The organism is Telluribacter sp. (genome assembly GCF_035998675.1).
Lineage (GTDB): Bacteria > Bacteroidota > Bacteroidia > Cytophagales > Spirosomataceae > Telluribacter.
The window spans coordinates 57,320-114,990 of the sequence record NZ_DASYHI010000016.1; the positions used below are offsets into that span (position 1 = coordinate 57,320).

Below are 57,671 nucleotides of genomic sequence, written 5' to 3' on the forward strand. Positions count from 1 at the left end.
CTCCGGCAATAAGCGGGAAAGCAATGGGTACTATAGAAGCCGTTCCGGTGTCAATGTTGTCGTGGCGGAAGATGCTCCGACCCAGAATCATTTCAAGGCCCAGGAGGAAGATTATGAGCGCGCCCGCTACGGCAAAGGAAGCGACGTCTACCCCAAACAGACTCAGGATGCGCTCGCCCAGAAACAGGAAAACGACCATGATAAGGCCTGCTACCAGGGTTGCTTTTTCGGATTGGATGTGTCCCGTTTTCTGGCGTAAATCCACGATGAGGGGTACCGAGCCGATAATATCAATGACTGAAAATAAAATAAGCGTAACCGAAATGATTTCTTTGAAGCTGAACATACCGAGGAAGGCCTGAATTGGTTGCCTCCGCAAAGTTGAATAAATATTTGATAATGTCGCGTGTCGGCGGTTGATTGTGGAGTTGAATAAAAGAGGTGGCCGCCATGCTTCTCTTTGCTGCTTTCCTCCCAGGGTACCTTATTTTAGGTTAATTAGGAATAAAATTCAGGAAGGAATTGAATTGCTGCTGGTAGCACTCGTTGTCCACCATGTAAAGGAAAGCGCCCTTTTTGGAAAATCCTTTCTGTTTTTCTTTGAGCTTTATCAAGAGGTTGGTAGACAAAATTTTCCGGCTGAAATTCCGCTTATCAAACGAAGTATCAAAAATGGCTTCGTAAAGTTTCTGTAACTGCGGAATGGTAAATTTTTCGGGTAGCAGTTCAAACCCGATCGGGTGCTGCGTGGCCTTGTAGCGGAGTTGCCGAATGGCCAGGTCGACCATGGCGCGGTGGTCAAAAAGCAGACTCGGCAGCTCGTGCATCGAAAACCAGTGCGCCTCGTACGAATCGGAGATTTTTTCCTGGTAATCGTTTACGTTGATGAGCGCAAAGTAGGCCACGGCCACGGTACGTTCGACGGGATCGCGGCGGGGGGCGCCAAAAGTATAAAGTTGCTCGAGGTAAATATCGGTAAGTCCGGTGAGCTGGTACAGGATGCGGCTAGCCGACTCTTCCAGCCCTTCGTCCGGCTGGAGCCATCCGCCCATCAGCGACCAGGTAACGTCGTTTTCTTCAACGCCCCGCTTGACTAGTAATAGTTTCATGTCATCGCCATCAAACCCAAATATAATGGAATCAAGGGCAACCAGGCATTTAATTTGTGCCTGGTACTGCTCTAACATTCTGGTTGTCACACTAATAGAAGAGAAGGGTAGGTACTTGTTTTACTATAAAGGTAAGTCAGGTTGAAATACTACTCTTTTCATGGGTTTGATTGCCTCCGCAGGAAGTCTTTCAGGTAATCCAGTTCGTGCTCTTCCAGGGCCGGAAAATTTGCAATCCGGAAGGTAGTTTCTTTCCAGGGACCGTAGCCGCTTCCCAACATAATACCAGCCTCCATGGCTCCTTTTTTTAAGTACTTAACCCGTTCGCCGGTTTCTTCTACCGCCATAACTGTGGTGGAGCGCACGCCCGGTTCCTGCACCAGTGGCTTGTATTTGTTTGATTCCAGGAAGTGGTACCATTGGGCGGCCCGGTTTTCGGTTTGCCGGTGGATTTCCCCGAGGGAGGGTACCTGTTCCATCACCCGTCCCAGCAGGTATATACCCAGGGTATTGGGGGTATGAGGACTCTGGTGTTTCTGAAAATTTTCCCGGATGTAGAGCAGACTATTGTAATGGTTGCGGGAGCCAAGCTGTTCCGCTCGCTCAATGGCCCGGGGCGATACAATCATGATGCCCAGGCCCGGCGGCAGGCCAAAGCATTTCTGCACGGAGGCGTACCATACATCGGCGACGCTCCAGTCCATCAATACCCCTCCCATCGAAGACGTAGCATCCACCGCGATGAGCTCATCCGTCTGGTTTCGCAGGTCCTTCAAAAAATGCCCCGGCAGCATGGTACCGTTGGAGGTTTCGCTGTGGGTCAGGCATACTACCTCGGCTCCCGGAAGTTCGGTACTAAGCTTTTTGGGGTCAGGAAGTTCATGGAGATTAAATTCAAAGGGCCGCGCCCGGGGACACAGCCGGTGCGTGTATTCGTACCATTTTTTTCCAAAGGCCCCGTTGTACAGGTGCAGGCTTTGGCAGTTCAGGAGCGACTGGGCTATGATTTCCCAACACTCAGTGGCCGAAGAAGTAAAGTATATTTCGTAGTCGGACGGCAGGTCCAGCTTGCGGTGCAGCTGCCCGAATACATTCTCCAGCATCGACATGAAGGCGTCGCTCCGGTGGTTCATACTCAGTATTCCCGACTGGTATGCATCGGCAAGGTACTGCTCCACCTGCGGGTAAATCTTGGACGGACCGGGGTAAAAGGTAATCATCAGGTTAGGTATTAATAATTAAGCGACAGGACTACTGGCTTCAACAATTTAAAACAGTACTTGTTGTCCAGGTACTATCAGGGTGGAAATTACAAAGTCCGCAATCCATATTCATCAAAGGGTACATCTCTCCACTCATTCCGGATAAATACCCGGACGGTTTTATAGCCAACCTGTTGCAGTTGCCTGGCCGTTTCGGCAAAGGCAAGGGTAATTTCTGCGGGGCCATGACTGTCCGAATTGATCATGACCGGAATCCCCTTCGCCCTCATCCTTTCCAGTATTGCCACCGATGGATAGGTTTCCAGCCCTTTTTTGTATACGCCTCGTGTGTTGACCTCCACGATACATCCGGCCTCGGCCATGGCTTCCAGGGTCTTTTCTACCTCCGCCAGGTACCAGTCCGACTGCTCATCAAAGAGGCTGTTGTTGGTATTGTGAATTTTGATTTTGTCCAGGTGACCCACAATATCCGGGCGGTCCTCCCGGACCATCCGGCGAATCAGTCCGTAGTACTGTTGAATTACCGACCGAATATCGCCCCCGTGCACCTCTACCAGTCCTTTTACAAAACCAGCCGTAGCTCCGTCAATTTCCCAGGGATTACCATCCCAATTAAGGCCCAGGTAGTGCACAGAACCAATGGTAAAATCGAGTTGAGGAACATAGTCGGACGGCCCGCAAAGGCCGGGTATATAGTCTATCTCCAGGCCCACGTACAGTTCAATCTGGTCGGCGTACTTCTGCTTCAGGGCTCTGGTTTCGGCCAGGTACCCGTCCAGCCGATCCTGCTTCATACTCCACAAATTAACAAACGGAACCGGGCAATGGGTAGAAAAACCAAATACCGCCACGCCCTGCCGCAGGGCAGCCTGCACCTGGGCTTCGGGCGACTCAACGCCGTCGCAGTAGTGGCTGTGGCTGTGGTAATTGGTCCAGAATGATTTCATACTGTACAAACGGATAGATTGGTACTCTCCCTAAAAGTACTGTGCCTACCAGTCATAACGTACACTGACCCACAAACTCCGGCCCACTCCGGCCACTCCCGAACCGTGCGTGCGGTAGGCTTCGTTGAAAAGGTTCTGCAGCTCCGAAGAAATACTCAAACGGTTCCAGCTATGACCCGCCGACAGATTTATGACATTCCAGCCGGGGGTACCTCCCGCAGGGATACGGTTATCTTCCATATCACCTTTGGCGAGCCGGTCCTGCCGGGCCGCCGACCACCACTCGGCCCGCGCCCACGTGCGGGCCGTAGGCTGGTACCTGAGCCCGGCCATACCGTGCAGGGGAGGAATGCGGCGGAAGGGTTCCCGGGCGGAAATATTCTGGCCGTAGGTATGGGTGAGGTACCCGGAGGCAATCCATTTTTGATGAACCAGCCATTCTGCCTCCGCTTCCAGCCCCCGAATAAAAGCATGGGCCATATTCTGCTTCAGGTAAACGGGGTACCCCTGCCGCACCTCCTCCGTTTTGACCCGGCTGATGATGTCTTTCAACTGATTATGGTACACCACCAGCGAGGTTGAAAAGTGGGGGGTCCTTAGTTTTATCCCTACTTCCTTATTGAGTCCCCGTTCCGGGCGCAGGTTACTATTAGGTACTTCATACCTGAAATCAACAATGCCCAGGGTACCTAAGTCATCAATATTGGGAGCCCTAAACGTAGAGTTAACCCCGGCAATGACCCGCAGGAACGGCCGGAGCGCGTAGGATACACCCGCGTTGCCTACCCAGGCTGAAGGCTGAATACTAACTGATCCCAGGTCTTTGTCAGGGATTTGGATGGCGAATGTGTTATACCGGCCACCTCCGGTGAGGGTAAGGCGGGAGAAGGTAAAGGTATGTAATGAATAAAAAGCCAGGTTACTCAAACTGGCCTGGTCGGGGTAAAGGCCCCGCCTTATGGGCGGAGGCGAACTGATAAATGGACTGGTATCAAGGCGCCAGCTTTTTACCTGGTCGAAGTACCATTCGGCCCCCGTCTGAATTTTCCAGTACTCGGCTGGCTGACTGGTGAAGGAAGCAAGAGCGCCTTTGGTAACAACCTCATCCTGCTCGAAGGTAGTTAGAGCTGCTCCATTTTTCCGGCTTTGTCGGCTTTCGGTGGTCTTTTGCGCAAGCGCCGTCACCTGCCAGCTGGTCAGCCATCGGGCAGCTCCGTAGCCTTCCAGCCGCGCGTAACTGAGCATCCGCTTCTGCGGGTCAAACTGATTAACGGCGAAGTTTTCTAACTGTACCTTGTGGAATACCGGTACACTGTCCTGCTGGAGGTTCTGGTAGGCCACCGTAAGCAGTACCTTTGAGTTCAGTCGAAGGCGGGTCTTTACATCCGCTGACCACTGCTGGTAGCCGGTTGGGCTTTGCCGGCCAATGCTGCGTCCGGCTATCAAATCACCAAAATTGCGGTACGAGAATCCGCCCTGTACAGCCACCTTCTGACTACTTACTCCCAGGGCCAACCGTCCCGATTGCTCCATACCCCCACTCATCCAGCGGGTCAGGGCGGTACCTTTCAGTTGCCTCCGTTCACTGAATTGGGGAGTCTGGGTGAGTACATTAATAGTACCACCAATGGCGTCGGTTCCGTACTGCACTGAGCCGCCGCCTCGTACTACCTCAATCCGGTCGAGCGACAACGGGTCAATGGTATTGAGGTACTGGTTGGGCCCGGAACGAAAGGTGGCGTTGTTAAGCCTGATTCCGTCAACCAGCAGGAGGGTTTGCTGTCCGGTCAGTCCCCGAACAAAGGGTGAACCGCCGCCATGGTTGGTTTTTTGGACAAACAGGCCCGACTGCCCCATCAGGAGCTCGGGCGTGGAGCGTACGTTACTTTGCAGCAGGTCCCGCCGGGTAAGTACGGTAATGGCTTCGGGACGTTCGAATTGGTTGGTCTGGTACCGCTGGGCCGTTACTACCACTTCCTCATTGAGCTGAATAGTAGCCGGGGAAAGTACTATGTCGTGCGTCTGGTCCGCAGCGCCCCTGATTTCCTGCGCATGGTTTTCATAGCCCACCGAAGAAAAAACTACGTTGAGGTTTGCCTCCTTCGGAAGTTTTACCTGATAATTCCCCCGGCGGTCGGAGGTAGTACCCAGGGTACTGTTGCTGATTTGTACATGTACCCCCGAAACCGGCCGACCGGTCTGGGCGTCGGTTATATGCCCGCGAAGGGTTTGGGAATACGATTTAAAAGAAAAAATTAACAGAAAAGAAAAGAGATGAAACTTGCTCATGAGTTAGTACCAGAAGAGTTTTTCCAGAAATGCGGCCACCAAAGATGTTATTTTAAGACCAAAAAACGTACTATCGGCCGGTTAACTTTATGTAATATTTCCGGCCACTGTATTCAAACTACCTCTTTCAGAGAGTCAGAAACCGGATGTGGAGGTACTGCAATTTCCTGACCGATAGGGGTTACTGACCCGAGGGTTGTCATAGTCAGGTCAATACTTAATTCAAACTGCTATGAAAAAGATACTACACATTAGTTTTCTGCTCCTGGTCGTCGGCCTTTCTAACCAACTTTGTCACGCCCAAAGCTACCAGACCGGGGTGGGGATTCGACTGGGAAATACGGGTGGACTTTCGGTTAAGCACTTTGTGGATGGCCGCCGGGCCGTAGAGGGTATTCTCAGCACGCGCTGGCGGAGCCTGGGTGTAACGGGGCTGCTGGAGTGGCATAAGGAGGCCTTCCAAACCCCCGGCCTGAACTTCTACTACGGTGTGGGTGGGCACCTGTACCTGGGTGGTTACCGGCGTCGCTACTACGAGCGGAGCAGCGGCATTGGCATCGACGGTATTCTGGGGCTTGAGTACCAGCTTCGGCAGTCACCTATTTCCGGTAGCCTGGACTGGAAACCGGCCATTAACCTGATTGGCCGGGGTGGCTATCAGGAAGGGGGTCTGGCGCTGACGGTACGGTATGTGTTTTAAAGATGAAAGAGTGGATGAGTGAAAGAGCGAAATTACAGTGGTAATTGAGTAATGGCGGGTAATTGAATAATGAGAAAATATTGCCTGAGTGATAGATGTACTCACTTTCTTACGCGCGGCATCCCTCCTTTCTCTTTTCCCTTTTTTAACATTCTTTCGCTCTTTCACAATTCGCTCTTTACCCTAACAGGTACCTGACGGCCAGCTCGTAACCTTTCAGACCCAGGCCGCAAATCATGCCCTTGCAGCGGCTGGTAAGGTAGCTATGCTGCCGGAAGGACTCACGGGCGTGAATGTTGGAAATATGTACCTCCACGGCCGGGACCGGGACCGCCGACAGCGCATCAGCCAGGGCCACGGAGGTGTGGGTATAGCCTCCGGCATTGATAACGATACCATCAAACGAAAACCCGACTTCGTGAATCTTGTCAATCAGGGCACCTTCGTGGTTGGACTGAAAGTAGTGCAGCTCCACTTCCTGAAAAAGAGGTTTTAACGATCTAAAATACTCCTCAAATGACTGGTTGCCGTAAACGGTGGGTTCCCGCTTGCCGAGCAGGTTGAGGTTGGGTCCGTTCAGTATCAGGATTTGCTTCATCGGTAGGTGTTAGTTATTAGCAGTTAGCTGTTAGCTTTGTATTCTTGGCGCAGAAAAGCCCTTACCGGGTAGTATCGCTCTTTTTTTCGTACGACCTGACGGAAAACAACGCCTGCGAAAAAACAGCTAATTACTAACACCTAAAGGCTAACAGCTCTTATGTGGCAAAGCTACATTAAACATTTTAAAAATTACCTGCGGCTGGAACGCTCCCTGTCGGACAATTCCATTCAGGCCTACGTACACGACGCCGAAAAGCTGAGCGAGTACGTCGAGCTTTCGGGCCTGGGCACCTCCCCTACCGACCTTAAGGAAGAGCATCTGCTGGGTTTTCTGAAGTACCTGACCGAACTGGGCCTGTCGGCCCACTCCCAGGCGCGGCTGCTTTCGGGGGTAAAAGCCTTTTATAAGTACCTGTTGCTGGAAAATGCCATAACCCAGGACCCGACCGAGCTGATAGAGTCGCCCCGCCTGCCCCGCAAACTACCCGATGTACTCAGCTACCCGGAAATAGAGCGGATGCTGGAAGCCATTGACCACTCCACTCCCGAAGGTACCCGCAACCGCGCCATTCTGGAAGTACTTTATAGTTGCGGCCTGCGGGTAACTGAGCTGGTCAGTCTGCAGCTGACTAACTGCTACTTCGACATTGGTTTTCTGCGCATTATCGGAAAAGGCGATAAGGTACGTCTGGTACCTATCGGCCGCGACGCCATTAAGTACACCCAGCTCTACCTCGACCACGTTCGTTCCCAGCTGGATGTACAGAAGGAAAGCGAAGATATTCTGTTCCTTAACAAGCGGGGCGGACAGTTGTCACGGGTGATGATATTCATGATTATCAAGGACATAGCCGCGACCGCAGGAATCACCAAAAACGTAAGTCCGCATACCTTCCGCCACTCTTTTGCCACCCACCTGGTGGAGGGTGGGGCCAGTCTGCGGGCCGTGCAGGAGATGCTTGGTCACGAATCCATCACTACCACGGAAATCTATACCCACCTCGACCGTGACTACCTGCGCCAGATTATCACCGAATTTCATCCGAGGGCCTGAAGGGGGTATTTTTGAATGAGAGGAGGAGTGAATGAGTGAATTAGAAGAGGTGGGGTGGAGCATGAAGCTGCGGTACCTACATACAAACATGAAACTTCATCCCTACCTGATCACTGGTCATTGCTAACTGGTCACTGGTCCCTGTTTAACTGGTCATTGTTCACTGGTATACGTTTTTTAGATGAAATGGGTAATTGAATAAAATTATTTATCTAAACCTCAATTACCTATGCAATATCCAGATAGTGTTGAAGAACAAACCCAACCACAACAGCCCGGGATTGAGTCAGAAATGACTCCCGAGCCCATTGTTATTCGGGAAAATTATCGTGGGAGCGGAAAGCTGGAAGGAAAGACCGCCCTTATTACCGGCGGGGATAGTGGAATTGGTCGGTCAGTAGCGGTACATTTTGCCCGGGAAGGGGCCAATGTAGCCATTGTGTATCTGAATGAGGACGATGACGCTAAAAAAACCAAACAAATGGTAGAGGCCGAAGGCCGAAAGTGTCTGCTGCTACCGGGGGATATCCGAAACGAAAGCTTTTGTAAGGAAGCGGTAAAAAGAACGGTAAACGAATTGGGAAAACTAAACATCCTGGTCAACAATGCCGCCGAACAGCACCCTAAGGACGATATTCAGGAAATTTCGGCCGAGCAGTTGACCTCTACTTTTACGACCAATATTTTCTCGTTTTTCCACTTTACTCAGGCTGCCCTGAAGCACATGAGTGAAGGGGACTGCGTTATAAATACCACCTCGGTGACCGCTTACGAAGGCAGCCCGCAGCTACTTGACTACTCCTCTACCAAGGGGGCCATTGTAGCATTTACCCGTTCGCTATCGAAGAGTCTGGCCGAAAAGGGCATTCGTATCAATGCCGTAGCACCCGGTCCCATCTGGACTCCACTGATTCCGGCTACTTTTGACGAAGAAAAAGTGGGCAAGTTTGGTCAGAATACCCCCCTGGGGCGTCCCGGCCAGCCCTGTGAGGTAGCTACCTGCTACGTATTTCTGGCTGGTGAGGACGCTTCCTACATGACCGGACAGGTACTTCACCCCAACGGAGGCCGCGTAGTAAATGGCTAACCAGGTACTTAAAAACCAGAAAAGCCCACAACCGTATAAGTTGTGGGCTTTTCTGGTTTTTAGTCAGGCAGCAATCAGCTGTCTTTTACATTATCTTTTCCCAGAATAGAATCCAGAAGCAGGGTATCGGATGATAAAGGCAATGCTCCTGGCAGCGCCCGTTCCAGCTGCTTGGGTTTGTTCCAGGGGGCCGTGGTACGGCGGGCCATATCTACAGTAAGCAAGGCTACTATCAGCGTAAACACAACAAACACGATTACGAATATCTTCCGGTTACGGTTGGGTTCAGCCATAAGTCAGTGTTTTTCTCTGAATTGCTTGGGCGACTCATACTTAATGAAGGTCGCCATTTTGCCGGATACTTCCGCCCACGTTACATCTTCAAATTCAAATATGGCTACACTCCCTTTTTCCATGGACCCCACATCTGAGCGGGTCAGGTACTCGGAGAAGTAAGAAATGTCCGGATTATGGCCAAAAAGCATTAGTATCTGACAGTCCTCGGGGGTAGTGTTTACTGCCAGTAGGTACGCCTGCGGTCCGCCGTCATACATGTTATTACTTAACTCAATGGCATCCACATCAAAGTGCAGCTGCTCGGCCATGACCTTGGCGGTCTGATAGGCCCGGACGGCACTACTGGACACCATACGTTGTACTGTAATCTGTTTCAGAGCCAGGTGTCGACCCATTCGGGCTGCGTCCATCACTCCCCTGGGGGTAAGGTCCCTCTCGAAGTCTTTGAACATGGGAGCACGGTCTTCTGTGTGGGCATGCCGAACTAAGTATAGCGTTTTTTTCATAGATGGATTTTTGACAATATTACAACAAAACTACACACCCTATGTTATGGCTTTCCTGATTAAATTTAAGTACTCAGGCTGCTGAACCCATTATTTCGCCGTTTGTAACTATGTAATTACCTTTAAGCATAATTAGCTATGCTACAGGGAGCTTTTAATGTGTATTTTTGTTAAACTACTATACCTAATTCAACCTATTTTTTAGTTAAGTCTTTCTATGGTACAATTCCTGAAATATGTACTCGCTACTGTGGTGGGTATTTTTCTTTTTTCCTTCCTGTCCCTCATTCTGTTAATTGGTATCGGTTCCCTCTTTTCGGGCGACGATAAAGTGGTGATAAATAATAATTCCGTCCTGAAAATCGACCTCAATAAGCCGGTCCAGGAGGTAGGGGTAGAAAATCCATTCTCTGAATTTGCCAGTCCGTTCTTTAATCCTTCTAATGTCATCGGACTGAAGGATATTAGGGCCGCCCTTTCCTACGCCCGGGAAGACGACAACATAAAAGGGGTATACATCAAAGCCGAGTCTCCTTCGGCCGGATGGGCTACCCTGGAGGAAATCCGAAACGAGCTGCTGGAATTTAAGAAATCCGGCAAGTTTGTCTATTCCTACGCGGAGTACTACAGCGAAAAAGGGTACTACCTGGCTTCGGTGGCGGACAAAATTTACCTGAATCCGGCCGGTGGCATGGAATGGAACGGGTTGTCGGCCGAGTATGAATTTTACAAAGGTACCTTCGACAAGCTGGACATAAAACCCGTAGTGTTTCGGGTTGGTGAATTTAAAAGTGCCGTTGAGATGTTCTCCCGGAAAGACATGAGCGAGGCCAGCAAAAAACAAACGGCTGAGCTCCTGCAGGCCATCAATGGACATTTTATCAATAATGTAGCCCAGGCCCGCAAACTCACGCCCACTCGCCTGCTCGACCTGGCCGACTCCCTCACCATCCGGAATCCGGCCTCGGCCTTACTGAACAAACTGGTTACCCATGTAGCCTATCAGGATGAGTTTGAGAGCGCCATAAAAAAGCAGCTGAAACTGGATGATAAAAAGGACATCGAGTTTGTGTCGCTGAGCAAATATATGAAAGCCGACCACGGCACCCAGACCGGCGACTTTAACAATCGTATCGCGGTGATTGTGGCCGAAGGTGAGATAGTTTCCGGTGAAGGTGGGGACGGCGTTATCAGTTCGGAAAAAATGGTAAAGGAGCTGAAAAAGGCGCGGGAAAACGACAAGATAAAGGCGATAGTCCTTCGCATTAATTCACCCGGTGGCAGTTCACTGGCCTCTGATGTTATGTGGCGGGAAATAAAACTTACGGCCCAGAAAAAGCCGGTGATTGCCTCTATGTCCGACGTAGCCGCTTCGGGCGGGTACTATATGGCCATGGCCTGTGATACGATAATTGCCCAGCCCAATACCATTACGGGTTCCATCGGGATATTTGCCCTGCTCTTCAACGTAGAAGATTTCATGAATAACAAGCTGGGGATAACCTTTGACCGGGTCAAGACCAATAAACACGCCGACTGGCCTACCGTAACGCGTGAAATGACCGAATTTGAGAAGGAAATGTTCCAGAAAAGTGTAAACGAAGGCTACATGACTTTTACCCGTAAAGCGGCCGAAGGTCGTAATATGCAGGTGGAGCGCCTGCGCGAACTGGCGCAGGGACGGGTTTGGTCGGGAGTAGAAGCCAAAGCCAACGGTTTGGTTGATATTTTGGGCGGTCTGGATGAGGCTATCCTGGTGGCCGCCAAAGCCGCCAAACTCAACGAGGGCGATTACCGGGTACGTTTTTATCCGGAAAAAATTAATCCGCTGGAAGATTTAATGGGCAAGCTTACCGGCAGCACCGAAGAGAAGGCTATTGCCAAACAGCTCGGCGAGCTGGCTCCTTACGTGAAAATGTACCAGCAGGTGATGCGGATGGAAGGTATACAGGCCCGCCTGCCCTACGAGCTGAAGATTTATTAATAGCTGACGTAACTATTTTCAATAAAAAATGCCTTCGTCCTGAGACGAAGGCATTTTTGTAGCCTGTATTCCGAAAATAATGGGAGGTACTTTATAAGAGTAAGCCCGCCAGCGTCGCCGACATATAAGAGGCCAGCGTACCACAGATCAGCGCCCGGAAACCCAGACGGGCCAAATCGGAACGACGGGAAGGGGCCAGTTCACCGATTCCCCCAACCTGAATCGCGATTGAGCTGAAATTAGCAAAACCACAAAGGGCAAAGCTGGTAATAACCAGGGTTTTGGGGTCCAGGGTTTCCTTTACTCTAACCAGGTCCAGATAGGCCACAAATTCGTTTATTACCATTTTGGTACCCATCAGGGCTCCCGCTACCTCGGTATCTTTGGAAGGTACACCCATAGCCCAGGCAAACACCGAAAACAGCTTACCCAGCATCAGGTTCAGGCTTAACTGGGGAAATGCGAATAGTCCGCCAATCAACCCCAGGATATAGTCAAACAAGGCCACCAGGGCAATGAAGCCAATGAGCATGGCAATTACATTAAACCCTACTTTTAACCCTTCGCTGGCACCGGCGGCAATAGCATCGAGCAGGTTGGCGTGGGTTTTCTTTATTTCCAGTTTTATTGCCCCCTTTGTTTCCGAAACCTCGGTTTCAGGATATACGATTTTAGAAATAACCAAAGCGCCGGGAGCAGCCATGAGGCTGGCGGCAATCAGGTAGGGCGCGGGTACGCCCAGGGAAATATAGACAGCCATAACCCCACCGGCAATACAGGCAAAGCTACCGGACATGGAAGCCATCAACTCCGAGTTGGTCATGCCTTTCAGGTAAGGCTTAATCATTATCTGCGCTTCAACCTGCCCCACAAAGGTACTTGCCACGTTAGACAGAGCTTCGGCTCCACTCACTCCCATCAGCCAGTATACTCCTCTGGCAATGAGGCCAATAACCCGCTGCATAATACCCAGGTGGTACAGCATGTTCACGAGTACCGCCACAAAAATAATGGTAGGAATAACCTTGAAGAAAAACACGTAGTCGTTGCCTTCTCCGAAGGCCCGGCGCATTACGTCGGTCCGGACGAGGCTACCAAATACGAAGTCAGCGCCCTGGTCCGAAAAAGAAAGTAGTTTTTGTACTTTTTCACCTAACCACTGAAAAATAGCCTGCCCGGCATCTGTCCTGAGAATAAATACAGCCAACCCAAACTGAAGTCCTAACCCTACACCTACTGTTCTGAAATTTATTGCTTTTCGATTATTAGATAGCGCATACGCAATCCCCAAAATAAGTACTATACCAATTAAGCCGGTAAATCTTTCCATTAATGATTAAAAATTAGAAGCCACGAAACCGCTAAATTAGTCAATTTCGGGCTATCTATAGGAATTTGGATTGTATCAATTTTTTTGTAATTTTCAGTTAGTTCTCTAAACCTCTAACCTACTCATTCTCATGGAAAATCAACCTTACACTACCTCTTCGACTTCCCAGGAAACAAGCGCCAGCGACCGCAATCTGGGAATGTGGATGCACCTGGCTCCCCTGCTGTCCATTTTCCTGAATGTATTTATTCCTATTCCCTTTCTGGGGCTCGTGGTAGTACTGGTTCTGTACTATTCCCAGCGCGACAAAAGCGCTTTTGCCAGGGCCAATGGAATTACTTCGCTCAATTTTCAAATTACCCTATCCCTGGCCTGTATTGCCATCTTTTTGTTCTCAATGATATTTTTTGGCGGGTCCATGTTGAGTATTTTCATGGGCGGAGCCACGGAAAATGATGCCGCCGCCGGGGCAGGAATGATGGGGCTGGTCGGCATGGGAATGATTGTCGGACTGCTGTTATTGGTAATCGGGATAGGGGCTATTATCCTGATGATTATCGGCAGTGTGCGGGCCAACAACGGACAGGTATACAAGTACCCTCTGGCCATTGGCTTTGTTAAATAAAAATGGGGTTAAACGGGATGAAGTACCTTTATCCCGTTTAACCCCATCAGTTAAGTACTGTAGCTAAACCTTATCCTGCTGCTCAGGAGGTAAGGTTACTTCGCAAACTATATCGGTCGGGTCAGGTACCTGGCTGTCAAAAAGTTTCGCTTCCATTACTTCTTCCAGGGTTACTTTAAAGAACTCCTGGTGAATATCAAAAGGAGCTTCACCGCTATTCTGGGTACATTTTACGTAGGTACCATCTTCATTGAGTTCGTAGGCGTTGACGTTGTCGCGCAGGTTATAAGCCAGCATATGAATTGCCTCCTGCTTTACTTTCTCGTCCACCAGAGCAAAGAGGGATTCAATGCGGCGGTCAAAGCTACGCACCATCACATCGGCGCTGCCGCCGTACATCAACGGGTTGCCATTGTTGTGGAAGTAAAAGATGCGGGAGTGTTCCAGGAAATTCCCGACAATGGAGCGAACCGTAATGTTCTCACTTAGTCCTTTTCGTCCGGGCCGCAGACAGCACATCCCCCTGACAATGAGCCGGATTTTGACACCGGCCTGCGAGGCTTTATACAGTTCTTCAATGACCTGCCGATCTTCCAATGAATTTATTTTGATACAAATACCACTATCTATTCCTTGCCGGGCGTTTTCAGCTTCCTGCGAAATGAGTTCCATGAGCTTTGAACGCATATGGCGGGGGGCCGTAATCAGGTTGCGGTAATTGCTAGGCAGCGAGTGCCCCGTGATAACGTTAAAAAACTCGGATATATCGTGGGTATATTCTTCGTTGGTGGTCAGGATACCAATATCGGTATAAAGACGGGAGGTTTCTTCGTTGTAATTTCCGCTGGACATGTGGGCATAGCGTACTACCCCCCGGTCACCCTCATTCCGGACAATTAATAAAAGTTTGGTGTGGGTTTTAAGCAAACCAATCCCGTATATAACAAAACACCCGGCCTTCTGCAGGCGCTGCGCCTCCCGAATGTTATTCTCTTCGTCAAACCGGGCTTTTACTTCAAATAGTACCGCCACGTGTTTACCGTTCTCGGCGGCCCGGAGCAGGGCTTCCGTCACCCGCGACTTTCGGGCCAGCCGGTAAATGGTAAGTTTTATTGATAGTACCTTGGGGTCTTCGGCGGCTTGTTCAAGGAGCTGCAGTACCGGCTCAAAATTATTGTAGGGATGGTGGAGCATAATATCCCGCTCCCGCATTACCTCAAAAATATCGGTAATGCGTTCTTTTCCCAGCCCTAACGGCCCCACCGGCGGATGCACCAGGGGAAGTTGGTCTTTGAATTCTGGATGCTTAACTATCTGCCAGAAACTGGTATAATCCAGGAGCCCTTCGGAGTTAAACACATTATAATCGTCAATTTCCCAGCGCTTTTTGAGCAGGTTCATGAGTTCTTCACCGGCCCCCGCTTCTACCTCTACCCGCACTACCCGTCCCAGTCGTCGGTTTTTTATCTTTTGCTTGATTTCATCAATAAAGTCCGACTCAATGTCATCACTTTCATCCAGGGAAAAATCCCCGTTGCGCATGATCCGGAACAAAGTAATCGAGACCATTTCTACATTACGATAAAGCTTGGTAATGAATGCCCGCACAATTTCTTCAATCGGCAGGAACAGGATTTCATCGTTACGCTCGATGGGATAAAAGCGGGGCAGATTGGGAGGTAGCTGAACAAAGGACAGCTTCCGGTCTTCATGACTGGTGCTACCCTTTACCTGCGTTATAACCCCAAAGATAAGTACCTTGGCCAGCAGTACCGGAAACACATGCGTATAGTCGTACAGCATGGGGGTAAGCATGGGGTAAACCGTGCGGTCAAAATAATCCGAAACTTTCCGTTGTTCCTCCCCGTCCAGATCTTCAAGTGTTACCAGCCGAAATTTGTGGTCTTCGAACAGGGGTAGCAGTTGCCGGTTGTAACACTCATGCAGCTCTTTCGTAAACTGATGTACCGCCTTTAACAAGGTTTTACGAAAAGGTACTTCGCGCAATCCTGAATAGTCAACCCGCTCCTTGCTGTAATCGAGGTAGTTGTATAGACTTCCTATCCGAATCGTAAAAAATTCATCAAGATTAGAAGAAGCAATGGCCAGAAACTTAAGCCGGTCAAACAGATTCCGCTCGGGGTTTTTGGCCTGGTCAAGTACCCTTTCGTTGAACCGAAGCCAGCTCAGGTCGCGGCTGATAAAATTACTCTGGTCAATGACCGTATTGACTCTTTCGTCCGAACGCATAAACCGGCTGTCGTCGGGCGTGTCACGTCGGTCGTTAAAAAAAGATAACAGATTTGAAAGTGTACTCTTTTTTTCGTTGCTATGTAATGGATCTGACTCGGTATTCATAGGGGCTCAAATAATATACTAATAACTCTAAAAAGAGAGTAGCGGTTATGCAACCAGCCTTACATTCTTTCTGAAAACGAATAGTTCGGCCTGCTCAGTACTCTGGATTACGATAATCAGCACCGCATTTCCGGGCCGAAGCGAAGTGTGACTCTCCTTGCCGAACCTGAGTTCCACCTCCTGACTAGTTGCAGACAAGAGACCTTCCCGCACCACATTGAGCACTCCTCCCTGTGCCAGGTAAGCCCGGTAGGTAAGGCCGGTCACGGGTTGGGTGCAAACATTCTGTAGGGAAACCTCAACCCCTGCCTGCGTTGCATTTTGTCCCAGGCCAATTTCTGTACCCTGTACTTCAAAGGCGGCTTTCAGGCTACCCAGGCACCTGTCGGTAAAGCGCATTTGTACAGCTTCCAGAAGTATTCTTCCCTGGCCGGTATACTCAATGGTTTTCCGAATAGTTTCAAACCCTTTTTTTCTGAATTCAACGGCGTAGGTACCGTCCGGGATTAGTTTCCCATCAAAGGTACTGGTGAGGTTTAAAGTTTGCCCGCCCGCCGCCGGACCCGTGGTAGCCGGTAATAGGACCTGGAAGGTAGTATCGGCCTGGTTGACCAGCCTACCACTTACCCCCGAAAGAGGACTCCCGTGTTCGTTTGTGACAACGGCCTGTAAGGTGGTATTGAAAAAATCGTTCAGAAAGGGAAAGGTAGTCCAGGAGGGTGCTGCTGTTTCTTTCCCAAAAAGCTGGTCGAGGTAGTAGGTACGGGTACGGTACGAGTAGTTCTGGGCGCAACTAAAGCCATTCTCGGTACCATTCATGATGCTCTGGCAGGTACCGTTTGAGAAAGCCTGGTTACTATGCGGCAAATCCAGTACACAATGGCCCAATTCATGAAAAACAATTCGTTCGTGCGCCAGGTCCTCATCTTTTCGCCATTGTACTCTATTTATCAGTATTCGTTTTCGCTGTTTGGTACTTCGGGTACACTGACCGTAAATCCCGTCGTTGGCTACGGTACCAAAGGCCACATCTATTTCCTTCAGTTGCTGACTTATATTAACACCACGCCTGGCGGCCTCTTTTTCAAAGCGGAGGAGGTAGGGAGCCATTTCAGAATCGACCCGAATAGGTTGCGTATCAAAAGTTTCTCTGCAAGAAAGCAAACCCAGGCAGATGCAACCATTCAGAATCCAGTGTACCTTTTTTTCCATACCAGGCTGGCTGTTTTAAATAAAAAACGGATGGCCGACACCCAGGTTCAGCCATCCGTCTATTAAATTTCTCTTGTGATTTACACGGAAGAGATGAAGGCTCTACACGTCTACGCGGGCGTACTTAGCATTTTTCTCAATAAACTCCCGACGCGGACCTACTTCATCGCCCATCAGCATCGAGAACAGGTGGTCTGCTTCGGCGGCTGACTCTACAGTTACCTGTTTCAGGCTACGGTTGTCCGGGTTCATGGTAGTTTGCCATAGTTGCTCGGCGTTCATTTCTCCCAAACCTTTGTACCGCTGAATATTTACCGATTCTTCGCGTCCGCCCGCCAGTTCCCTAACGGCAGCTTCGCGTTGCGCTTCGGTCCAGCAGTAGCGCTCCTCGCGTCCTTTCTTGATGAGGTACAGCGGTGGCTGGGCTATGTATATGTAGCCGCTGTCAATCAATAGCTTCATATACCGGAAGAAGAACGTCAGGATAAGCGTACGGATGTGGCTACCGTCAATATCCGCATCCGTCATGATGATAATCTTGTGGTAGCGCAGCTTGTCAATATTCAGCGCCCGCTCGTCACCATCTTTCCCAATCTGCACGCCCATGGCTGTGAACATGTTCTTGATCTCTTCGTTCTCGTAAATACGGTACTCCTGGGCTTTTTCCACGTTCAGGATTTTACCCCGGAGCGGCAGAATAGCCTGGAAGGCGCGGTTACGTCCCTGTTTGGCCGTACCACCGGCCGAGTCTCCCTCCACCAGGTAGAGTTCACATACGTTGGGGTCGGTTTCGGAGCAGTCGGCCAGTTTACCGGGCAAACCGGTACCGGTCAGTACATTCTTCCGTTGTACCATTTCGCGGGCTTTACGCGCCGCTATTCGAGCCTTGGCGGCCAGTACTACCTTGTCTACAATAATCCGGGCTTCCTTGGGGTGCTCCTGCAGGTAGTTTTCCAGCATTTCGGAAACGACCTGGCTTACCGCACCGGCTACGTCGGAGTTACCGAGCTTGGTTTTGGTTTGTCCCTCAAACTGAGGCTCCTGTACCTTTACCGAAATCACGGCCGTTAAGCCTTCCCGGAAGTCATCCCCGCTGATTTCGATTTTCTCCTTAGCCAGTATTCCCGACTTTTCCGCGTATCCTTTGAGGGTACGGGTCAGGGCCGCCCGGAAACCGGATACGTGGGTACCGCCTTCAATGGTATTGATGTTATTAACGTACGAGAATACATTCTCGCTGTAAGATGTGTTGTAAATCAGGGATACTTCTACCGGTACAACCCCCCGGTCGTTTTCCATGTGAATGGGCGAGGGAATCAGGGCCGGACGGGTAGCGTCCAGGTACTCAACAAACTCCACCAGACCGCCCTGCGACAAAAACTCTTCGTGCCGGGGTACTCCGTTTTCGTCCAGTTCACGCTCGTCGGTCAGGGTAAGTTTAATCCCTTTGTTCAGGAATGACAACTCCCGCAGACGGGTAGCCACGGTGTCGTACTTGTATTCGGTAACGGTAAATATGGTATCGTCGGGCTTGAAATGAATAATAGTACCCGTACGGTCTGACTCACCAATAACCCGAACGGGGTACAAAGGCTGTCCTTTCTGGTATTCCTGCTCAAATACTTTCCCTTCGCGATGTACTTCCGCCCGCAGATCAATAGAAAGAGCGTTTACGCAGGATACCCCCACCCCGTGCAAACCACCGGACACTTTGTAGGTATCTTTATCAAATTTACCCCCCGCGTGCAGTACGGTCATTACTACTTCCAGCGCGGAGCGTTTTTCCTTGGTATGTATGCCAGTGGGGATACCCCGACCGTTATCTTTTACTGTAATAGAGTTACCTTCCCGAATGATGACGTCAATGGTATCGCAGTAGCCGGCCATTGCTTCATCTATGGAGTTATCAACTACCTCCCAGATCAGGTGGTGAACTCCTTTAAAACCGGTGTCTCCGATGTACATAGCCGGGCGCTTCCGCACAGCTTCCAGACCTTCAAGTACCTGAATGTTATCGGCTAAATAATTACTACTTACTTCAAGCGTTGCTTCGTTTGCCATATAGGTTATTTTACACTACTATAAAAGTACCCGTTCTGAGGGTTTTTTAACGTGTAAATATACAATTTTTTTGTGGATTTTCCTCTCTTTTTCCCGCAAAGAATCCTGACAAAAACAATCTTTTTCCTCCTTTATTTCGGGCTGTCAGCCAGGAGGCTTTGGAGCAGGGTACCTTAAAAATGTAACATTGTTTCGGCACCTTCCCCGCCGGTGGTAAAAGCCTCACCCACCTCCTTTTTTTAGCCAGAATTATGCAGAGGATAGTACTCTAATAAAAAGCGCGGGAAAATGAAAAGCCAGGGCGGCCGGGAGCGGCCGGTAAAACAAAAAGAGCAGGTGGTTAGCCCGCTCTTTTCACATAGTATTTTCTACCCTGACCACAAAGCGGTTAGTCTTCCGGGTAGGGCACAAAGATAAATCCGGCGAAATTGCCGTGTACCACAAACAGGCAGCAGTACTCGTCCGGGTTCCTGTAATTTTCCTTAAATAGTTCTTCGGATTCCTTGCCCACCAGGTTCCGGTCAATGAACTCCTGCAGGAAAGTAGCCCGGTAGTTCCAGAGATTGGAGAGTTCGGTGGAAGCGAGCAGCAAGACCCCAATCTCTACGTCACTCTTCGACGCCACAAAAACGGGATGCTCCGAAAAACCTCTTTTGCGAATCTGGTAGGAGGCCTCTTTTAACTGGTCCGATACCTTCACAAAGTCTTCTGACACCATTCCCAGCAGCTTTTTATCCAGCTCCGGCGAATTGGCATCGTCCATTAATACATTTTCGTTGCTATGATTGATCATGGGTTATTGCATTTGGGATTCAGGTACCTACGCTACATACGGGCAGCCAGCAACAAGGTCAGGTCTTTATAACGCATGTGGTACTTGCGGGCAATAAAAGCGTTGGTCAGGGTACCTTTGTGGCTGTACACCCCTTTCATAAACCAACGATTAGCATAAATCATTTCTTCAATGCCGCCAATAGTACCCGTTTGGAGTAAAAAAGGTAGGAAAATATTGCTCAGCGCGGCGCTCGCCGTGTGGGACACCCGCGAAGGTATGTTGGGAACACAGTAGTGTACTACCTCGTGGTGCCGGAATACGGGGTCTTTGTGGGTAGTCATCCGGGATGATTCAAAACAACCGCCCTGGTCAATGCTTACGTCAATAATGACCGAGCTGGGTTTCATGACCGAAATCATTTCGTCGGTTACCACACAGGGGCTTAACCCTTCTTCGGCCCGCATGGCCCCAATTACTACATCGGCCCGGCTAATGGCTTCGGTGAGGGTGTCTGAATCAATAATGGAGGTATATAGATTCTGGCCAACGGCGTACTTAAGCCGCTGCAGCCGGTAAATATGTTTATCAAAAACCTTGATGTCTGCGCCCAGGCCCAGGGCGGCGCGGGCCGCGTACTCGGCCACGGTACCGGCTCCCAGAATCACTACTTTGGTGGGAGGTACCCCCGTAATACCGCCCAGGATTATACCCCGCCCCCCGTTGGGATTGCTGAGGTACTCGGCCGCAATGAGCAGCACCGTACTCCCGGCAATTTCGCTCATAGCCCGGATAATGGGCATACCGCCTACCTGGTCCTCAATGAGCTCGTAACCAATCGCCGTTATTTTGTTTTGATTTAGTTTTTCAAAGTAGGGCTTCTGCAGGCTGGGCAGATTCAGCGCCGAAATAACCGTAGAACCCGTTTTAACAAATTTAAACTCCTCCTCTACCAGCGGCTCTACCTTCAGGATAAGGTTGGACTTGTATACTTCCTCCGGGCCAGGTACTATCTGGGCGCCGGCTTCGCTGTACTCATGGTCGGGGTAGTTGGCATCTTCCCCGGCGGCCTTTTCTACCAGTACTTCGTGGCCGTTTCTGACCAGAATAGAAACGGCGTCGGGGGTAAGTGCTATTCGATTTTCCTGCAGGGATATTTCCCGCGGCAGCCCGATTTGAAGAGCATTATTGTTGGTCTTTACTGCCGCCAGCGACTCCTGGGGATAAAGGACAGATTGTTTGGCCAATTCTTCAAAACCAGTTACCTGAGGCTGTCCCATTGCGTAGCGTTTAAATTGTTAGACATCAAAGAAGCACGGACTGTACGTTCGCCCTCTTCATCGGTACTCATATCAACAAGCAAATAGCTGGATGGCCACAGGGAAAGGATTCGCCCCGGCCATTCCACAAAGCAATAGTCGCCTGCATCAAAATATTCTTCAACTCCCATATCCAGGGCTTCGGTTTCGTTTTTGATACGATAAAAATCAAAGTGGTAAATAAGGCCTCCTTCGGCCGTCTGGTACTCGTTTACCAGGGCAAAAGTCGGACTTTGTACTAGGGAAACAACCCCCAATTGACTACAAAGTTTTTTTATAAGGGTAGTTTTTCCCGCTCCCATAGTCCCTTCAAACAACCACACCGGTACCGAATTGCCCAACGACAGAAGTTGAGCGGCGACGGAATCCAACTCGGACAGGTCGCGGAACCGGATGGTAAGTTCAGGGGCTTTCATCCCGCAAAAATATCATTTTTTTACCACGATTCCCCACTCCGGCTTAATGTATCCAGGTACCTCTTCCCGGCAGTAGACCTGCTTGTCCATTTAGGGACTTTCTGACTATATATTTAAAGTTTAGCGGTGGGAATAACGGAGGTACTTATTCAACCAAATCCGGGTAGTACAGCCCGTCCAAATACGCCCCCTGCTTACGGGTAGTTGGTAACCTTATTCGTCCTGAAAAATAAAGAAAGCGATGCAGGTACCTCCCTCAGCCTTTAATATTAGGGGTACTTAATCTTCACTGCCTTTCATTATAAGAATCCCGGCGGGTGCTTTTCCTACTGTATCACTCTATAATTCACCTAAATTTCAGCTAAAATGTCCCCAAGAATAGTACAGGTTGGTCTTATTGGCTTTGGCTTGTCGGGTCGTTATTTCCACGCCCCGTTCCTTTCGGTTAATCCGCGGTTTCAGCTAAAAAAAGTAGTGGAGCGCAGCAAAAACGAAGCGCAGGAATTTGATTCGTCCATTGAAACCGTAAGAACCGTGGAGGAGCTGCTGGCCGATGATGCCCTGGACCTGGTATTTATTTGTACTCCCAACGATACGCATTTTGACTACGCCAAAGCGGTACTTGAAAGCGGCAAGCATGTAGTGATCGAAAAGCCCTTTGCTAATACCGAAGCGGAAGCGCGGGAGCTGACGGAGCTGGCCGCCCGGAAAGGATTGCTGGCCACCGCCTACCAGAACCGCCGCTGGGATTCGGACTTTCTAACCCTGAAAAAAATAATGGCGGAAGGTACCATTGGTGAAATTGTGGAATTTGAAAGCCGCTACGACCGCTACCGCCCCGTACCCGTAACCAACACCTGGAAGGAGCAGTCGGGTGACGGGGGCGGCAACCTTTACAACCTGGGTCCGCACCTGGTAGACCAGGCCCTGGCGCTGTTCGGGAAGCCGGAGGCGGTTTCAGCCGAAATAAAAACCCTGCGGGAAGGCAGCCAAATTGATGATTTTTTCGCTATACGGCTGCACTACCCGGACAAAAGCGTACTGGTGAAGTCGAGCCTGCTGGTGTTTGACAGCAGCCTGCGCTATACCCTGCACGGTACCCGGGGCTCCTTTGTAAAAATCGGACTTGATGTACAGGAAGAAACGCTTCGTAAAGACATACTACCCGACACTACCCCCTGGGGTGAAGAACCCGAAGACCGCTGGGGTACGCTTTATTCGGAAGAATTTTCGGGTACCTTCCAAAGCCTGCCCGGCAACTACATGCCTTTTTACGATAATATATACGATGTAATAGTTAACGGGGCCGAGCCAGCCGTTAAACCCGCCGAGGTACTCCTTACTACCCGGGTTATAGATCTGGCCTGGCAAAGCAGCCGCGACCGTACTGTATTGGCGGTGTAGCCCTCAACAAAAAGCCCTCCGACGTTTTACCATCGGAGGGCTTTTTTTTAACCTGAACCTTTACTTCAAGCCTAATTCGTCGCCAATTGCTTTTACTTTATCTTTAAGGCTGGCGTAAACGGCGTCGAAATCTTCTTTTTTCTCAAACGGTGCCCGTACCCCCACGTAAAATTTTATCTTGGGTTCGGTACCTGACGGCCGACAGGTAAACTTGGTACCATCGGTGGTAAAGAACTGTAGTACATTGGATGACTCAATTCCCATTTTGCCGGACGGGATCTCGTACCGGGTACCATTCCGTAAGTCAGTAGTGATTAGGGCTTTGTAGTCATCCATCCGGATTACCTCCGAGCCCGCCAGCGTTTTGGGTGGATTAGCCCGGAAATCAGCCATCATTTGCTGAATTTCATCCGCTCCGGACTTGCCTTTTTTGGTCAGGGAAATAAGTCCTTCGTAGTAAAACCCAAACTGCTTGTAAATCTCCATGAGCATGTCAAACAGGCTCAGACCTTTGTCTTTGGCGTAAGCGGTTAGCTCGGCAATCATACCACAGGAAGCAATGGCGTCCTTGTCACGCACCGCGTCCCCAATCAGGTACCCGTAGCTTTCTTCGCCTCCACCAATAAATTGCTCCAGACCTTCCTTCTCCCGGATAACCTGCGCGATGTACTTGAAGCCGGTCAGGGTGTTGTAGCACTTTACCCCGTAGGCATCGGCCATGTTGTCAATCAAATCGGTGGTTACGATGGTTTTGCAGACAAACTGGTTTCCGGTTAGTTTACCGGACTCTTTCCAGGCGTTCAGGAGGTAGTAAATCAGCAGGCTGGCGGTTTGGTTACCGTTCAGCAGCTGCAGCTCGCCGTGGTGGTTTTTGGCTCCTATCCCTACCCTATCGGCATCAGGGTCGGTACCCATTACCAGGTCAGCATCTATTTCCCGGGCTTTTTCGAGGGCCATGTTCATGGCCTCACTTTCTTCCGGATTGGGATACACTACGGTAGGAAACTGTCCGTTGCCATTGGGCTCGGCCTGCTCTTCGATTACAGTTACGTTTTCAAAACCCAGGCGTTCCAATAGCGCCGGGACCAGCATTACTCCGGTGCCGTGAATTGGCGTAAATACTATTTTTAAGTCTTTCTGACGGGCAATAGCGTCTTTGGAAATAGATAAAGTAAGTAGGTGATCCAGGTACTTTTCATCCACACTGCTGCCAATCTTTTCGATCAGCGACTCATTGCCTTCAAAATTGATATCATCAATGGAAGTAATGGCGTTGACCTCATCAATAATGTTTTTATCGTGCGGGGCTACTACCTGGGAGCCATCCACCCAGTAGGCTTTATAGCCGTTGTACTCCTTGGGATTATGGGAAGCCGTAACCACTACCCCGCTGTGGCAATCCAGTAACCGTATGGCAAAGGATAGTTCGGGCGTGGGACGAAGGGATTCAAACAGGTACACCTTGATGCCATTGGCCGAAAAGATGTCAGCCGTAATCCGGGCAAATTCATCTGACTTAATGCGGCAGTCGTGGGCAATCGCTACTTTGATCGTTTCACCGGCAAAGGTTTTGTTGAGGTAATTGGCCAGCCCCTGCGTAGCTGCCCCCAGGGTGTAGCGGTTCATGCGGTTGGAACCAATACCAATCAGGCCTCTCAGACCACCGGTACCAAATTCCAGATCTTTATAGAAAGCGTCCGTGAGTTCGGTCGTTTTTTCGCTATCAATCAAATCCTGGATCACAGCTTTGGTATCTATATCATAGTTACCTTCAAGCCAGGTATTAACTTTTTCCTGTACGTTACTTTCAAGTTGTACGGCCATGTGAATCGCAAAGTGGTTTTATGTGAACAGGTGGATTATAATTAAAGCGTCAAAAGTAAAGAAAGATATTATTTATTCTTTGTCCAATACCATTTCTGTTTTTGTGGAAGTAATACTTTTTGCCTCTGCTACTTTCAGAATCAACTCTGCGACCAGTCCCGTCCACCCGGTTTGGTGGCTGGCTCCGCAGCCCCGGCCGTTGTCGCCATGGAAGTACTCATAAAAAAGGATATGGTCCCGGAAGTGGGGATCATTCTGGAGTTTTTCACAGTCGCCGTTCACGGCCCGGCGGTCGTTTTCATCGCGTCTGAAAATATTGATCAGGCGATCAGCAATACCCAGGGCCGCTTTATTGATGGTGGTCAGGTTACCCGAATTGGTGGGGTACTCGACCTCAAAATCATCGCCGTAGTAGGCATGAAACTTCAGAAGCGAATCAAATATCAGGTAGTTCAGCGGGAACCAGATGGGCCCGCGCCAGTTGGAGTTTCCGCCCATAATGTCCGTCAGGGCTTCGGCCGGTGTGTACTCTACCTCAAGTACCTCCCCGTTGATAAAAAACTTATAGGGGTTTTCTTTATGGTACTTGGAAAGCGCCCGGACGCCGTAGTCGGACAGAAACTCCTGTTCGTCGAGCATCCGCTTAAGGATCATTTTCATCCGGTGTCCGCGCAGGATTGAAAGCAGGCGGTTTTCGCCCTTACCCGATTCAAACCAGCGGGAAATAAGCCGGGCCAGATCGGGCCGGTTAGCGATAACCCACTCCACGCGCCGCTTAAATACCGGCATTTTTTCCAGCATCTGCGGGTCAAGAATCTCCACGGCAAACAGCGGAATCAAACCCACAATGGAGCGTACCTTCAGCAGGATACTCTGCCCGTTGGGAATATGGATGACATCGTGGTAAAACTGGTCGTCTTCGTCCCACAGGCTAATGGTATTATTCTCGCCGCCCATGGACTCCATAGCGCCGGCGATATGCAGGAAATGCTCAAAGAACTTGGAAGCCATATCCTGATACACGGGCTGCTTGAGCGAAATCTCCACCGAAATACGCAGCATATTCAGGGTGTACATGGCCATCCAGCCGGTCGCGTCGGCCTGTTCGAGCTGACCGCCAAACGGCATGGGTGTAGACCGGTCAAATACCCCGATGTTATCAAGGCCCAGGAAGCCGCCGCTGAAAATATTATTGCCGGTTTCGTCTTTCTGATTAACCCACCAGGTAAAGTTTAGCAGGAGCTTGTGAAATATTTTTTCCAGAAACTCCACATCCCCTACGCCTCCACGCTGCTCCCGGTCTATTTCGTAGACCTTCCAGGTAGCCCAGGCATGTACGGGCGGATTCACATCCGAAAAATTCCATTCGTAGGCGGGTATCTGGCCGTTGGGGTGCATGTAGTACTCGCGCAGCAAGATTTCGAGTTGGCGCTTGGCAAAATCGGCATCTACCCGGGCCAGGGGAATGCAGTGGAAAGCCAGGTCCCAGGCCGCAAACCAGGGGTACTCCCACTTATCTGGCATGGATATGAGGTTGGCCGCGTACAGGTGCTTCCAACCCGAATTGCGGCCCCATTTCCGGGAAGCGTTTGGCTCGGGCTGGGAAGGATCGCCTTTAAGCCACTCGTACACATTGTAATAATAAAACTGCTTATTCCAGAGCATACCCGCATAGGCCTGTCGCTGGATTGAGCACAGTTCAGGGTCTTTTACATCTTTCTGCAGGTCGCCATAAAATTCATCGGCTTCCTGCAGGCGTTTGTTAAATAGCGCATCAAAATCACCAAAGGGATCCGACTTGGTCTGGTTTACGAGCCGGATTTTGAACGTCACGCTTCCTCCGGCCATGACCATCCGGGTAAAAGAGGCAGCCGCTTTGGTACCGATATGGTTGGGATTAACTGTAGCCGACTTGCGGCCACTGACTATGTAGTCGTTGATACCATCCTTGGGGTAGGCAGTCGTATTATTAGTCCCGTAGAGTTTTTTGAAATTGGTTTCGTTCTCACAAAACAGGAGCTGATCGGCGTCCTCGAGGTACAGGTTAAATTTGCCGTGTTTGCGGTGCGTCACTTCAATGAGCCGGTTGGCAATGCCGTTCATCATGGGCTTGTAATTAAAGGCCTCGTAGCCCCACGACCAGGTATTCCGGAACCAGATGGTAGGCAGTACCGTGATGGGTGCGTCTTCCGGTCCGCGGTTGTGTACCGTTACCTGCATCAGCACATCTTCTGGATCGGCCTTGGCGTATTCAATAACTATGTCAAAGTACTCGTCATTGTCAAAGACATCGGTATCCATGATCTCGTATTCCTGATCGGCTTTACCGCGGCGGGCATTTTCCTGGCGTAGCTTGTCGTAAGGAAAAGGCTGCTGGGGGTACTTGTACAGCATTTTCATGTACGAATGGGTGGGTGTACTATCCAGGTAATAGTACATTTCCTTGGCATCTTCCCCGTGGTTGGACTCCCGGTTGGTCAGGCCGAACAGGCGTTCTTTCAAAAATTTGTCCCGGTGGTTCCAGAACGCAAACGCCATGCAGATGTGCTGCTTGTTGTCCGAGAAACCTCCGATGCCCTCTTCGCCCCATCGGTAGGCTTTGGAGCGGGCCATTTCGTGGGTAATATAACTCCAGGCGTCACCATTGCTGCTGTAGTCTTCACGTACGGTACTCCACTGGCGTTCGGATAAGTAGGGTCCCCATTTTTTCCAGCCTTTATTTTCCTTTTGTAAGGCCAGCCTCACTTTTTCTGCGCCATTTGCCATAGTACTAATCGGTTAAGCAATCTTAACAAATACTAACTCCTGCCCCTCTATGTTATTCTAATTATAACAAAATTATGAATATAAGGATGGGTAACTTATAAAAAAAGAGCCCGTTAAAGCTCTTTTCGGTTAAAAGTAATCCTTCCCGCACTCAAATACCTCTATTCCCCAAAACAATCCAATCTTCTATGAGTGGGATACTATCAGGACTTGAATAGGTTTTGACCCCGAAGTCTACCGCTCCGGCGTAAAAAGCAGTTAGCGGAGCAGCCTTTTCGGCCGTTTCTGTCAGCAAAGGATCGCGCTCCCCCTGAATAAGCGAAACCAAATCCTCTACGTAATCCTTAAACATGAGCTGCACGGGTAACTGAACGTAGGTACTGTCGTCCAGGTGCAGGACAGGTACCGGCCGGGACTGACCTTCGGCGTTGAGTTTTCCAAAACACTGCCGCGCCCGGGCGTACTGCTCATCGTTTGCCCCGAAAAGGATGCCTTTAGCCGGTAGTGAGGTTCCTCTCTGGTCTGTGATCTTTTCGTCCAGTTGCTGCAGAAGCTGCCTCAGGTGCCAGGTATCCTTTCCGGTACGAATCCGCTCCCGAACCGACTGCCGGATAAAGTACGTAATCGCCTGCGTTACGTTCAGCCCAATTTCGGCCATTTGCTTGAATATTAACGAAGTAGGCGACATGCCCGGTATGGTATTGGGGTCATGCAGCAGTACTTCTTCGTTGGGGGTCAGGAATCCATCAATACGGGCACAGACGTTGATACCCAACCGCTGAAAAACCAGGCCAATGTGCTCCTGAATCCTGCGGTTATTAGCCAGGGATGTACCTACGGGAATTCGCTTGCGGGTAGCGCCGGGTTTGTATTTGGAATTAAAATCAAAAACTTCAACTACTTTAATTACTTCGGTAGGAGGCAGTACGAGCGTAGAGCCGTCGTCGTGCTGAATGCACCCGCACGAAAACTCCTGACCGCTCACAAATGCTTCCAGCAGGACCTGATCTTCGGCATTGGTACTGGACAAGGTACGTGTCTCGTTCGTTGTAGAAAAAGCCCCGTCAAGGTAGGTAATAAGGTCTTTGGGGTGATACAGGAAAGTACCCTCCACTACTACCGGAAAGCCAATGCCTTCGTCGAGGTTGGCTATGCGCTGAGCCCAGGCTTTTTTACCAGACTCATCCATATTCAGCCACTCCTCGGCCGTGACTTCCAACTGAAAAAAACACTGGTTAAGTGCCTTCACAAAATCTTCGTAGCTGTCTTTCTGCACGATGGCCACCCCGATTGAAGACCCCTGGTGCGGGGCCTTTACCACTATAGGTACCCCCAGCGTTGACTTCACTTCCTCAAAAAGTTGCTGACGATCTGGCTGCTGCCACTGGTCGTACCGTACTACCATCATGCCTTTTTTCTGGCCGTTGGCCAGGGCAATCATTTCGTTCTGAAGTACCTTATCAATACCCACCGCCGAACCCATCAGGCCCGGGCCACTGTAGGGAATGCGGTACCATTCCAGAAGGCCCTGGATGGCACCGTCTTCGCAGTCGGGACCGTGCATGGCCAGCATGGCAAAATCAAAATGCTCGCCAAATTGCTCGGGGGTGATAAGCTCACCCAATTCCGGAGAAACGGCCACCCGCGCCAGATGGGGCAGCGATTCAATATAAACACGGTAGTCGTCGGTCTGCTGACCCGGAGAAGGAAAAAAATCCCGGATGCTGGCCTCGTACATCCAGGCCGGATTCAGCTTGATAAAGCGTCCAAAGCTATCGACAAATACCGGAACCGGCTCAAAAAGTTGTTTATCCAAGTGCTCAAAGGCTGTTTTGCCACCGGCAAAAGAAATCTCACGCTCACGGGAAGGCCCACCGAAAAAAATGCCAATACGCATGACTTAACCAAAGTTTAAGAGAAGCCGCAAGATAGGGATTGACAGGATAATTGAAAAGCAACGTCCGAAGTAAGTGCCTGGTATCCGCAGGTGTCAATCAAAATATGACATAATACCCCTTAAAAACACAAAATGCTTCCTGTACACAACCGGGTGGCAGACACGAAGCATTTTGCAAAAGGATTACTTAAGTAGGTAAAGTACTACTCAAAAGGAAAATCAGGCCAAAGCGGGTATGTTTACGGCTTCTACCCGCAGCACGTGGGGTACCGCCTTACGTACCGCCTCCTCAAGGCCCGCCCGGAAGGTCATGGCGTTCATGGGGCAGGTCTGGCACGAGCCGGTCAGTTCCAGGCGCACGATAAAATCATCTGTTAGTTCAGCTAGTTTCACGTTGCCACCATCCGCTATCAGATAAGGACGTACAGAGTCGAGTGCCTGCTCGATCAATCCCAAAGTCTTTTCTTTTTCGATTGTATTCATTGTTTCAATATATGCGCTAAAATGCAACATTTTTACGAAAAATTCAAATACCTGCGGCTTTCTTCGCCTACACGCGTATCTCTACTACCTGGGTTTTGTCGGCAGTAGCGTTACGGATAGATACATACTGCGCAAGTACTTCGGCTACTTCCCGGAAGGCGGTTCCGGTAACCGGTTCGTTATTCATAACCACCGGACGGCCTTCGTCACCGGCTTCCCGGATACTCTGCACCAGCGGTATTTGCCCCAGGAAGGGTACCCCATGCCGCTCGGCCAGTTGCTGACCACCTCCTTTACCAAAAATATAGTACTTGTGGTCGGGTAGTTCTTCGGGCGTAAAGTAGGCCATGTTTTCAATGACACCCAGCACCGGTACGTTTATCTGCGGTTGCTTGAACATGGCTAAGCCTTTGTTGGCGTCCGCCAGAGCCACTTTCTGAGGCGTAGTAACTATAACGGCACCCGTCACCGGTACGGTTTGAACCAGCGTCAGGTGAATGTCGCTGGTACCGGGCGGGAGGTCAATGAGCAGGTAGTCCAGTTCGCCCCAGTGCGTATCAGCAAAGAACTGACGCAGGGCCTGACTGGCCATGGGCCCCCGCCACACAACCGCACTGTCGGGCGGTGTCAGGAATCCGATGGAGATCATCTTGATTCCGTACTGACTAATAGGATTGATGTAGTTTTTGCCATCACGGGGGGTAATGGTAGGCTGCATATCTTCCGCCCCGAACATAACCGGGATGGAAGGCCCGTAAATATCAGCATCTATGATACCTACCTTAGCGCCCGAACGGTGCAGCGCCATTGCCAGGTTGGCCGTAACGGTAGACTTCCCTACGCCTCCTTTGCCCGAGGCAACCGCTATCACATTCTTAACGCCCGGAATCATGACGGCTCCCTGACGACTCGAGGTAACGTCGGCGGTAAGGTTTACAATTACTTCAATATCCGGACTAATATGAGTATGAATGGCATCTACGCACCGTTTCCGGATCAGTTCCTTGAGCGGACAGGCGGGGGTAGTCAATACCACCGTAAAGCTGACCTGATCGACACCTACTTCAATATCTTTGACCATGCCCAGCGTGACCAGATCTTTTTTCAGATCGGGTTCTTCGACGGTACTGAGGGCTTTTAGTACTTTTTCTTTATTAACGGCAAATTCTCCCATGGTAAAAAATCAGGCAACGCTGAGGGTACGCGTTCAGTTGAAGTATAGTATATTATTATGATTCCAAGTGGGTCCACTCCTGACAACACCTAACTTTCCGAATGAGTTTATTCCCCGGCAGGAAAATTATTCAGCTCCTGCTCCACTTCCCGAAGCTCCGGCTGTACATCCACCCGCTCCGAAAGTTTACGCAGACGGCCGGCCAGGTTGAGCAGTAGCTTTCGGTGCGCTTCGGTGGGGCCATGCTGCGGCCGGTGTTCCCGCATTCGCCGGACAGAATTCCACTCCTCTATAAATTCAAGGGTAGTACCTTCCATGTACGACTCCGCAAAAGTACGAAAGATATGGTCCTGAGCCACCTCATTGGGATGAATAAGATCAGGCTCGTAAAAGCGGTAGTCCCGCAGGTCATCGATCATAATTTCATAGCTGGGAAAGTAGGTAACCTGCTCGTGCGCCTCAGAAAGGGTATGACACGCCACCCTCAAAATTGATTTACTCACCTGATTAAGCGGTAGGGTATCGCGGGTATGCCTTACGGGACTCACCGTAAGTACCACGCGTAGTGCGGGGTTGTGGCTTTTCAGGAGCTGAAGCAGCGATTCCAGTTCCTGCGTAATTTCATTTATTGATAAGAGTTCTTTCCTGAATTGGCTGGAAGGTACTTTGTGGCAATTGGAAACATACTCCTCCGTCCGGATCGATTTATAGACATAGGCCGTACCCAGGGTAAGTACCAGGGTGTCGGCCCGGAGCAAAAATTTCTTCACCTCGCCCATCCGCGTACGCAGCAGTACATCCAGGCTTTGGGAATCGGTCGCCCAGAGCGACGAATGAAAGTCGTGGTGGAGGTATACGCCGTCGTTATTTAACAGAAAGTGGCCCATCAGGGGTAATTCTTCCCGGAGGGACATTCGCAGCAGCTTCACCACCGAAACCGGATTGAAAACCGTGCCAAAAGGATTGGAAAGTACCCTGAACTTATAGCTCAACAACTGGGTACCCAGTACTTCGGCAAAGCAGGAGCCAAGGGTAAGGATACTGGACTGATGGCTGAGCTTCCAGGGCGACGGTGGCACGTTTACTTCGGTGCGAAGTTGTAATGACTTCATTATATTTTTAATTTGTGTCCTTTTATTAACACCAACTTTACCTTTTCTTATATGAAACAAGTAGTAGTAAGCAGTGCTTTTTTTATTCTATCGGTTTCGCTGGCCTTTCGCTGCAAAGAATCCGGCCCGGTACCTCCGCCAGCGGGGACCATAAGTACCCAAAAAGAGTATACCTTTAGCACCTCCCCCGTCTGGGCCGATGAATTTGATTATACCGGCAAACCCAATCCGGAAAAGTGGAGCTATAACCTGGGGGGCCACGGCTGGGGCAATAATGAATTACAAAACTACACCGACAAATCCGAAAATGCCCGCGTTGAAAATGGTATGTTAACCATTCAAGTCCGGAAAGAGCCCTCCGGCAACCGCCAGTACAGTTCGGCCCGGCTGGTCACCAAGGACAAGGGGGACTTTATCTACGGCAAGTTTGAAGTGCGGGCCAAACTACCCAGCGGCCGGGGTACCTGGCCGGCTATCTGGACCCTGGCGAGCCAGAGTAACTACGGCGACAAGTTCTGGCCCGACAATGGGGAAATTGATATAATGGAACACGTAGGCTTCGACCAGAACCGCGTACACGGTAACATCCATACCAAGGCTTTTAACCACGCCATCAAAACCAATAAGGGTAATAATGTTATAGTGGAAGGGGCTTCGACCGGCTTCCACGTGTACAGTTGCGAATGGACGCCGGAACGCGTAACCGTGCTGGTAGACGGCAAAGATTACTTCACGTTCAAAAAGGAACCCTCCTACGGCTGGCAGGAATGGCCCTTCGACTGGCCCTTTCACCTGATTCTGAATATCGCCGTAGGCGGTAACTGGGGAGGACAAAAAGGCGTAGATGATAGTGTATTTCCGCAAAAAATGGAGGTAGACTACGTGCGGGTGTACGAGCTGATTGAAAAGAAGTAACTTACTATTATAGGAGCGTTTTTTGAGGAGAAGGAAGGGTTTAAAAAGGGCAGGAAATTTGCTTCTGGCCTTATCAGGTAGCTTTTGAACTGTAACCGCACCTGGTGTCGTTATTGTTGAATATACCCGTTAGGTAATTAAAGTTTACCATTTCTTCCTTTGAAAACACTTCCCCTCCCTATCATGAAATACTTTATTCGAATCAGTACCATTGCCCTGCTCATTACTAACTTGTCTTGCAAGGAAAAAGAGATTACAGTTCCTGATAATTATATTTTTAGTGAGACCCCGGTCTGGCAGGACGAATTTGATTATACCGGAAAACCGATTTCTGAGAAATGGAGCTTTGACCTCGGTGGCAGTGGCTGGGGTAACAACGAACTTCAAAACTATACTAACAATCCGGAAAATGTCAGGGTTGAAAATGGATTGCTGACCATTGAGGCCAGAAAAGAGGTATCTGGAAACCGCCAATACAGCTCAACCCGGCTGGTTACCAGGGACAAAGCCAGCTTTAAGTACGGCAAATTTGAGGTGCGGGCCAAGCTACCCAGCGGCCGGGGTACCTGGCCGGCCATTTGGGCACTGGCCAATCAGAATACCTACGGGGACAAGTTTTGGCCGGATAACGGAGGGTTTGACCTGGTAGCTCACGTAGGTTTCGACCAGAACCGGGTGTATAGTAATATTCATTCAAAAGCTTTCCCGGTAAAAGGAAACAGCAAAATAATCAAAAGCGCTTCATCGGATTTTCACGTCTACAGCTGCGAATGGACCCCAGATCGGATAACCATGTGGGTAGATGGAAAACCTACTTTTAATTTTCCTAAAGAAGCCTCCTATGGCTGGCAGGAGTGGCCTTTTGACCAGCCTTTTTACCTGATCCTGAATATAGCCATTGGGGGAAACTGGGGGGGCGAAAAAGGAATTGACGACAGTATTTTTCCGCAAAAATTGGTAGTCGATTATGTGCGGGTTTATGAGCTGATTGGGAAAAAGTAACTTTGAAAATCCGTACCACGGCAGTAACTTGCACCCATGGAGCATTTTGTTGTATCGGCACGAAAATACCGCCCGGTCACCTTTGATTCGGTGGTGGGGCAATCGCATATTACTACTACTTTAAAGAATGCCATTCGTACCAATCACCTGGCGCAGGCTTTTCTGTTTTGCGGTCCCCGGGGGGTTGGTAAAACAACCTGTGCCCGGATTCTGGCCAAGACTATCAACTGCCAGAACCTGGCCGATGACGTAGAACCCTGCGGGGAGTGTGAGTCGTGCGTGAGCTTTCAGAACAATGCTTCCTTTAATATTCATGAACTTGACGCGGCTTCCAATAACTCCGTGGAGGATATCCGTAACCTCATTGACCAGGTAAGGTACCCGCCCCAAACGGGTAAGTACAAGATCTACATTATTGATGAGGTACACATGCTGTCGCAATCGGCTTTTAACGCGTTTCTGAAAACGCTGGAAGAGCCCCCCAGCTATGCCATTTTTATCCTGGCTACAACCGAAAAGCACAAAATTCTGCCTACGATCCTGTCGCGTTGTCAGATTTTTGACTTTAATCGTATCCGGTCCAAAGATATTGCCGACCACCTTGAGCAGATTGCCCAAAAGGAAGGGGTTGAGGCCGAGCGCGAAGCCCTGGAATTGATTGGACAAAAAGCCGACGGGGGACTTCGGGACGCTCTGTCGATGTTTGACCTGAATGTGACCTTCTCGACCGGTACCCGGCTCAGTTACCAGGCTGTTCTTGAAAATCTGCATATTCTCGACTATGACTACTATTTCCGCCTCACCGATGCCCTGATGGAGGGCAAGGTAGCGCAATCGCTGGTCCTGTTTGATGAAATTGTGCGAAAGGGCTTTGACGGTCACCTGTTTGTGGTGGGCCTGCTCGAGCACTTCCGTAACTTGCTGGTTTGTAAAGATCCCGCCACTATCCCGCTCCTGCAGGTATCCTCGGTGGCGCACCAGAAGTACCTCACGCAGTCGGCGCAGGCGCCTATGAGTTTTCTGCTTTCGGCCATGAGCGTGGGGAGCCAGTGCGACATTAACTACAAGGCCGCCAAAAATCAGCGTTTGCACGTGGAGCTGTGCCTGATGAAACTGGCCAACCTGCCCAACGTCCTAAATCTGAATACGCCGGCTGCCGTTGACGAAACGGCAAAAAAAAAAGATGAGCCTGGCCAGCCAGTAACCACCGAACCGGCACCACCGGCTTATGCCAGAACCAACGGCACAACCGCTCCCCCGGCCACTACTCCCGGTCCAGCAACTCCGGTTGTAGCGGCTCAGGTAGTCGCTAATCCGGGAATTTCGACTCCTGTAACAACCACCGCGGTACCTCCCAAGCCGGTAAGCAGCAAGCTGAGAAGTACGGTGCAGCTATTAACCCCTACCCTTTCCGAAACCCATATCCAGGAAGAAAGTACCGGGAAAGCCCGAAGTACTTCCGTTGCCCAACTACCCCTGACTACAGCGCCTTTAAATCCGGAGAACCTGGAAGCGGCCTGGAAGGAGTTTGCCGAAATCAGAAAGCAGGAGCGTGACTCCATTACCGAGGAAGTTACCCTGAACCGGGAAGTGGAACTGGCGGGTACCTCCATCCGGATTGCGCTGGACAATGACCTCCAGAAAGAAACCCTTCAGGATCTGAGAGTGGACTTGCTGACCTTCCTGCGTCAACGATTTCAGGAGCCTGCCCTAGTACTGGAACCGCGCGTGGCCCCCCAGGAAGTGAAGCGAATGCCCTACACCCCGCTGGAGAAATTCAACTACATGGCCGAAAAAAACCCTTATCTGCGGGAGTTACAGCAGAAACTGGGACTCGATGTTGACTTTTAGGGGAGCGGGTACTTTGTAGATACTATTACTTTTGCAATAGTACCTGGTGCAGCCTGAGTACCTGAGGTAGTACCGCCGAAGCTTCATCATTTTCAATCACAAAGTCGGCGATCAGGAGGCGTTCTGCGTCGGGTACCTGCCGGTCCATAATCCGCCTTATTTCTTCTTCTGAACGCTGCGGATCTCTTTTTTGGGTACGTTCAAAACGAAGTTGTACCGGCGCATTAACTACCACTACGTAGTCTAGCGTATTTCTATCTCCCGCTTTATTCATCAGGGCTGCTTCCCGAACGACGTAAGGTACCTGCCGGTAGCGGGTAAGCCATTGGTCAGAGTCAGCAAAAACGCGGGGGTGTACAATATGGTTTAATTTTTCCAACAGGAGCGGATCTCCAAAAACGCGGGAGGCCACGTAGGCGCGGTTGTAAGTACCGGCTGCGGTATAGGCTTCGGGCCCCAGTAGTTCCGTGACTTCCCGGCGGAGTTGGGGATCGTGGTTGGTGAGCCACCGGGCCCGCTCGTCGGCTTCGTACACGGGTACTCCCAGACAGGAAAAAATACGGCAGACCACACTTTTGCCGGAACCGATACCTCCCGTTACACCTACCTGCAGGGGCCGCTCTCGTTCCATACGTTTTATTGCGTAGGCAGTGGTCGCAGTAACTGTGCTACCTCAAAACTGACAAGGGCGGTTTGGACACTTACCTGTACCAGCGGGTGAGCCGGAACCGGTATCGGGAGTGTTTCGTCGTAGTTGTTCTGTATCCGGCGGGCCGGTACCTGCAGCACAACTGTGTCGGGGTACTCTTCCAGAATTGAAGCAGGACCAGTGACGGTAATTTGGGAGGGAGTCGAATTAATAAAGCTGGAAATAACGTAGCCATCGTTCAGGCTGATGGCGGCGCTGTCTACCCGCACCGCTATGGTACGACTGGCTTTTCGTTCAAATCCAATCTCAAACGTATCCGCCACCACGTAGTTAACCCGCATGTTGGGGAAGTTCTCGGTTATCTGGTCGGTGAGAGAAGTAGGATTAATAAAGTTGGCCGTCAGCGGGTTATTTACCCGGTACTCTACGGGCCGGGCGTTAAAGTTAAACCACGACTTCCGGAGCAGGTTCCAGCCGTCACCCGACACATTGACCGAAACCGTACTGGGTAAAGGTTGTACCGGAATAAAAGCGGAATCGTTGTAAACAAACTGGATGGGATAACTCAGGCGCAGAGAATAATTGTCCTTGTTGAGGGCATTCATCAACCAGAAAAATGTAGCCGCCAAGAGGCAAACGACGACGGTTTTCAACTTGCCGGAACGGGAGGGAGACGTTTTCAAAATATAGTCAGCTATGCTACCGGCAGTGGCCGTTAGCGGGTAATTCAGAATGGACCGTTAACCGGGGATCAGGCGGAAGTCGCCGTCCGCGAAGCGGTAGCAACCGTGCGTGCAATGGAAGATTTCTCAAAGGTTATTTTTACGCCTTTGTCCAGGTCAAGGGTTACGGTTGTTTCATCCACACTATAAATTTTACCGTGAAGGCCCCCGATTGTCACTACATTATCACCTTTTTTCAGGTTCTCAATGAGCTGTTTCTGGTCTTTTTGCTTTTTCTGCTGTGGACGAATCATGAAGAAGTAAAACACCCCTATTATACCTACCCACATTATTACCTGATAAATCATGGCCTGTGAGCCGCCGGGTTGTGCCTGAGCCAGAAGAGAAAATTGCATAAGATTATTGGGTCTACTGTATTGACTAAATAGATTAAAATTGGGTACTTATTGGGCTGCTGCCGTGGCTTCACCCCCCTGCACTATTCCCTGCAGGCGTAGTTCCGACAGCGCCGGTTCGGTATTGGCATACACCGTTACGGTTTTAACCTGCGGGCCTGGTTTGCCTTTGGTGTTAAAACGAACCAGGATGCTGGCTTCTTCGTTGGGCGCAATGGGTTCGCGGGGCCACTCCGGAATGGTACATCCGCAGGAGGCCGTTACGTTGTTGATGATCAGCGGAAACTCACCTTCGTTCCGAAACCGGAATTTCTTTTCCACTATATCACCCTCTTTGATAGTTCCAAAATCAAAGGAAGCGCTATCCTGTAGGGCCAAAACGGGCATTTTGTCCCGAAATTCGTTGGCACTGCTTTGGGAATCTTTTTCTCCGCAGGAAACCAGGGTACCTCCCAGGCCCAGGACAAAAACAGCAATCAGAATCTTCTTCATATCCGGATTTAAAATCAGTGATTTTGACTTTTTATCTGCGCCATCAGGCGATCTACGTCTTCCAGGAGTCGCTCTGCCTTTTCGCGGGCATCGCTTACTACCCGTTCGCCTTCGGCTTTGGCCAGACTATCGGGCAGGTTTTTTCCTTCAATGAGGTCAGCTACCAGTTGTTCCAGTTCCTCGCGGTACTTGGAGAGCCGGTAAGAAAGTCGGTCACGGATTACTTCTCCCTTGTCCGGAGCATATAGTACACCCAACACGGCGCCCGTTGCGCAGCCGGTCAGAAAGGCCAGTAATGTACGGCTTGTTGAACTCATGGCTTTATAAATTTCGGTTATTTAGCAATTGGTTAATACACGATACTGCTAAGGTACTCCCCTATTTGTTATCAATCAATCCCCGTCCGCTCTTCCGTATAACCCCCTGGGCTTTTAGCTTTTCGGCCAGCACATCAAGTACCCCGTTCACAAATTTACCGCTTTTGGGGGTACTATACCGTTTGGCGATCTCAATGTACTCGTTTATCGTAACCTTTATGGGTATCCCTGTAAAATAAATTAACTCGGCCAGGGCCGTTTTCATGATAATCATGTCCACCAGGGCTATCCGATCCAGGTCCCAGTTTTTGAGTTGTTCGTTCAGATAGTTTTCATACTGCTCATCATTCTCAATTACCCTTTTAAAAAGCTCCTCCACAAAGAAACGATCTTCGTCCCAATCATCCGTCAGGGAGGCCAGTTGCAGTTCACCGTTTTTCTCGACCGACTTCAGGGTCTTGACGGCTAAGCTACGGATAAGTTCATTGTGATCGACCCAGTACAGGTCCCGTTGTTCAAAGAACTCCAGCGGTATTTCGTGCTTCAGAATAATCTTCCGAAGGATATGCTGGGCCATTACCTGGTTGTCCTCGGCCGTATGGGTAGTTTTCCGGCAGTATTCGGTATAGTCTTCGTCTTTGCGGAGCGCTTCGCGGTACGTTTTCCGTACGGTGGCCATGTCGTTGGCCCAGCCCAGCCCGCGCCGGATTACCTCCTGCTGAAACGGCTCGTGGTTTTGCAATTTCTGAATCACCGAATTGGTATCCAAACCCGACTCCCGGGGGAAAGAGGCCTCCGGGTCAAAGTACTCGCGCTCCCGCTCCAGTTTAGCCTGATGGCCCAGTTCGACCAGGAGCAGCATGACCATCAGAAACTCGTCGTAGATTGATATGGTTTCCTCCAGCACCCGATTGACCATTTTCTGCCGGTCCAGTTCGGTCTGCCTTTTATAGCCGTTAAAGAAAGGATAAATACCCGATACTTTTTCCCGCTTGGGGTCAATTTTCTTTTCGTACCCGTTGTACACCTTGCGGGCCGTCTGAATTACGTCGTAGGGAATGTCTTCGTCTTCGTTGGGTTTGCCGTTTTTCACGATTTCATCGAAAGTCATCACGGCCAGTTGCTTAAGCCCTTCCAGTTTTTCCCGGTTTTGGGGTTCCATGGAATTCAGGTCGGGCGCATACACCTCGGCAATATCATCAATGGCTACCAAACGGTTTGCCTCAGCCGCTAACTGGCTGGCGTACAGGGCTTGTATAGCCTTAGTTCTTAATAATCTTCTATTCAGCATCTAAGCGGACTATTGGTAATTGAATGTAGCAGTAAAGCAAAGAACGGATATGATTTTAATAAAGTAGTTCACAATTCCTCCCTTCACATGTACCTTTACTGTGAACAAAACATCGGCAACACCGGATTAGTTACCTTAACTATCCGTTTCCCGAATCAGTATTGATAATTTTAATCCTGGGCAAAATTAGATTTTTTTGTTCACAAAAGGAAAAATACCCCCTTTTCAGGGCCTTTATTTTGCAACGATTTAGGATTTATCTGTGTTAAAATTTCTACGGAAGGACCGGCCGGGATTTTCAGGATCATCAAAAAATAATTTTTCGTGAAAGCACTCGCGTACCTCAATAAGTACTTTGTAAAATACAAGTGGTACCTGATCCTGGGTATTCTATTTACGGTTATTTCCAATTTGTTTGGCATTATACCGGCGCAGCTGGTCCGGTATGCGCTTGACCTGGTCCGCGAAACGCTTGATATCTACTACCTCTTTGACGGTTCCACTGTCCAGAATCAGATTTACGATGTATTCCGGCATACTATTCTGCTGTACGGCCTGCTGATTCTCCTGATGGCGCTATTAAAAGGTATATTTCTTTTCCTGGTGCGACAGACTATTATTGTTATGTCGCGGCACGTAGAGTACGATCTCAAAAATGATATTTACGAGCACTACCAGTCGCTTCCGATGAGTTTTTATCGCCGGCACAACACCGGTGACCTCATGGCGCGTATCTCCGAGGATGTCAGTAAGGTGCGGATGTACGTAGGTCCCTCGCTGATGTACGGTATTAACCTGATAGTGCTTTTTGTACTGGTTATTACTTATATGCTTTCGGTAAGTACTACCCTGACGCTCTATGTCCTGTTACCACTGCCGCTGTTGTCGGTCAGTATCTATATTGTCAATAGTATCATTATGCGCCGTTCGGAAGAAATTCAGCGGCAGTTGTCCAATCTTTCTACCTACGTTCAGGAGGCTTTTTCGGGGATTCGGGTCATCAAGGCCTTTGTGCAGGAACGGACTTCTTTTACCAACTTTAAACAGGAAGCGGAAGTTTTTAAAGATAAATCCCTGGCTCTTAACAAGGTTGACTCCCTGTTCTTCCCCCTAATTCTGCTTCTGGTGGGGCTAAGTAACGTACTGGTGGTGTACGTAGGCGGACAGGAAATTATTAACGGAAACCTGACTCCCGGCAACATTACGGAGTTTATTCTGTATGTAAACATGCTTACCTGGCCGGTGATGGCACTGGGCTGGACCACCAGCCAGATACAGCGCGCGGCCGCTTCGCAAGCCCGTATCAATGAGTTTATGGAAGTAAAAAACCATTTGGTTTCGGAGAAAAACCTGCATACTCCCATTCAGGGCGCTATTTCCTTCCAGCACGTTGGTTTTATCTACCCTGATTCGGGTATTCGGGCGTTGAATGATTTCAATCTGGACGTGGCCGCCGGCGAAACCGTAGCCATACTGGGTACTACCGGCTCCGGCAAAAGTACCCTCGCTACCCTGGTAACCCGCCTGTTTGACCCTACCGAAGGACAACTCCTGGTGGATGGTCACCCCATCAAGGATTATGATGTGCAGTACCTTCGCCAGCAGATGGGGTACGTCCCGCAGGATGTTTTCCTTTTCTCCGACTCTATTGCCAACAATGTGCGTTTCGGGGCTAAGGAACTACCCATTGAGAAAGTAGAACAGGCGGTGAAAGACGCGGATTTGTACCAGAATATCGTTGATTTTCCCAAAGGGTTTGATACCCGCCTCGGCGAACGCGGTATTACCCTCTCGGGCGGACAAAAACAACGACTTTCCATTGCAAGGGCCATTGCGCGTGATCCCAAGATACTTATTCTGGACGACTGCCTCTCGGCCGTGGATACCAATACCGAAAATATCATTCTGAATAATTTAAAGCGAATCATGGACCACCGTACGTCCCTGATTATTTCGCACCGGGTTTCGTCGGCCAAGCTGGCGGATAGAATCATCGTGCTGGACGACGGAAAAATAGTGGAGCAGGGTACGCACAACGAGCTTATGGAAAAGAACGGTGCTTACCGCGAGCTGTACGAAAAGCAGCTGCAGACCGAGGAGGTATAGGTATAGGTCCCTACTGTACTTCTACCCGCTCCATCCGGCTCAGGTACTCCTCGTCCAGGTCGGCTCCGTGGCCGGGCGCATCGGGCAACTCAAGCCGGTAATGATTATGGTATATTGCGCCACCCACAACGGGGTCTTCCGCGTGTTCAAAAGGGGAATCAAGGTCGTAGAACCGGATGTTGGTACGGGCCGAGGCCAGGTGTGCGTTGGCCGTTATCGCCAGTCGGCTTTCGGACATGCAACCAATCATACACGGAATGCCCGCTGCTTCGGCGATGGCGTTTATTTTCAAAGCATTATTAATCCCGCCACTTTTTGACAACTTGATGTTGAAGTAATCCACGGCCCCCATCTGGGCCAGTCTGAAGGCGTCGGTATGGGTAAAAAGTGATTCATCGGCGCAGATTGGGATGGGCGAATGCTGCCGTACCCGGGCCATATCGTCGTAGTTCCAGTGCTTTACCGGCTGCTCACAGTACTCTACATTCAGCTCAGCCAGGGCCTTAAGTACCTTTACCGCCGACACGTAGTCCCAACCCTGGTTGGCATCCACCCTAATGGGCAGTTCCTGTCCGATGGCGTCACGAATAGCCCTGATTCGGCTGATGTCGTCACTGGCATGGGTACCCAGCTTCACCTTTATCGCCTCCGCTCCCCGTTCTTTGATTTGAACGGCATCGGCCGCCATGGCTTCGGGTGTGTTGATGTAAATAGTCTCGTCGGTCGTAATGGTACGCTTCTCCCCTCCCAGGTACTGATACAGTGGCATACCGGCCTGTTTGGCGGCCAGGTCATACAGGGCCATATCAAACGCACTTTTGCAGGTATAGTTTTGAGTCAGGTACCTGTCGAGGGTAGCCAGGCAGCCTTCTATATCCGAAGCGTTCTGTCCAATGAGCAGCCGGGCGAAGTCCTGAGCCGCAGCAAAACAGGTTTCCTGCGTTTCACCCACTATCATCCAAAAAGGCGAGCCCTCTCCTACCCCGTAAGTACCTTTATCCGTATGGATTTTCACCAGAATATTCCGGGCTTCCTCGATGGTACCAATGGCAATGGTAACGGGGGCCTTCAGGGGAATATTGAGCTTGTAAATTTCAACGCGGGTGATGGTCATGGAGTGGAAGAGTGGAAGAGAAGTAGCGACGCAAAATTTTGCGTCGCTACAACCTGGTTAATTAGGAAAAAGGGATTTGTCCAGGCCGGGTATAATTTTCAGGGCATTTTTATAGTACAGCTTTTTAAGTACTTCATCCGACAGCCCCAGACCGTACATGCGCCAGAAGGCGTGGTACTTCTTGTGGTAGGGAAAGTACTCATCCTCGGTTTCGAGTACCCGGAAATAGGTTACGTACTCGGCTGGCACCCAGCTGTCTTTACCAAAAAGAACCCGGTCCTGCCATTTATCAAAGAACTTTTTGCCACTACGGGGCTGGCGTCCCAACTCGGCTATAACGGCCCCAATCTCTACGTACATGTTCGGGAAAACCTGCATCAGGCTATCGAGCTTGCGGAGGTCGTTGGCATACCAGCCCATGTGGGCGTTGACAAAGGTAGTCTTGGGGTGCTTACGGAATACGTCGTGCTGCTCGCCGATCAGGTCTTCAAAAGGGGCCGGATCCTTGGCGCCGCGCTTGCGGTTGGGGTGGGTTTTCAGCTCCAGCCAGCGCTCGTTATACCGGTCGAGCGGGTCCCAGAAGGAAGGTACATCGGCGGTATGGATCAATACCGGAATACCCAATTCCCCACACTTAGCCCAGACGGGGTCCAGACGAGGGTCGTTAACTGCTACCCGGTTACCCTTATCGTCTTTGATCCCACTAAAGCCCAGGCTCTTATAGATTTTCAATCCCTTCGCGCCCATTTTCACGTCCTCTTCCAGCTGCTTCACCGCATTGGCCGTCCAGCTGGATTCACCAAATCCTTTGAACTGTAGGTTAGTAAACACGGCTATGCGTTTCGGCCCATTTTTTATGACGTTGCTCAGCGCCCCGTTCAGGTGGGCCGTACCTTCATTCCACTCCTGGTACCAGCCCCGGCCGCTGAGATTCACCATTATCCCCATATTCATACTATCCATCTGGGCTACCAGGTACTTCAGGTCCTGTTCGGCCATGCGGTACTGGTGGTTATGTACGTCAATGAAAGGAAACTTCGCCCGCTTCGGCACGTGGTCTTCTACTTTTAGGGTCGAAACGGGATCATACTCTTCAAAGCCCAGGGGTTGTTCGGGGTTGGTAGAGCCCTGGGCCAGCGCCCCCTGCACAACTCCCAGGGTAAGTGCTAAAAACACAATTTTCTTCATAATAATGTAAAGGAAAGGTTACGGTTATTTTTAGAATAGTTTACGCCTGCCGGTAAATCAGCGCCACGCAGTGGGCGGCAATTCCCTCTTCCCGGCCAACAAAGCCGAGGTGCTCGGAGGTAGTGGCTTTTATGGAAATTAGTTCTTCGTCTATACCCATGACCCCGGCCAGGCATGTCTTCATAGCCGGTATGTGCGGGTTCAGCTTCGGTAGTTGCAACACTACCGTTACGTCAACATTACCTACTTCAAATCCTTTTTCACGGACCATTTCAAGTACCCTGGCCAGCAACAGTTTACTGTCTACTCCCTTCCACTGCGGGTCTTTGTCGGAGAAATGGTACCCTATGTTGCGCATATTAGCCGCTCCCAGCAGGGCATCGCACAGTACATGACATACCACATCGGCATCCGAATGCCCCCTGGCTCCGTGGGTATGCGGTATCAGTAGTCCGCCCAGCCAAAAAGGCCGACCGGCTTCCAGTTGATGTACATCGTAGCCTTGCCCAATGCGAAAAGGAAACATAGTTTGCTTTATATGCTGATAAAAACGAAAATGACTAAAAAAATGGTGATTCGGTGAACTCACAAGACTTGAGATCGCTGCTGCAAATTGGGAAGATAGATCTGAAAAGACAACTACCGGAAGCCAGATTGGAGAAAGATACCCCTGCACCCAGGTACTAACACAGGGAATCCAACTGTATTCTGCTACTATTTAGCAGTATAATACAACTTTCTTTCCTGGACTAAGTTTCATACTCTGAACATAACCACTATATATACCATGAATATATATACCATGAAAAAATTCGGTAGTATGTCCCTGGCTCTTTGCCTGCTTGTCTTCCTTGTTTCCGGGGCCAGCTCTCCCGCCGTTTTTGATAAAGAAATAAAAGTGCAAAAGACGGCTACCAACAAAGTGATTAATAAAATCAACAAACAGCTTAAAAACCGCTATAAGCTGAACGCGGCGATTCAGGTTTTAGCCAGAGATAAGGACAATACCATCAGGCACCTGAAGTTTACCTGCGAAGACGTGGCCAATTTGCAGTCGGGGGGTACCTGCGAGTCTGATAACTTTGGATTGCTGCTCATAAAAGTACCCGACGACAAAGGTCACTGCGGATGCAGTATCGCGGATCGGGGCGTGGAAGACATTTTGACCCAATAGAGCCTGCTCCGCACCGACGGTTTTGGTGCGGAGCAAAGGCTGATTAGTTGGCCTCGGCCCGGTAGTAAAGGGTTGAGCAGTTTTCGGGACGAAGTATAGTACGAGCAGCCTGATGGATGGCTTCGGCATCCACCGCTCTTATTTTCTCAGCATCCTCGTTTACCCATTCGGCATTGCCGGCATTGGCCGCAAAAGCCAGGTTCATGGTCCGGTTCAGGAGTTCTACTTCCGAGAAGGCCAGCGTAGCTTCCGCCTGGTTCTTTACCTTGGTCACTTCTTCCCCCGTTGCCCCGTTTTCTATGAAGTCAGCCAGCAGTTCATTCACCGCCGCATCGGCTTCTTCCAGCGTTACGCCGGGATTCAGAAAGCCACGTACCAACAGCAGACCGGGGTCCAGGGAGGAGGTAATACTGGCGGAGACACTATTAAAAAGCGGTTTTTCTTTGAGCAGGTGACGGTACAGACGCGACGATTTGCCCCTTCCCAAAATATCGCTCAACAAGTCAGCCGCGAAAAAACCTTCCTCGTAGCGCCCCGGCATGTGCCAGGCTTTAATGAGGCCATTGAGCGGTACCTGCGCGGAAGTTTCCAGCAGGCGGGCTTCCTGCTGGGCGGGTTCTTTGGGTAGTTGACGTATGTAAGGCTCTCCGGCCGGAATAGGACCAAACCATTTCTCCACCAGCTGTTTCACCTGTTGGGTCTTTACGGCCCCGGCTACGACCAGAATGGCGTTATTGGGTCGGTAAAAGCGAAAAAAGAAATCCTGGACATCGTCCATTACGGCCTCTTCAATGTGCGATATATCTTTTCCGATGGTAGCCCAGCGGTAGGGATGTACCTTGTAGGCCAGCGGACGCAGTTTCAGCCAGATATCGCCGTAGGGCTGGTTGAGGTACCTTTGCTTGAATTCTTCAATCACAACCTTCCGCTGTACTTCCAGTACCTTGGGGTCAAACGAAAGACGCAGCATCCGGTCAGACTCCAGCCACAGAGCCGTTTCGAGGTTATCGGCCGGCAGGGTAATGTAGTAGTTGGTAATGTCGGGAGAAGTAAAGGCGTTGTTCTCCCCTCCTACTTTCTGCACCGGCTCGTCGTAGCTGGGGATGTGCTGCGAGCCGCCAAACATCAGGTGCTCAAACAGATGCGCAAAGCCGGTCCGTTTTTCGTCCTCATCACGGGAGCCCACATTGTACAATATATTTACCGCGGCCATCGGGGTAGTTGGGTCCTCGTGTACATAGACGCGCAGGCCATTATCCAAAACAAAATTCTCGTATCTGATCATGCAGGCTGGTAGGAAATAAAGGGTCCGCGAAACGAGGACCTGTTTTTTAACGTTATGGACAAAGCTAATGTTCCGGCGGTAATCAGCCAAATTTCAGTTTTAGAGTCACCCAAGCCATGAAGAAAACCCTTTACCCTTTCATATTCCTGCTTACATTTTTTTTTAGTACCTCCCCTACCCAGGCCCAGCTCCTTACTGATCCGGCCGGTATCAGGCTTATTCAGCAGGGCATTGACCATATTTACAATTACGAGTTTGAGGAAGCCACCCGAGTGGGCCAGCAGGTAAAAGCCAGGTACCCCAACCACCCCGTCGGCTACATGCTAAAGGCTTTTCAGATGTACTGGCAGTACCTGCCCATCCAGACCAACAAAGCCAAAGCCCAGGAGTACCAGAATACCCTGAACCAGTGCCTGGTGGCCGTGGAAAAGCAATACGGAAAAGAAAGTACCAATCCGGAGGCGGTGTTTTTTACGATGGCGGCCCACGGGTACCGGGCCCTCATGTTCAACTACCAGAAAGAGCTGATAAAAGCGGCTACCGAAGCCCAGAGCGCCTACAGCGCCATGATGAATGGTATGAAGCTAACCGACAGGAATCCGGAGTTTTACTTCACCACCGGCATGTATAACTACTACGTAGAGGTGTACCCCAACGACCACCCCATTGTGAAGCCGATCATGGTGTTTTTTAAGAATGGCAACAAACCGCTGGGCCTCAAGCAGGTAGATACTGCCACGCGGGTAGGTGTCATTACCCGGGCCGAGGCCTGCTACTACCTGGCGCATATCTACCTCGAGCACGAATCGCAGCCCGAGCGGGCGCTGGCCTACAGCAGTAAACTGAACAGTTGGTACCCGCAGAATCCGGTTTACAAAATACTGCACACCGAAGCCCTGCTGTTGGCGGGCCGGTACGCTGAGGCGACCGACGATGTCAACTACCTGAAGCGCTACAGCAGTGGCTTTTATCCCATTGCCTGGCATACCTTTCAGGGAATTCTGGAAGAGAAAAAAGAAAAAGATGACGCCCAGGCCCAGCGCGAGTACCTGGCAGCCCTGCGTACTCCCTACGACGAACAGTTTACCCGCGAGTACCACGCCATGGCCTTCGCCGGTTTGGCCCGCATAGCCGACCGGGCCGGAAACAAAGCCCAGGCTAAATCGTATTATAAAAAATGCCTTGAGGTAGCCCAGTACAAATCCCAAATCAGAGAAGCAAAGGCGTATCTGAAATAAGCACTCAACTACTTCATCCTGACCCGGAAACTCATGGAAGAAAAAGATAAAATAGACCGGATAATAGATGCCCGGATGAAGTTGAAAACCCGGTTTGAGGAGAAAATGAAAGCGACTCCCTCCGTAGCCGACAACCAGCCCCAGGGTACCGGCCCCGCCAACCGGCATGGTATGCCCAAACTACCGGTGGGGCAGTATGAGTCCAAAAAGTGGCCGGTGCTGGACCTGGGGTACCAACCCTCGGTTTCGCTGGACCGCTGGCGGCTGACCATCAACGGGGAAGTGGAGCATCCGGTGGTACTCAAATGGGATGACTTCATGGCGCTGCCCCAGACCGAGGATACCAGCGATTTTCACTGCGTTACTACCTGGTCACGGTTTGATATGCAGTGGGTTGGCGTCAAACTCATGGACCTGGCGGCACTGGTACTTCCCAAAGACACCGCCACGCACATCATGTGCTACGGCTACGATACCTACACGACCAACATTGCCCTGGAAGAAGCCCTGAAGCCCGATGTACTGCTGGTTCACACGGTTGACGGTGAAGTACTTTCCAGAGAGCACGGTGGCCCGGTACGGGTTATTACTCCGCAGTTATACGCCTGGAAAGGGGCCAAATGGATTAAGCGAATCCAGTTTTTATCCGAAAATAAAGCTGGTTTCTGGGAGGAGCGGGGGTACTCTGACACCGCCTACCCCTGGCGAAACGACCGCTATGACGAATAAAAGCGAAGCAGGACCATTTTCCCTACTTCGCTTTTATTCAACTTCTACTTTTCCTACTGTTGCATCTGGTGAAAGCCCCCTACGGGTAACAGATGCAGCTTAATTCCTTCTTTCTCGGCCAGACTTACCGCGCCTTCCTTGTCTATTTTGATATAGGGAAAGGTATCGTAGTGCATTCCGAATATCTTATTGGTGTCAATTAACTGGGTGGCCCGGAGCGCGTCGTGGATATCCATGGTGAAGTTGCTGCCAATGGGCAGGAAGGCAAAATCCAGATTATACTGTTCACCAATGAGCCGCATATCTGAATATAAGGCGGTGTCACCGGCGAAGTAAAAGGTATAGCCGGCCAGTTGCATTACGTACCCAATCGGGTTTCCGCCGTAGGTACCATCGGGCAGACTACTCGAATGGAAGGCAGGTACCATTTGTACCATTCCAAAATCAAACGTCCATTTACCGCCGGTATTCATCGGATGTGTTTTCTCAACTCCCTGCTTGCTCAGCCATTGTATGATTTCGTAATTGGCTACCACCGTAGCTCCGGTGCGTTTAGCAATATGTACGGCATCCGCAATGTGGTCTTCGTGGCCGTGGGTAATAAAAATATAATCCGCCACTATTTCATCTACCTTAATATTGGCTGCCAGTTGGTTGGGGGTAATGAACGGGTCAAACAGCAAACGGACATGAGAGGTCTCAATGCCAAAGCAGGAATGTCCGAAATAGGTAATTTTCATGATGAAGGTTTGGTTTAATGATGGGTTGAAAAATGTACAGTGTTTTAACCAAACAGGGAAGTGAAGGTTTGAGAAAGCCCTCTTCCTACTCATCGCGCCAGCCATCGGGCTTGAACGGCGTACGGGTATTACTGTCTTCACAGATGGCCGTAGGTACCCTGGGTGGCCCACCCCAGATACGGATATAGGGTGTAGAGGGTGGGGGTGGTTCGGGAGTAGGACGACGGCCGATGAGCGCATAAAACAGCACTTCGTCCTGATTCAAAAGCTCACCATTTTCATCATAAGCGCCCAGGGGAAAACCGGTAGCATCCTTCCGGTCGAGCCAGTAGCGTAGCTCCGTAACCGTAGAAGCGGAGAAAAAACCTACTACTATTTCCTTCGGATTGGCCGCATTTCGGATATTCCCGATGGGTGCCGTAGGTGGCGTGTCCGCCAGTCCGCCCGAATTCTGGGTCTGGGTTTCGACCAGGGTAAAAAATTCATGGGCCTCCGGTGTTATGCCCGACTGCCGGATGACCACCAGGGCCGGTGCCCGCTGGTAGTAGGGAACTACGCCTACCTTACGCCGCTGAATGAGTCCTCCGTTACTCAGGGCGTCGTTGAAAAGATTCAGATTGTAGTTCTGAATAATTTCCCAGCAACGGGTTCTACACCGGTAGTCGTACTCCCAGTACCAGGTAGGAACGAGGGGTGGCTCACCACTACCATTGGGAAAAGGGGGAGGTGTAAAACAATCTTCAAACAGTTCATTGCCCGAGATGAACATCCGGTGAAAGTATTGATTGGGAAGGATATTGTTTACCGCATAGATGCCTTTCGGACAGCTTTTGCACCATTCCTTTCTTTCGTAGAGCGTCCAGTCCCATTTATAGTAGTTATGCTGACTTTCGGGGTCCTGCGTGTCCAGAAAAAACTCGTGGGCACCCATAGTGGAGGTATGATTCAAGCGTGGTACCCGCGGGTTAAACTCCACCTGCACCCTGTCGATGGGCGATACCGCTGGCATCACCTGCTGGGATGACAGGTAGGTAGTACCATCTTTGAGCCTTATCCTCAATTGATAGGCCCGCCCCGTCTGCCCCCGGAAGTCGCTGGGGAGCCGGTAACTTCCTGCTACTGTTTCGGAGGCCAGAACTACCTGCGCTGAATCTACGATCACCTCCACGGTAGCATCGGTAATGGGCGAGGTACCAAAAAGACTGGTAACCGGATCAGCCTTGGAGCGGTTAATCCGGATAATCTGCGGCTCGGGCAGGTTGGTAATCATACCATCGACCACCAGTACATCCACCGTAGCTTTTATCTGGGGGTCAAAAGCATCCACACAGCCCGACAGCGCCAGGCATAGTGCTATCACTACCAGCCATGCCCTTTCTTTTAGGTTTAACCGGAGCCTGTTCATCTACTCAAACTTAACATTATAAGTCAGACTGGGAATGGGCGCGGCAAAAATAGCCAGCCGGTAGGGGTTGGATGCCTGCCCTTCGGTGCGGTAGTAGATCGAGTAGGCGTTTTTGCGGCCGTAGAGGTTATAGACCGTAAACGTCCAGTGGCCCTGCCAGCGCCGATTTTTCAGGCCCGGGTTATAGATGTTCCAGGCGAAGTCAAGCCGGTGGTAGTCGGGCAGCCGGTGCATGTTGCGCTGGTTGTAAAAGGGGTAGGTGCGGTCCTGGTAGCGGATAAAACCTTCCGGGGCCGTGTAGGGACGCCCGGTACTGTAGGCGATGTTGAACGAAAAGCTGTGGTGGCGGCCCTGGTTGATGTTCAGGCTGGCGTTGAAGCTGTGCGGCCGGTCGTAGTTGGCCCTATACCAGTCACCGCCGTTGATTTGCTGCCGGAAGTCGGCGCCGGCCACTACCTGGTTCAGCGTGCGGGCAAAGGTGTAGTTAACCCAGCCCGTCAGCTCCCCTTTCTTACGCGTCAGCATCACTTCCAGTCCGTAGGCCCGGCTGCGCCCGGCCAGCAGGCTGGTTTCGGGGTAGGATTCCAGCAGGAAGTTAGCGCCCGGTTTGTAGTCAAGTACCTGGTCGGTGCTGCGGTAGTAGACTTCCGCCGACAGCTCAAAGATGTTACTTTTAGAATTCTGGAAGTAGCCCGCCGACCACAGCTGACTGACCTGCGGCTTGATGTGCGCGTCGGAAGTTTTCCAGCGGGAGGTAGGCAGGGGCGTGGTGGTGTTGGAGACCACCTGCAGGTACTGCCGCATCAGGTTGTAGCCCGCCTTCACTGAGGCGTTTTCACTCAGGGCGTAGCGCAGCCCCAGCCGCGGCTCAAAGCCCCCGTACTGCGCCGTGACCTTCCCGGCTCCGTAGCGCACCGAGTCTACCACGGTGGTTACGTCTACTACTTCTCCGGTACTGTAGCGCCGTACCACCGAGGGACCCAGGTTCTGAAAGTGTGAGTAACGCAGCCCCGCCGACACGGCCAGCTGCTCCGACAGACTTATTTCGTCTTCCAGGTGAATGGCCAGCTCCAGGCCCCGCTCCGGCGGCGTCCGGCGGTACTGAACCGCCGGGCTCTGGTTGGGCAGCAGCTCGCCCGGGTTAAGCTCGTAGTGGGTACTGCTCAGGCCCAGTTCAATCTTCTGGTTGTCGAGCTGGTAGTTGAGGTTGCTCTTCACCTGCCGCTGCAGCAGCGACTGCCGCAGCTCCACGATATTATTGGTACTGTCTTCGATGGACAGGATGCTGGGTACGTACCGGGCGACCAGGGCCGTGGTCTGTAGGTTCAGCCGGGGCGAAAAGGCATGAAACCAGCGCACCATGCCGTTGGCGGTCTGGTGCTTGTACTTGGTAGCTACCGAGTTGACGTTGGCCAGGCTGCCCAGCAGGTTGGTCTGGAACAGGTCGTAGCTCAGGTAACCCATGGCCGTAACCGTGTTGCGGTCGTTGACCCGCCAGAAAAGCTTGGTGGTACCGTCGCCGAACTTGGCCCGGATATTATCGAGCCGGGGCGAAACCAGCCGCAGCAGAAAGTCATTGAAGGCTCCCCTGCCGCTGACCATAAGTCCCAGCTTGCCCTTTACCAGCGGCGTTTCCAGCGTCAGCCGGTTGGCCACCAGGCTGATGCCCCCGGTGAAGCGGGTTTGTTCCAGGTCCGGGTTCTTCAGGCTGATGTCCAGTACCGAGGCGGCCCTTCCGCCGTAGCGGGCGGGTACGTTGCCTTTGTAGAGGTCCAGACCACTGACGGCATCGGGCGGAAACACCGAGAAAAGGCCGAACATGTGGGTAGGGTTAAAGATGGGGGTATCGTCCAGCAGAATCAAGTTCTGGTCGGTGGTACCGCCCCGGATGTTGAGGCCGTTGGCAGCTTCGCCCACGCTGGTCACCCCCGGCAGCATCTGCAGGCTGCGCAGAATATCCACCTCACCCAGGGCGGCGGGCATGCGTTTAAGGGTGGCGATGTTGATCTGGCTCACGCCCAGCAGCGGCTGGCGGATGTTGCGGTCGTAGCCTTTGGAGGTAACGATGACTTCCTCCAGCTGGCTCGATACGCTCGGCAGCCGCACATCGTAGCGGGTGTCACGGTTCAGGCGCAGGGTAGTGCGGAAGGGTACGTAGCCCACGTAGCGCACCACCAGGATACGCTGCCCGGCGGGTACCTTGATGGAGTAGTTGCCGTCGTTGTCGGTGTAGGTACCGGTGGTGGTTTTTTCGTAGTCAATCACAATGGCCGCCCGTACCAGGGGCCGCCCCGTGGCCGAGTCGCTCACCGTCCCCGACAGGGTAACGCTCAGCTGGGCCAGGGCCGGAAAAGTGAGCAGAAAGGTAAAGGAAAGCAGCAGGTACAGTCGGGTCATAGGGTGGTGGGGCATGGGAAAGAGAGTAGTAGAGTGAAAAAGTGAAGAAATATAATTAAATTTTTATTTACTACTAAAAACTCCTACCTTTTTACCTTCAATTGGTTCACACCGACTTCCTTCCACTATGCTTTCTAAGGCTATTCCACCAGTATTGCTGGTTTTATGTCTCCTTTCCGGCTGCGTAGACAGCTACGATCCTCAACTGCCGGGGAATATTGATATTGTCATTGTTGATGGTACCATCAATAACCTGCCTGAGCAGCAGGTCATCCGGCTCAACCGCTCCAAAAGCGACCCCATCAATGGCAGGCCCGGCTTTATGGCCCTGACCAAAGCCAAAGTACAGGTAGTTGTAGACTCGGCTCAGGTCATTGAAGCCCACGAAACATACGATGGTGTCTACTACCTTCCCGCTGATTTCCGGGGACAGACCGGCCACGCCTACCAGCTGCGCTTTACCCTCAGCGATGGAAGTACCTACGAGTCCACCCAGCAGGTCATGCCGGATGTACCTCCCATCGGCAAGGTAAGAGCCGAGTTTAACCCTAGCAGCCTTTCCCCTATCCTGCTGGATGGCTACACAGCCGCACATGACTTCTACCTGGACACGCAGGACCCGGAGGGGCAGACTAACTACTACAAGTGGGACTGGAAACTGTGGGAAAAACAGGAATGGTGCCGCTCGTGTGAGAAAGGTGCTTATTCTATCAATACCGTAGTCATTAAATATGATTTTTATGGAAATGCGTATTTTGAAACTGGACCTGATCTATTCGAAAACTGTTTCTATCCACCTCCACTTGTCAATTCGCGAAGCCAGCCCTACTGGGTTTATGATTATAAATGCCGGACCAAGTGCTGGGCTATTTTTTTTAGTGCAGAGCTAAATCTCTTTGCCGATAGCTATACCGACGGAGGGCCTATTTCTAACCGAAGAGTCGCTCAGATTCCCTTCTACCAACATGGAGGCTCCCTGGTTGAACTCCGGCAGTCAAGCCTTACGCCCTCGGCTTACCGCTTCTTCAAGGATCTGGAAGTGCAAACCCAGAACAGCGGTAGCGTGGTTGACCCGCCCCCCACTGCTTCGATAGGTAATGTGCAGAACGTTGCTAACCGTCGCGAGTTAGTAGTTGGGTACTTTACGGCTGCGGGTGTCGCTACGGTCCGGTACTGGCTTGACCGGAAAGACACCCGTGGCGCGCCCCCTGGTTTATTTTTGGCGATGGTGGGTCGTGATCCTAATCCCGAGCTACCACCCCCTAATTATACCCATGTTGAAATAAAAGATAATCATACAAACTCTTCCCGCCCCTACACGGCTATCTGCTTAGATAGCGAGAAGCAAACCTCCTATATGCCTCAGGGGTGGCGGGAGTAAGGTTGGAGATAGAGTAGACCCTTTATACTTTGTAAGTATTTCTCATACAAGGAACTGAACTATGCACACTGCTACCAGGAGCGCCCTCCTAATTCTTTACCTAGTCCTGCTGCTAACTGGCTGCGTGGAGCCCATTGAGCAAAACCTGTCGCAGGACATCAACGTGGTGGTCGTGGACGGCGACCTGACTAATTTAAACGAACCACAGGTACTTCGTCTCAACCGCTCCCAATCCGATCCCCTCACCGGACGCTTTGGCAGCTTTCCCCTAACAGAAGCAACCGTGGAGGTAGTTGTAGATTCCTCGCAGGTGGTCTCTTTTCGGGAAACCACTCCTGGCCGCTACCAGGCTCCCGAAGGTTTTAGAGGAGAAGTGGGCCATAGCTACCAACTACGCTTTACGTTGAGTGATGGGGCTAAGTACCAGTCACTGCCAGAGGTAATGCAGGCCGTCCCTGAGGTGGACCGCCTCTACCAGGAGTTTAACCCCAGCAGCCTTTCCGGCAAGCAACGGCTGGCAGGATACTACACAGCAGCCAATGACTTCTATGTGGATTTTCAGGACCCGGAAAGCCAGCAAAACTACTATAAATGGGACTGGCAACTCTGGGAAAGGCAGCAGTGGTGCCACACCTGCATCCAGGGGTTTTACTTTATCAATAATCAGTTTGATACTACCAAACTGGAAGATTGCGTCCCCTCTAATGAATATATCTTTAAAGGCTTTTTTATTAATGACTACCCTTGCCGGACCGCTTGCTGGGAGATACTTCATAATTGGGAGTTGAACCTGTTCGATGACCAGCTCAGCAATGGCGGCTCAATACGCCGACGCCTGGTGGCGCAAATCCCCTACTACCAGCCCTACGGCTGTCTGGTGGAGCTGCGGCAGTCTTCGCTTACTCCCAAAGCCTACGCATTTTACCGGCTTCAACAGCAACAAAGCCAGAATCCGGGAGGTTTAGCCGATGCTCCGCCCACCGCTCTGGTTGGGAACATACAGAATATTGCCAACCCCAGGGAGATGGTAGTGGGGTACTTTTCTGTCTCGGCGGTTGCCTCGGTACGCTACTGGCTCGACCGTCAGCAGAACACGGGGCGTACACCTGGACTCTTCCTGGCTCTGAATGGGTTGCTGCCTTCGTCTGAAGGCTTAGCGACAGATCCAAATGACGGTAAACCAAAACCTACTTTGACCTCTCGACCACTGCCATTAGCCGTCTGCGTGGAGAGCGATACCCGGACTCCAAAAATGCCACAAGGCTGGCGCGAGTGAAATAGTTTTACATACCACTTATCCACCAGATAAAATAAAGAGATCAATGCAGTTCCTGGCAAGTAAAGTTCTAATGCTACTAAGCATCTTATATCTGCTGCTGCTCTCGGGCTGCGTAGACAGCTTTGACCCGCAACTGCCGGGGAATATTGATGTTGTCATTGTAGATGGTACCATCAATAATCTGCCCGAGCAGCAGGTCATCCGGCTCAACCGCTCCAAAAGCGACCCCATCAACGGCAGGCCCGGCTTTATGGCCCTGACTAAAGCCAAAGTACAGGTACTTGTCGACTCGGCTCAGGTTATTGAAGCTCACGAAACATACGATGGCGTCTACTACCTTCCCGCTGATTTCCGGGGAAAGACCGGCCACGCCTACCAGCTGCGCTTTACCCTCAGCGACGGTAGTACCTACGAGTCTACCCAGCAGATTATGCCGGATGTACCTCTGATTGGGAAGGTACGGGTGGAATTCAACCCGACCAGTCTCTCCCCTCCCCTGATAGACGGATACCGGGCAGCGCATGACTTCTACATAGATACGCAGGACCCGGAGGGGCAGCCCAACTACTACAAGTGGGACTGGAAGCTCTGGGAAAAGCAGGAATGGTGCCGGACCTGCTACCAGGGTATATATTCTATTAATAATGTCATTCCCACATATTCTCCTTTTGGCTATATGTATTTTGAACTTGGAAATGATCTGTTTGAAGATTGTTTTTATCCACCCTCAACCTATTTTTCTGGTGGGTTAATGCCCGACTGGGTTTATGATTATAAGTGCCGTACCAAATGTTGGGCTATCTTTTCCAGTGTAGAGCTAAATCTTTTTGCCGATGGCTATACCGATGGGGGTCCTATTCTAAATCGAAAGGTAGCCCGGATTCCCTTTTTCCAACATGGTGGATGCCTGGTTGAGTTACGGCAATCAAGTCTTACCCCCTCGGCTTATCGCTTCTACAAGGATCTGGAAGATCAAACTCAGAACAGCGGTGGAGTGGCGGACCCTCCTCCAACGGCTTCCATTGGTAACGTGAAGAATGTATCCAATAGTCGCGAATTGGTAGTGGGCTTTTTTACAGCATCAGCTGTCACTACAGTCCGGTACTGGCTCGACCGTAAGGATACCCAAGGCGCTCCACCTGGATTGTTTGTGGCTATGAAAGGACGAGAACCTAGCCCGGAACCTGCCCCCCCAGTACAGCCAATAGTATACCTATATGATCCTATTCGACCTCGTCCTTATACGGCAATCTGTTTAGATAGTGAGAAGCAAACCTCCTATATGCCGCAGGGGTGGCGGGAGTGAAATGGTTTTACCTCCAATTTATCCACCAGTTAAAATAAAGAGATAGATGCAGCTCCTGACCAGTAAAGTACTAGTGCTACTGAGTGTGTTGCCTTACGCTGAGATAGTATTACCCCTATTTCACAATAGTACCGTTTCTGTACATCAAAGGCTTGTAGAACCGGCTAATGCTACTTTTTTCGCTG

Annotated in this window: 50 protein-coding genes (1 of these 50 cut by a window edge); 16 read left to right on the forward strand and 34 right to left on the reverse strand. The window is 50.8% G+C overall.

Going from position 1 to position 57,671, the window contains the following annotated elements:
* The 5 genes from VGN67_RS09970 to VGN67_RS09990 form a co-directional block, all read right to left on the reverse strand.
* Positions 1-346, reverse strand: the 5' portion of a protein-coding gene (locus VGN67_RS09970) for a MarC family protein (protein ID WP_327486667.1). 221 nt of this gene lie to the left of the window's left edge; 346 of the gene's 567 nt are visible here — the first part of the coding sequence; its start codon is at positions 344-346; its stop codon lies beyond the left edge, outside the window.
* A gap of 148 nt (positions 347-494) precedes the next feature.
* Positions 495-1,187 carry an NUDIX hydrolase gene (locus tag VGN67_RS09975; RefSeq protein ID WP_327486668.1) on the reverse strand — a complete coding sequence of 231 codons (693 nt, stop codon included), beginning with the start codon at positions 1,185-1,187 and terminating at the stop codon, positions 495-497.
* An 80-nt stretch (positions 1,188-1,267) separates the two neighbouring features.
* Positions 1,268-2,329 (reverse strand): aminotransferase class V-fold PLP-dependent enzyme, encoded by a 1,062-nt coding sequence (locus tag VGN67_RS09980; RefSeq protein ID WP_327486669.1) that lies wholly within the window; start codon positions 2,327-2,329, stop codon positions 1,268-1,270.
* An 89-nt stretch (positions 2,330-2,418) separates the two neighbouring features.
* Positions 2,419-3,279 carry a histidinol-phosphatase gene (locus VGN67_RS09985; protein ID WP_327486670.1) on the reverse strand — a complete coding sequence of 287 codons (861 nt, stop codon included), beginning with the start codon at positions 3,277-3,279 and terminating at the stop codon, positions 2,419-2,421.
* A gap of 45 nt (positions 3,280-3,324) precedes the next feature.
* Positions 3,325-5,568: a TonB-dependent receptor gene (locus VGN67_RS09990; protein ID WP_327486671.1), complete on the reverse strand. Its 2,244-nt coding sequence runs from the start codon at positions 5,566-5,568 to the stop codon at positions 3,325-3,327.
* Positions 5,569-5,800: 232 nt separating this feature from the next.
* Here VGN67_RS09990 and VGN67_RS09995 point away from each other — a divergent pair, with 232 nt between their 5' ends.
* Positions 5,801-6,268: a hypothetical protein gene (locus VGN67_RS09995; protein WP_327486672.1), complete on the forward strand. Its 468-nt coding sequence runs from the start codon at positions 5,801-5,803 to the stop codon at positions 6,266-6,268.
* A gap of 178 nt (positions 6,269-6,446) precedes the next feature.
* On the opposite strand, the gene aroQ is transcribed toward VGN67_RS09995, so the two are convergent.
* Positions 6,447-6,866 carry a type II 3-dehydroquinate dehydratase gene (gene aroQ, locus VGN67_RS10000; protein ID WP_327486673.1) on the reverse strand — a complete coding sequence of 140 codons (420 nt, stop codon included), beginning with the start codon at positions 6,864-6,866 and terminating at the stop codon, positions 6,447-6,449.
* Between the two features lie 159 nt (positions 6,867-7,025).
* Here aroQ and xerD point away from each other — a divergent pair, with 159 nt between their 5' ends.
* Positions 7,026-7,922, forward strand: coding sequence for a site-specific tyrosine recombinase XerD (gene xerD, locus VGN67_RS10005; RefSeq protein WP_327486674.1), 897 nt, complete (start codon positions 7,026-7,028; stop codon positions 7,920-7,922).
* 229 nt (positions 7,923-8,151) lie between these two features.
* Positions 8,152-9,009 carry an SDR family oxidoreductase gene (locus tag VGN67_RS10010; protein ID WP_327486675.1) on the forward strand — a complete coding sequence of 286 codons (858 nt, stop codon included), beginning with the start codon at positions 8,152-8,154 and terminating at the stop codon, positions 9,007-9,009.
* 74 nt (positions 9,010-9,083) lie between these two features.
* Here the strand turns inward: VGN67_RS10010 and VGN67_RS10015 are convergent, their stop codons facing one another.
* Both VGN67_RS10015 and VGN67_RS10020 read right to left on the reverse strand, forming a co-directional pair.
* Positions 9,084-9,302, reverse strand: coding sequence for a hypothetical protein (locus VGN67_RS10015; protein ID WP_327486676.1), 219 nt, complete (start codon positions 9,300-9,302; stop codon positions 9,084-9,086).
* A 3-nt stretch (positions 9,303-9,305) separates the two neighbouring features.
* The gene (locus VGN67_RS10020; protein ID WP_327486677.1) at positions 9,306-9,812 is read right to left on the reverse strand and encodes a SixA phosphatase family protein; all 507 of its coding nucleotides are present in this window, start codon (positions 9,810-9,812) and stop codon (positions 9,306-9,308) included.
* A gap of 217 nt (positions 9,813-10,029) precedes the next feature.
* Between VGN67_RS10020 and sppA the strand changes: the two genes are divergently transcribed.
* The gene (sppA, locus tag VGN67_RS10025; RefSeq protein ID WP_327486678.1) at positions 10,030-11,796 is read left to right on the forward strand and encodes a signal peptide peptidase SppA; all 1,767 of its coding nucleotides are present in this window, start codon (positions 10,030-10,032) and stop codon (positions 11,794-11,796) included.
* A 91-nt stretch (positions 11,797-11,887) separates the two neighbouring features.
* Here sppA and VGN67_RS10030 read toward each other — a convergent pair whose 3' ends face one another.
* Positions 11,888-13,126 carry a NupC/NupG family nucleoside CNT transporter gene (locus tag VGN67_RS10030; protein WP_327486679.1) on the reverse strand — a complete coding sequence of 413 codons (1,239 nt, stop codon included), beginning with the start codon at positions 13,124-13,126 and terminating at the stop codon, positions 11,888-11,890.
* Positions 13,127-13,256: 130 nt separating this feature from the next.
* On the opposite strand from VGN67_RS10030, the gene VGN67_RS10035 reads away from it, so the two are divergent.
* The gene (locus VGN67_RS10035) at positions 13,257-13,751 is read left to right on the forward strand and encodes a DUF4870 domain-containing protein (RefSeq protein WP_327486680.1); all 495 of its coding nucleotides are present in this window, start codon (positions 13,257-13,259) and stop codon (positions 13,749-13,751) included.
* Between the two features lie 63 nt (positions 13,752-13,814).
* On the opposite strand, the gene ppk1 is transcribed toward VGN67_RS10035, so the two are convergent.
* The 6 genes from ppk1 to tsaE all read right to left on the reverse strand — a co-directional run bounded on the left by ppk1 (position 13,815) and on the right by tsaE (position 21,889).
* Positions 13,815-16,109 carry a polyphosphate kinase 1 gene (gene ppk1 / locus VGN67_RS10040; protein ID WP_327486681.1) on the reverse strand — a complete coding sequence of 765 codons (2,295 nt, stop codon included), beginning with the start codon at positions 16,107-16,109 and terminating at the stop codon, positions 13,815-13,817.
* 45 nt (positions 16,110-16,154) lie between these two features.
* Positions 16,155-17,321 carry a carboxypeptidase-like regulatory domain-containing protein gene (locus tag VGN67_RS10045; protein ID WP_327486682.1) on the reverse strand — a complete coding sequence of 389 codons (1,167 nt, stop codon included), beginning with the start codon at positions 17,319-17,321 and terminating at the stop codon, positions 16,155-16,157.
* 102 nt (positions 17,322-17,423) lie between these two features.
* Positions 17,424-19,382 carry a DNA topoisomerase (ATP-hydrolyzing) subunit B gene (gene gyrB / locus VGN67_RS10050; protein ID WP_327486683.1) on the reverse strand — a complete coding sequence of 653 codons (1,959 nt, stop codon included), beginning with the start codon at positions 19,380-19,382 and terminating at the stop codon, positions 17,424-17,426.
* Positions 19,383-19,770: 388 nt separating this feature from the next.
* A complete protein-coding gene (locus tag VGN67_RS10055; protein ID WP_327486684.1) occupies positions 19,771-20,175 on the reverse strand; it encodes a hypothetical protein in 405 nt (134 codons plus the stop codon).
* Positions 20,176-20,207: 32 nt separating this feature from the next.
* On the reverse strand, positions 20,208-21,434 hold the full coding sequence (locus VGN67_RS10060) for an alanine dehydrogenase (RefSeq protein ID WP_327486685.1): 1,227 nt from the start codon (positions 21,432-21,434) through the stop codon (positions 20,208-20,210).
* Positions 21,416-21,889 (reverse strand): tRNA (adenosine(37)-N6)-threonylcarbamoyltransferase complex ATPase subunit type 1 TsaE, encoded by a 474-nt coding sequence (gene tsaE, locus VGN67_RS10065; protein ID WP_327486686.1) that lies wholly within the window; start codon positions 21,887-21,889, stop codon positions 21,416-21,418. Before tsaE ends, VGN67_RS10060 begins: the two co-directional genes overlap by 19 nt.
* A 366-nt stretch (positions 21,890-22,255) precedes the next feature.
* Here tsaE and VGN67_RS10070 point away from each other — a divergent pair, with 366 nt between their 5' ends.
* Positions 22,256-23,293: a Gfo/Idh/MocA family oxidoreductase gene (locus tag VGN67_RS10070; RefSeq protein WP_327486687.1), complete on the forward strand. Its 1,038-nt coding sequence runs from the start codon at positions 22,256-22,258 to the stop codon at positions 23,291-23,293.
* 60 nt (positions 23,294-23,353) lie between these two features.
* Here VGN67_RS10070 and VGN67_RS10075 read toward each other — a convergent pair whose 3' ends face one another.
* The 6 genes from VGN67_RS10075 to VGN67_RS10100 all read right to left on the reverse strand — a co-directional run bounded on the left by VGN67_RS10075 (position 23,354) and on the right by VGN67_RS10100 (position 32,549).
* Positions 23,354-25,117: a phospho-sugar mutase gene (locus VGN67_RS10075; RefSeq protein ID WP_327486688.1), complete on the reverse strand. Its 1,764-nt coding sequence runs from the start codon at positions 25,115-25,117 to the stop codon at positions 23,354-23,356.
* Positions 25,118-25,189: 72 nt separating this feature from the next.
* Positions 25,190-27,883 (reverse strand): MGH1-like glycoside hydrolase domain-containing protein, encoded by a 2,694-nt coding sequence (locus VGN67_RS10080; protein WP_327486689.1) that lies wholly within the window; start codon positions 27,881-27,883, stop codon positions 25,190-25,192.
* A gap of 151 nt (positions 27,884-28,034) precedes the next feature.
* A complete protein-coding gene (locus VGN67_RS10085) occupies positions 28,035-29,780 on the reverse strand; it encodes a D-alanine--D-alanine ligase (RefSeq protein ID WP_327486690.1) in 1,746 nt (581 codons plus the stop codon).
* Positions 29,781-29,999: 219 nt separating this feature from the next.
* Positions 30,000-30,263 (reverse strand): NifU family protein, encoded by a 264-nt coding sequence (locus VGN67_RS10090; RefSeq protein ID WP_327486691.1) that lies wholly within the window; start codon positions 30,261-30,263, stop codon positions 30,000-30,002.
* Between the two features lie 67 nt (positions 30,264-30,330).
* Positions 30,331-31,437, reverse strand: coding sequence for an Mrp/NBP35 family ATP-binding protein (locus VGN67_RS10095; protein WP_327486692.1), 1,107 nt, complete (start codon positions 31,435-31,437; stop codon positions 30,331-30,333).
* A 107-nt stretch (positions 31,438-31,544) separates the two neighbouring features.
* A complete protein-coding gene (locus VGN67_RS10100) occupies positions 31,545-32,549 on the reverse strand; it encodes a GSCFA domain-containing protein (protein WP_327486693.1) in 1,005 nt (334 codons plus the stop codon).
* 51 nt (positions 32,550-32,600) lie between these two features.
* Between VGN67_RS10100 and VGN67_RS10105 the strand changes: the two genes are divergently transcribed.
* From VGN67_RS10105 to VGN67_RS10115, 3 genes are all read left to right on the forward strand, one after another.
* A complete protein-coding gene (locus VGN67_RS10105) occupies positions 32,601-33,464 on the forward strand; it encodes a glycoside hydrolase family 16 protein (RefSeq protein ID WP_327486694.1) in 864 nt (287 codons plus the stop codon).
* A 183-nt stretch (positions 33,465-33,647) separates the two neighbouring features.
* On the forward strand, positions 33,648-34,466 hold the full coding sequence (locus VGN67_RS10110) for a glycoside hydrolase family 16 protein (RefSeq protein ID WP_327486695.1): 819 nt from the start codon (positions 33,648-33,650) through the stop codon (positions 34,464-34,466).
* A gap of 36 nt (positions 34,467-34,502) precedes the next feature.
* Positions 34,503-36,317 carry a DNA polymerase III subunit gamma/tau gene (locus tag VGN67_RS10115; RefSeq protein ID WP_327486696.1) on the forward strand — a complete coding sequence of 605 codons (1,815 nt, stop codon included), beginning with the start codon at positions 34,503-34,505 and terminating at the stop codon, positions 36,315-36,317.
* Positions 36,318-36,342: 25 nt separating this feature from the next.
* Here the strand turns inward: VGN67_RS10115 and coaE are convergent, their stop codons facing one another.
* The 6 genes from coaE to nusB form a co-directional block, all read right to left on the reverse strand.
* Positions 36,343-36,948 carry a dephospho-CoA kinase gene (gene coaE, locus VGN67_RS10120; protein ID WP_327486697.1) on the reverse strand — a complete coding sequence of 202 codons (606 nt, stop codon included), beginning with the start codon at positions 36,946-36,948 and terminating at the stop codon, positions 36,343-36,345.
* A gap of 5 nt (positions 36,949-36,953) precedes the next feature.
* Positions 36,954-37,649 carry a hypothetical protein gene (locus VGN67_RS10125; protein ID WP_327486698.1) on the reverse strand — a complete coding sequence of 232 codons (696 nt, stop codon included), beginning with the start codon at positions 37,647-37,649 and terminating at the stop codon, positions 36,954-36,956.
* A gap of 68 nt (positions 37,650-37,717) precedes the next feature.
* A complete protein-coding gene (yajC, locus tag VGN67_RS10130; protein ID WP_327486699.1) occupies positions 37,718-38,044 on the reverse strand; it encodes a preprotein translocase subunit YajC in 327 nt (108 codons plus the stop codon).
* A 48-nt stretch (positions 38,045-38,092) separates the two neighbouring features.
* Positions 38,093-38,536 carry a DUF1573 domain-containing protein gene (locus VGN67_RS10135; RefSeq protein ID WP_327486700.1) on the reverse strand — a complete coding sequence of 148 codons (444 nt, stop codon included), beginning with the start codon at positions 38,534-38,536 and terminating at the stop codon, positions 38,093-38,095.
* Positions 38,537-38,550: 14 nt separating this feature from the next.
* Positions 38,551-38,853, reverse strand: coding sequence for a YtxH domain-containing protein (locus VGN67_RS10140; protein WP_327486701.1), 303 nt, complete (start codon positions 38,851-38,853; stop codon positions 38,551-38,553).
* A gap of 61 nt (positions 38,854-38,914) precedes the next feature.
* Positions 38,915-40,144, reverse strand: coding sequence for a transcription antitermination factor NusB (gene nusB, locus VGN67_RS10145; RefSeq protein ID WP_327486702.1), 1,230 nt, complete (start codon positions 40,142-40,144; stop codon positions 38,915-38,917).
* A gap of 324 nt (positions 40,145-40,468) precedes the next feature.
* On the opposite strand from nusB, the gene VGN67_RS10150 reads away from it, so the two are divergent.
* Positions 40,469-42,250 carry an ABC transporter ATP-binding protein gene (locus VGN67_RS10150; protein WP_327486703.1) on the forward strand — a complete coding sequence of 594 codons (1,782 nt, stop codon included), beginning with the start codon at positions 40,469-40,471 and terminating at the stop codon, positions 42,248-42,250.
* 10 nt (positions 42,251-42,260) lie between these two features.
* Here the strand turns inward: VGN67_RS10150 and VGN67_RS10155 are convergent, their stop codons facing one another.
* From VGN67_RS10155 to ispF, 3 genes are read right to left on the reverse strand one after another with little or no spacing between them, the layout of a single operon-like run.
* The gene (locus VGN67_RS10155) at positions 42,261-43,364 is read right to left on the reverse strand and encodes a dipeptide epimerase (RefSeq protein WP_327486704.1); all 1,104 of its coding nucleotides are present in this window, start codon (positions 43,362-43,364) and stop codon (positions 42,261-42,263) included.
* A 57-nt stretch (positions 43,365-43,421) separates the two neighbouring features.
* Positions 43,422-44,552, reverse strand: coding sequence for an amidohydrolase family protein (locus VGN67_RS10160; RefSeq protein WP_327486705.1), 1,131 nt, complete (start codon positions 44,550-44,552; stop codon positions 43,422-43,424).
* A 40-nt stretch (positions 44,553-44,592) separates the two neighbouring features.
* Positions 44,593-45,078, reverse strand: a complete 486-nt coding sequence (gene ispF / locus VGN67_RS10165; RefSeq protein WP_327486706.1) for a 2-C-methyl-D-erythritol 2,4-cyclodiphosphate synthase — start codon at positions 45,076-45,078, stop codon at positions 44,593-44,595.
* A gap of 276 nt (positions 45,079-45,354) precedes the next feature.
* Here ispF and VGN67_RS10170 point away from each other — a divergent pair, with 276 nt between their 5' ends.
* The gene (locus VGN67_RS10170; protein WP_327486707.1) at positions 45,355-45,726 is read left to right on the forward strand and encodes a hypothetical protein; all 372 of its coding nucleotides are present in this window, start codon (positions 45,355-45,357) and stop codon (positions 45,724-45,726) included.
* A gap of 43 nt (positions 45,727-45,769) precedes the next feature.
* Here the strand turns inward: VGN67_RS10170 and VGN67_RS10175 are convergent, their stop codons facing one another.
* A complete protein-coding gene (locus tag VGN67_RS10175) occupies positions 45,770-47,011 on the reverse strand; it encodes a pitrilysin family protein (protein WP_327486708.1) in 1,242 nt (413 codons plus the stop codon).
* 116 nt (positions 47,012-47,127) lie between these two features.
* Between VGN67_RS10175 and VGN67_RS10180 the strand changes: the two genes are divergently transcribed.
* Together VGN67_RS10180 and VGN67_RS10185 are read left to right on the forward strand one after the other, a co-directional pair.
* Positions 47,128-48,249, forward strand: coding sequence for an ABC transporter substrate-binding protein (locus VGN67_RS10180; RefSeq protein ID WP_327486709.1), 1,122 nt, complete (start codon positions 47,128-47,130; stop codon positions 48,247-48,249).
* A 33-nt stretch (positions 48,250-48,282) separates the two neighbouring features.
* Positions 48,283-48,978 (forward strand): sulfite oxidase-like oxidoreductase, encoded by a 696-nt coding sequence (locus VGN67_RS10185; protein WP_327486710.1) that lies wholly within the window; start codon positions 48,283-48,285, stop codon positions 48,976-48,978.
* A 53-nt stretch (positions 48,979-49,031) separates the two neighbouring features.
* Here the strand turns inward: VGN67_RS10185 and VGN67_RS10190 are convergent, their stop codons facing one another.
* From VGN67_RS10190 to VGN67_RS10200, 3 genes are all read right to left on the reverse strand, one after another.
* Positions 49,032-49,718, reverse strand: a complete 687-nt coding sequence (locus tag VGN67_RS10190; RefSeq protein WP_327486711.1) for a metal-dependent hydrolase — start codon at positions 49,716-49,718, stop codon at positions 49,032-49,034.
* An 85-nt stretch (positions 49,719-49,803) separates the two neighbouring features.
* Positions 49,804-51,123, reverse strand: coding sequence for a DUF4249 domain-containing protein (locus tag VGN67_RS10195; RefSeq protein ID WP_327486712.1), 1,320 nt, complete (start codon positions 51,121-51,123; stop codon positions 49,804-49,806).
* Entirely contained in the window at positions 51,124-53,535 is a 2,412-nt protein-coding gene (locus VGN67_RS10200) for a TonB-dependent receptor (RefSeq protein WP_327486713.1), read from the reverse strand.
* 112 nt (positions 53,536-53,647) lie between these two features.
* Between VGN67_RS10200 and VGN67_RS10205 the strand changes: the two genes are divergently transcribed.
* The 3 genes from VGN67_RS10205 to VGN67_RS10215 all read left to right on the forward strand — a co-directional run bounded on the left by VGN67_RS10205 (position 53,648) and on the right by VGN67_RS10215 (position 57,486).
* Positions 53,648-54,901, forward strand: coding sequence for a DUF4249 domain-containing protein (locus tag VGN67_RS10205; protein ID WP_327486714.1), 1,254 nt, complete (start codon positions 53,648-53,650; stop codon positions 54,899-54,901).
* Positions 54,902-54,962: 61 nt separating this feature from the next.
* Positions 54,963-56,177: a DUF4249 domain-containing protein gene (locus VGN67_RS10210; protein WP_327486715.1), complete on the forward strand. Its 1,215-nt coding sequence runs from the start codon at positions 54,963-54,965 to the stop codon at positions 56,175-56,177.
* Between the two features lie 73 nt (positions 56,178-56,250).
* Positions 56,251-57,486: a DUF4249 domain-containing protein gene (locus tag VGN67_RS10215; RefSeq protein ID WP_327486716.1), complete on the forward strand. Its 1,236-nt coding sequence runs from the start codon at positions 56,251-56,253 to the stop codon at positions 57,484-57,486.
* Positions 57,487-57,671: the final 185 nt, after the last annotated feature.

Bases quoted from the DNA above. Each gene is read 5' to 3' on its own strand.
- VGN67_RS09975 (WP_327486668.1), bottom strand. From the start codon at position 1,187: ATGTTAGAGCAGTACCAGGCACAAATTAAATGCCTGGTTGCCCTTGAT.
- VGN67_RS09980 (WP_327486669.1), bottom strand. From the start codon at position 2,329: ATGATTACCTTTTACCCCGGTCCGTCCAAGATTTACCCGCAGGTGGAG.
- VGN67_RS09985 (WP_327486670.1), bottom strand. From the start codon at position 3,279: ATGAAATCATTCTGGACCAATTACCACAGCCACAGCCACTACTGCGAC.
- VGN67_RS09990 (WP_327486671.1), bottom strand. From the start codon at position 5,568: ATGAGCAAGTTTCATCTCTTTTCTTTTCTGTTAATTTTTTCTTTTAAA.
- VGN67_RS09995 (WP_327486672.1), top strand. From the start codon at position 5,801: ATGAAAAAGATACTACACATTAGTTTTCTGCTCCTGGTCGTCGGCCTT.
- aroQ (WP_327486673.1), bottom strand. From the start codon at position 6,866: ATGAAGCAAATCCTGATACTGAACGGACCCAACCTCAACCTGCTCGGC.
- xerD (WP_327486674.1), top strand. From the start codon at position 7,026: ATGTGGCAAAGCTACATTAAACATTTTAAAAATTACCTGCGGCTGGAA.
- VGN67_RS10010 (WP_327486675.1), top strand. From the start codon at position 8,152: ATGCAATATCCAGATAGTGTTGAAGAACAAACCCAACCACAACAGCCC.
- VGN67_RS10015 (WP_327486676.1), bottom strand. From the start codon at position 9,302: ATGGCTGAACCCAACCGTAACCGGAAGATATTCGTAATCGTGTTTGTT.
- VGN67_RS10020 (WP_327486677.1), bottom strand. From the start codon at position 9,812: ATGAAAAAAACGCTATACTTAGTTCGGCATGCCCACACAGAAGACCGT.
- sppA (WP_327486678.1), top strand. From the start codon at position 10,030: ATGGTACAATTCCTGAAATATGTACTCGCTACTGTGGTGGGTATTTTT.
- VGN67_RS10030 (WP_327486679.1), bottom strand. From the start codon at position 13,126: ATGGAAAGATTTACCGGCTTAATTGGTATAGTACTTATTTTGGGGATT.
- VGN67_RS10035 (WP_327486680.1), top strand. From the start codon at position 13,257: ATGGAAAATCAACCTTACACTACCTCTTCGACTTCCCAGGAAACAAGC.
- ppk1 (WP_327486681.1), bottom strand. From the start codon at position 16,109: ATGAATACCGAGTCAGATCCATTACATAGCAACGAAAAAAAGAGTACA.
- VGN67_RS10045 (WP_327486682.1), bottom strand. From the start codon at position 17,321: ATGGAAAAAAAGGTACACTGGATTCTGAATGGTTGCATCTGCCTGGGT.
- gyrB (WP_327486683.1), bottom strand. From the start codon at position 19,382: ATGGCAAACGAAGCAACGCTTGAAGTAAGTAGTAATTATTTAGCCGAT.
- VGN67_RS10055 (WP_327486684.1), bottom strand. From the start codon at position 20,175: ATGATCAATCATAGCAACGAAAATGTATTAATGGACGATGCCAATTCG.
- VGN67_RS10060 (WP_327486685.1), bottom strand. From the start codon at position 21,434: ATGGGACAGCCTCAGGTAACTGGTTTTGAAGAATTGGCCAAACAATCT.
- tsaE (WP_327486686.1), bottom strand. From the start codon at position 21,889: ATGAAAGCCCCTGAACTTACCATCCGGTTCCGCGACCTGTCCGAGTTG.
- VGN67_RS10070 (WP_327486687.1), top strand. From the start codon at position 22,256: ATGTCCCCAAGAATAGTACAGGTTGGTCTTATTGGCTTTGGCTTGTCG.
- VGN67_RS10075 (WP_327486688.1), bottom strand. From the start codon at position 25,117: ATGGCCGTACAACTTGAAAGTAACGTACAGGAAAAAGTTAATACCTGG.
- VGN67_RS10080 (WP_327486689.1), bottom strand. From the start codon at position 27,883: ATGGCAAATGGCGCAGAAAAAGTGAGGCTGGCCTTACAAAAGGAAAAT.
- VGN67_RS10085 (WP_327486690.1), bottom strand. From the start codon at position 29,780: ATGCGTATTGGCATTTTTTTCGGTGGGCCTTCCCGTGAGCGTGAGATT.
- VGN67_RS10090 (WP_327486691.1), bottom strand. From the start codon at position 30,263: ATGAATACAATCGAAAAAGAAAAGACTTTGGGATTGATCGAGCAGGCA.
- VGN67_RS10095 (WP_327486692.1), bottom strand. From the start codon at position 31,437: ATGGGAGAATTTGCCGTTAATAAAGAAAAAGTACTAAAAGCCCTCAGT.
- VGN67_RS10100 (WP_327486693.1), bottom strand. From the start codon at position 32,549: ATGAAGTCATTACAACTTCGCACCGAAGTAAACGTGCCACCGTCGCCC.
- VGN67_RS10105 (WP_327486694.1), top strand. From the start codon at position 32,601: ATGAAACAAGTAGTAGTAAGCAGTGCTTTTTTTATTCTATCGGTTTCG.
- VGN67_RS10110 (WP_327486695.1), top strand. From the start codon at position 33,648: ATGAAATACTTTATTCGAATCAGTACCATTGCCCTGCTCATTACTAAC.
- VGN67_RS10115 (WP_327486696.1), top strand. From the start codon at position 34,503: ATGGAGCATTTTGTTGTATCGGCACGAAAATACCGCCCGGTCACCTTT.
- coaE (WP_327486697.1), bottom strand. From the start codon at position 36,948: ATGGAACGAGAGCGGCCCCTGCAGGTAGGTGTAACGGGAGGTATCGGT.
- yajC (WP_327486699.1), bottom strand. From the start codon at position 38,044: ATGCAATTTTCTCTTCTGGCTCAGGCACAACCCGGCGGCTCACAGGCC.
- VGN67_RS10135 (WP_327486700.1), bottom strand. From the start codon at position 38,536: ATGAAGAAGATTCTGATTGCTGTTTTTGTCCTGGGCCTGGGAGGTACC.
- VGN67_RS10140 (WP_327486701.1), bottom strand. From the start codon at position 38,853: ATGAGTTCAACAAGCCGTACATTACTGGCCTTTCTGACCGGCTGCGCA.
- nusB (WP_327486702.1), bottom strand. From the start codon at position 40,144: ATGCTGAATAGAAGATTATTAAGAACTAAGGCTATACAAGCCCTGTAC.
- VGN67_RS10155 (WP_327486704.1), bottom strand. From the start codon at position 43,364: ATGACCATCACCCGCGTTGAAATTTACAAGCTCAATATTCCCCTGAAG.
- VGN67_RS10160 (WP_327486705.1), bottom strand. From the start codon at position 44,552: ATGAAGAAAATTGTGTTTTTAGCACTTACCCTGGGAGTTGTGCAGGGG.
- ispF (WP_327486706.1), bottom strand. From the start codon at position 45,078: ATGTTTCCTTTTCGCATTGGGCAAGGCTACGATGTACATCAACTGGAA.
- VGN67_RS10170 (WP_327486707.1), top strand. From the start codon at position 45,355: ATGAAAAAATTCGGTAGTATGTCCCTGGCTCTTTGCCTGCTTGTCTTC.
- VGN67_RS10175 (WP_327486708.1), bottom strand. From the start codon at position 47,011: ATGATCAGATACGAGAATTTTGTTTTGGATAATGGCCTGCGCGTCTAT.
- VGN67_RS10180 (WP_327486709.1), top strand. From the start codon at position 47,128: ATGAAGAAAACCCTTTACCCTTTCATATTCCTGCTTACATTTTTTTTT.
- VGN67_RS10185 (WP_327486710.1), top strand. From the start codon at position 48,283: ATGGAAGAAAAAGATAAAATAGACCGGATAATAGATGCCCGGATGAAG.
- VGN67_RS10190 (WP_327486711.1), bottom strand. From the start codon at position 49,718: ATGAAAATTACCTATTTCGGACATTCCTGCTTTGGCATTGAGACCTCT.
- VGN67_RS10195 (WP_327486712.1), bottom strand. From the start codon at position 51,123: ATGAACAGGCTCCGGTTAAACCTAAAAGAAAGGGCATGGCTGGTAGTG.
- VGN67_RS10200 (WP_327486713.1), bottom strand. From the start codon at position 53,535: ATGCCCCACCACCCTATGACCCGACTGTACCTGCTGCTTTCCTTTACC.
- VGN67_RS10205 (WP_327486714.1), top strand. From the start codon at position 53,648: ATGCTTTCTAAGGCTATTCCACCAGTATTGCTGGTTTTATGTCTCCTT.
- VGN67_RS10210 (WP_327486715.1), top strand. From the start codon at position 54,963: ATGCACACTGCTACCAGGAGCGCCCTCCTAATTCTTTACCTAGTCCTG.
- VGN67_RS10215 (WP_327486716.1), top strand. From the start codon at position 56,251: ATGCTACTAAGCATCTTATATCTGCTGCTGCTCTCGGGCTGCGTAGAC.